43 protein-coding genes, 4 tRNA genes and 1 pseudogene (1 of these 48 only partly in view) are annotated in these 54,587 nt (G+C 55.7%); 39 read left to right on the plus strand and 9 right to left on the minus strand.

Features of this window, described 5'->3' with window-relative positions; translation table 11 throughout:
• The 4 genes from ilvE to SB13_RS04845 all read left to right on the plus strand — a co-directional run.
• Positions 1–43, plus strand: partial view of a branched-chain-amino-acid transaminase gene (ilvE, locus tag SB13_RS04830; protein WP_026739269.1) — the final stretch only. The gene continues 884 nt to the left of window position 1, outside the view; 43 of the gene's 927 nt are visible here — the last part of the coding sequence; its start codon lies off the left edge, out of view; the stop codon is at positions 41–43.
• A 78-nt stretch (positions 44–121) separates the two neighbouring features.
• Positions 122–1,972 carry a dihydroxy-acid dehydratase gene (gene ilvD, locus SB13_RS04835; protein ID WP_026739270.1) on the plus strand — a complete coding sequence of 617 codons (1,851 nt, stop codon included), beginning with the start codon at positions 122–124 and terminating at the stop codon, positions 1,970–1,972.
• A 5-nt stretch (positions 1,973–1,977) separates the two neighbouring features.
• The gene (ilvA, locus tag SB13_RS04840) at positions 1,978–3,522 is read left to right on the plus strand and encodes a threonine ammonia-lyase, biosynthetic (protein WP_026739271.1); all 1,545 of its coding nucleotides are present in this window, start codon (positions 1,978–1,980) and stop codon (positions 3,520–3,522) included.
• A 134-nt stretch (positions 3,523–3,656) separates the two neighbouring features.
• Positions 3,657–4,391 (plus strand): DUF2461 domain-containing protein, encoded by a 735-nt coding sequence (locus tag SB13_RS04845; RefSeq protein ID WP_026739272.1) that lies wholly within the window; start codon positions 3,657–3,659, stop codon positions 4,389–4,391.
• Positions 4,392–4,413: 22 nt separating this feature from the next.
• Here the strand turns inward: SB13_RS04845 and ilvY are convergent, their stop codons facing one another.
• Complete coding sequence (ilvY, locus tag SB13_RS04850) at positions 4,414–5,304, minus strand: HTH-type transcriptional activator IlvY (protein WP_026739273.1); 891 nt, start codon at positions 5,302–5,304, stop codon at positions 4,414–4,416.
• Between the two features lie 167 nt (positions 5,305–5,471).
• On the opposite strand from ilvY, the gene ilvC reads away from it, so the two are divergent.
• Complete coding sequence (gene ilvC, locus SB13_RS04855) at positions 5,472–6,950, plus strand: ketol-acid reductoisomerase (protein ID WP_026739274.1); 1,479 nt, start codon at positions 5,472–5,474, stop codon at positions 6,948–6,950.
• Between the two features lie 137 nt (positions 6,951–7,087).
• Here ilvC and ppiC read toward each other — a convergent pair whose 3' ends face one another.
• Positions 7,088–7,369: a peptidylprolyl isomerase PpiC gene (ppiC, locus tag SB13_RS04860; RefSeq protein ID WP_026739275.1), complete on the minus strand. Its 282-nt coding sequence runs from the start codon at positions 7,367–7,369 to the stop codon at positions 7,088–7,090.
• A gap of 161 nt (positions 7,370–7,530) precedes the next feature.
• Between ppiC and rep the strand changes: the two genes are divergently transcribed.
• Positions 7,531–9,555, plus strand: coding sequence for a DNA helicase Rep (rep, locus tag SB13_RS04865; protein WP_026739276.1), 2,025 nt, complete (start codon positions 7,531–7,533; stop codon positions 9,553–9,555).
• A 147-nt stretch (positions 9,556–9,702) separates the two neighbouring features.
• On the opposite strand, the gene SB13_RS04870 is transcribed toward rep, so the two are convergent.
• The 3 genes from SB13_RS04870 to rhlB form a co-directional block, all read right to left on the minus strand.
• Positions 9,703–11,514, minus strand: coding sequence for a glycosyl hydrolase family 28 protein (locus SB13_RS04870; protein WP_026739277.1), 1,812 nt, complete (start codon positions 11,512–11,514; stop codon positions 9,703–9,705).
• A gap of 171 nt (positions 11,515–11,685) precedes the next feature.
• The gene (gene gppA / locus SB13_RS04875; protein WP_026739278.1) at positions 11,686–13,182 is read right to left on the minus strand and encodes a guanosine-5'-triphosphate,3'-diphosphate diphosphatase; all 1,497 of its coding nucleotides are present in this window, start codon (positions 13,180–13,182) and stop codon (positions 11,686–11,688) included.
• Between the two features lie 13 nt (positions 13,183–13,195).
• Positions 13,196–14,485 (minus strand): ATP-dependent RNA helicase RhlB, encoded by a 1,290-nt coding sequence (gene rhlB / locus SB13_RS04880; protein ID WP_026739279.1) that lies wholly within the window; start codon positions 14,483–14,485, stop codon positions 13,196–13,198.
• A 126-nt stretch (positions 14,486–14,611) separates the two neighbouring features.
• Here rhlB and trxA point away from each other — a divergent pair, with 126 nt between their 5' ends.
• The 18 genes from trxA (at position 14,612) to SB13_RS04970 (ending at position 31,433) form a co-directional block, all read left to right on the plus strand.
• Positions 14,612–14,938, plus strand: coding sequence for a thioredoxin TrxA (gene trxA, locus SB13_RS04885; protein WP_026739280.1), 327 nt, complete (start codon positions 14,612–14,614; stop codon positions 14,936–14,938).
• A 427-nt stretch (positions 14,939–15,365) separates the two neighbouring features.
• Entirely contained in the window at positions 15,366–16,625 is a 1,260-nt protein-coding gene (gene rho, locus SB13_RS04890) for a transcription termination factor Rho (RefSeq protein ID WP_026739281.1), read from the plus strand.
• A 230-nt stretch (positions 16,626–16,855) separates the two neighbouring features.
• Positions 16,856–17,950 (plus strand): UDP-N-acetylglucosamine--undecaprenyl-phosphate N-acetylglucosaminephosphotransferase, encoded by a 1,095-nt coding sequence (wecA, locus tag SB13_RS04895; RefSeq protein ID WP_026739282.1) that lies wholly within the window; start codon positions 16,856–16,858, stop codon positions 17,948–17,950.
• A 12-nt stretch (positions 17,951–17,962) separates the two neighbouring features.
• Positions 17,963–19,006 (plus strand): ECA polysaccharide chain length modulation protein, encoded by a 1,044-nt coding sequence (wzzE, locus tag SB13_RS04900; protein ID WP_036151426.1) that lies wholly within the window; start codon positions 17,963–17,965, stop codon positions 19,004–19,006.
• 54 nt (positions 19,007–19,060) lie between these two features.
• Positions 19,061–20,191: a non-hydrolyzing UDP-N-acetylglucosamine 2-epimerase gene (gene wecB / locus SB13_RS04905; protein WP_026739284.1), complete on the plus strand. Its 1,131-nt coding sequence runs from the start codon at positions 19,061–19,063 to the stop codon at positions 20,189–20,191.
• Complete coding sequence (gene wecC, locus SB13_RS04910; protein ID WP_026739285.1) at positions 20,188–21,450, plus strand: UDP-N-acetyl-D-mannosamine dehydrogenase; 1,263 nt, start codon at positions 20,188–20,190, stop codon at positions 21,448–21,450. The genes wecB and wecC overlap by 4 nt, the downstream gene beginning before the upstream one ends.
• Positions 21,451–21,495: 45 nt before the next feature.
• Positions 21,496–22,200 carry a dTDP-4-amino-4,6-dideoxy-D-galactose acyltransferase gene (rffC, locus tag SB13_RS04915; protein ID WP_026739286.1) on the plus strand — a complete coding sequence of 235 codons (705 nt, stop codon included), beginning with the start codon at positions 21,496–21,498 and terminating at the stop codon, positions 22,198–22,200.
• Between the two features lie 4 nt (positions 22,201–22,204).
• Positions 22,205–23,335 carry a dTDP-4-amino-4,6-dideoxygalactose transaminase gene (gene rffA, locus SB13_RS04920; protein ID WP_026739287.1) on the plus strand — a complete coding sequence of 377 codons (1,131 nt, stop codon included), beginning with the start codon at positions 22,205–22,207 and terminating at the stop codon, positions 23,333–23,335.
• Position 23,336: 1 nt separating this feature from the next.
• Positions 23,337–24,587: a lipid III flippase WzxE gene (gene wzxE / locus SB13_RS04925; protein ID WP_026739288.1), complete on the plus strand. Its 1,251-nt coding sequence runs from the start codon at positions 23,337–23,339 to the stop codon at positions 24,585–24,587.
• On the plus strand, positions 24,584–25,672 hold the full coding sequence (locus SB13_RS04930) for a TDP-N-acetylfucosamine:lipid II N-acetylfucosaminyltransferase (RefSeq protein ID WP_026739289.1): 1,089 nt from the start codon (positions 24,584–24,586) through the stop codon (positions 25,670–25,672). The genes wzxE and SB13_RS04930 overlap by 4 nt, the downstream gene beginning before the upstream one ends.
• Entirely contained in the window at positions 25,669–27,045 is a 1,377-nt protein-coding gene (gene wzyE / locus SB13_RS04935; protein ID WP_026739290.1) for an ECA oligosaccharide polymerase, read from the plus strand. Before SB13_RS04930 ends, wzyE begins: the two co-directional genes overlap by 4 nt.
• 14 nt (positions 27,046–27,059) lie before the next feature.
• Complete coding sequence (gene wecG, locus SB13_RS04940; protein ID WP_026739291.1) at positions 27,060–27,800, plus strand: lipopolysaccharide N-acetylmannosaminouronosyltransferase; 741 nt, start codon at positions 27,060–27,062, stop codon at positions 27,798–27,800.
• Between the two features lie 245 nt (positions 27,801–28,045).
• A complete protein-coding gene (gene thrP / locus SB13_RS04945) occupies positions 28,046–29,428 on the plus strand; it encodes a bifunctional threonine/serine APC transporter ThrP (protein WP_026739292.1) in 1,383 nt (460 codons plus the stop codon).
• A gap of 146 nt (positions 29,429–29,574) precedes the next feature.
• Positions 29,575–29,651, plus strand: a tRNA-Arg gene (locus SB13_RS04950).
• Between the two features lie 103 nt (positions 29,652–29,754).
• Positions 29,755–29,830 (plus strand) — tRNA-His (locus SB13_RS04955).
• 20 nt (positions 29,831–29,850) lie between these two features.
• Positions 29,851–29,937 (plus strand) — tRNA-Leu (locus tag SB13_RS04960).
• A 52-nt stretch (positions 29,938–29,989) separates the two neighbouring features.
• Positions 29,990–30,066 (plus strand) — tRNA-Pro (locus tag SB13_RS04965).
• A 554-nt stretch (positions 30,067–30,620) separates the two neighbouring features.
• Positions 30,621–31,433: a hypothetical protein gene (locus tag SB13_RS04970; RefSeq protein WP_026739293.1), complete on the plus strand. Its 813-nt coding sequence runs from the start codon at positions 30,621–30,623 to the stop codon at positions 31,431–31,433.
• Positions 31,434–31,810: 377 nt separating this feature from the next.
• Here the strand turns inward: SB13_RS04970 and SB13_RS04975 are convergent, their stop codons facing one another.
• A complete protein-coding gene (locus SB13_RS04975) occupies positions 31,811–32,446 on the minus strand; it encodes an NAD(P)H-binding protein (RefSeq protein WP_036151429.1) in 636 nt (211 codons plus the stop codon).
• 61 nt (positions 32,447–32,507) lie between these two features.
• Positions 32,508–33,821, minus strand: coding sequence for a heme anaerobic degradation radical SAM methyltransferase ChuW/HutW (hutW, locus tag SB13_RS04980; RefSeq protein WP_026739295.1), 1,314 nt, complete (start codon positions 33,819–33,821; stop codon positions 32,508–32,510).
• A 530-nt stretch (positions 33,822–34,351) separates the two neighbouring features.
• On the opposite strand from hutW, the gene SB13_RS04985 reads away from it, so the two are divergent.
• Positions 34,352–35,071: a response regulator transcription factor gene (locus SB13_RS04985; protein WP_051616354.1), complete on the plus strand. Its 720-nt coding sequence runs from the start codon at positions 34,352–34,354 to the stop codon at positions 35,069–35,071.
• Positions 35,072–35,465: 394 nt separating this feature from the next.
• Here SB13_RS04985 and otsA read toward each other — a convergent pair.
• Both otsA and otsB read right to left on the minus strand, forming a co-directional pair.
• Positions 35,466–36,891: pseudogene (gene otsA / locus SB13_RS04990) on the minus strand (alpha,alpha-trehalose-phosphate synthase).
• Positions 36,892–36,895: 4 nt separating this feature from the next.
• A complete protein-coding gene (gene otsB / locus SB13_RS04995; RefSeq protein ID WP_026739296.1) occupies positions 36,896–37,666 on the minus strand; it encodes a trehalose-phosphatase in 771 nt (256 codons plus the stop codon).
• Positions 37,667–38,053: 387 nt separating this feature from the next.
• Here otsB and SB13_RS05000 point away from each other — a divergent pair, with 387 nt between their 5' ends.
• The 14 genes from SB13_RS05000 to SB13_RS05060 form a co-directional block, all read left to right on the plus strand.
• On the plus strand, positions 38,054–38,308 hold the full coding sequence (locus SB13_RS05000; RefSeq protein ID WP_026739297.1) for a hypothetical protein: 255 nt from the start codon (positions 38,054–38,056) through the stop codon (positions 38,306–38,308).
• A gap of 13 nt (positions 38,309–38,321) precedes the next feature.
• Complete coding sequence (locus tag SB13_RS05005; protein WP_026739298.1) at positions 38,322–38,858, plus strand: GNAT family N-acetyltransferase; 537 nt, start codon at positions 38,322–38,324, stop codon at positions 38,856–38,858.
• 2 nt (positions 38,859–38,860) lie between these two features.
• On the plus strand, positions 38,861–39,649 hold the full coding sequence (locus SB13_RS05010; protein WP_026739299.1) for an amino acid ABC transporter substrate-binding protein: 789 nt from the start codon (positions 38,861–38,863) through the stop codon (positions 39,647–39,649).
• A gap of 39 nt (positions 39,650–39,688) precedes the next feature.
• Positions 39,689–40,360: an amino acid ABC transporter permease gene (locus SB13_RS05015; RefSeq protein ID WP_026739300.1), complete on the plus strand. Its 672-nt coding sequence runs from the start codon at positions 39,689–39,691 to the stop codon at positions 40,358–40,360.
• Between the two features lie 9 nt (positions 40,361–40,369).
• On the plus strand, positions 40,370–41,131 hold the full coding sequence (locus SB13_RS05020) for an amino acid ABC transporter ATP-binding protein (RefSeq protein WP_026739301.1): 762 nt from the start codon (positions 40,370–40,372) through the stop codon (positions 41,129–41,131).
• A gap of 63 nt (positions 41,132–41,194) precedes the next feature.
• The gene (locus SB13_RS05025; protein ID WP_026739302.1) at positions 41,195–42,355 is read left to right on the plus strand and encodes an amidohydrolase; all 1,161 of its coding nucleotides are present in this window, start codon (positions 41,195–41,197) and stop codon (positions 42,353–42,355) included.
• Positions 42,356–43,708: 1,353 nt separating this feature from the next.
• Positions 43,709–44,227 carry an Hcp family type VI secretion system effector gene (locus tag SB13_RS05030; protein WP_026739303.1) on the plus strand — a complete coding sequence of 173 codons (519 nt, stop codon included), beginning with the start codon at positions 43,709–43,711 and terminating at the stop codon, positions 44,225–44,227.
• A 39-nt stretch (positions 44,228–44,266) separates the two neighbouring features.
• On the plus strand, positions 44,267–44,404 hold the full coding sequence (locus tag SB13_RS17855) for a hypothetical protein (RefSeq protein ID WP_160168630.1): 138 nt from the start codon (positions 44,267–44,269) through the stop codon (positions 44,402–44,404).
• A gap of 1 nt (position 44,405) precedes the next feature.
• Complete coding sequence (locus SB13_RS05035) at positions 44,406–46,442, plus strand: type VI secretion system Vgr family protein (RefSeq protein WP_026739304.1); 2,037 nt, start codon at positions 44,406–44,408, stop codon at positions 46,440–46,442.
• A gap of 9 nt (positions 46,443–46,451) precedes the next feature.
• Complete coding sequence (locus SB13_RS05040; protein WP_026739305.1) at positions 46,452–47,846, plus strand: PAAR domain-containing protein; 1,395 nt, start codon at positions 46,452–46,454, stop codon at positions 47,844–47,846.
• Complete coding sequence (locus SB13_RS05045; RefSeq protein ID WP_026739306.1) at positions 47,846–48,625, plus strand: ankyrin repeat domain-containing protein; 780 nt, start codon at positions 47,846–47,848, stop codon at positions 48,623–48,625. Before SB13_RS05040 ends, SB13_RS05045 begins: the two co-directional genes overlap by 1 nt.
• A gap of 180 nt (positions 48,626–48,805) precedes the next feature.
• Entirely contained in the window at positions 48,806–49,753 is a 948-nt protein-coding gene (locus SB13_RS05050) for a DUF4123 domain-containing protein (protein WP_026739307.1), read from the plus strand.
• Complete coding sequence (locus SB13_RS05055; RefSeq protein ID WP_036150099.1) at positions 49,750–50,682, plus strand: DUF4123 domain-containing protein; 933 nt, start codon at positions 49,750–49,752, stop codon at positions 50,680–50,682. The genes SB13_RS05050 and SB13_RS05055 overlap by 4 nt, the downstream gene beginning before the upstream one ends.
• A gap of 1,250 nt (positions 50,683–51,932) precedes the next feature.
• On the plus strand, positions 51,933–54,587 hold a 2,655-nt coding region (locus tag SB13_RS05060), incomplete at its 3' end, for a DUF6531 domain-containing protein (protein WP_463605542.1).

Consider the following 54,587-nt stretch of genomic DNA (forward strand, 5'->3'; position numbering starts at 1 on the left):
AACAGAAGATAAATGGGGCTGGCTGGATCCGGTTAACCGTTAATCACATCACCGATTTTCTTTTCTTACCGGCAGCGCGCTTTGCTGCCGGTCATCTGTTTTAAACTGGAGTAATCAGAGTATGCCTAAGTACCGTTCAGCCACCACCACGCATGGTCGTAATATGGCTGGAGCGCGAGCCTTGTGGCGCGCCACAGGGATGACCGACGCCGATTTCGGCAAGCCTATCATTGCCGTTGTGAACTCGTTCACGCAATTCGTTCCCGGGCACGTTCACCTGCGCGATCTGGGCAAGCTGGTCGCGGAGCAGATCGAAGCATCCGGCGGCGTAGCCAAAGAGTTCAATACCATTGCGGTCGATGACGGCATCGCGATGGGTCACGGCGGTATGCTCTACTCCCTGCCTTCCCGCGAATTGATTGCGGATTCCGTGGAGTACATGGTGAACGCACACTGCGCTGACGCCATGGTCTGCATTTCCAACTGTGACAAGATCACCCCGGGAATGATGATGGCGGCTTTGCGCCTCAACATTCCGGTGATTTTCGTTTCCGGCGGCCCGATGGAAGCCGGTAAAACCAAACTGTCCGATCAGCTGATCAAACTGGATCTGGTCGATGCCATGATTCAGGGCGCCAATCCGAAAGTCAGCGATGAAGACAGTCTGCAGATCGAACGTTCGGCCTGTCCGACCTGCGGCTCCTGCTCGGGTATGTTTACCGCCAACTCAATGAACTGTCTGACCGAGGCGCTGGGCCTGTCGCAACCGGGTAACGGTTCTTTGCTGGCGACGCATGCTGACCGTAAACAGCTGTTCCTCAACGCCGGTAAGCGCATCGTCGAGCTGACCAAACGTTACTACGAGCAGGATGACGAGAGCGCGTTGCCGCGTAACATCGCCAACAAACAGGCCTTCGAAAATGCGATGACGCTGGACATCGCGATGGGCGGCTCCACCAACACGGTTCTCCATCTGCTGGCTTCCGCGCAGGAAGGCGAGGTCGACTTCACCATGGAGGATATCGATCGCCTGTCGCGCAGGGTTCCGCATCTGTGCAAAGTCGCGCCGAGCACGCAGAAATACCACATGGAAGACGTTCACCGCGCGGGCGGCGTGCTGGGTATTTTGGGCGAGCTGGATCGCGCCGGTCTGCTGCACCGTGATGTGACCAACATTCTGGGCATGTCGCTGCCGGAAACGCTGGCGGCCTACGATGTCATGCAGACTCAGGACGAAAGCGTGAAGAAAATGTATGCGGCGGGCCCGGCGGGTATTCGTACCACACAGGCTTTCTCGCAGGATTGTCGTTGGGATTCGCTGGATACCGACCGTAAGGAAGGGTGTATCCGCACCAAGGAATTCGCCTACAGTCAGGACGGTGGTCTGGCCGTACTGTACGGCAACCTGGCGGAAGACGGCTGTATCGTTAAAACGGCAGGCGTGGATAAAAACAGTCTGGTGTTTACCGGTCCGGCCAAGGTGTACGAGAGCCAGGATGATGCGGTAGAAGCCATTTTGGGCGGCAAGGTCGAAGCTGGCGATGTCGTGGTCATCCGTTACGAAGGTCCGAAAGGCGGTCCGGGGATGCAGGAAATGCTGTATCCGACCAGCTTCCTGAAGTCGATGGGTCTCGGCAAAGCTTGCGCGCTGATCACCGACGGACGTTTCTCGGGCGGAACGTCCGGTCTGTCCATCGGCCATGCTTCGCCGGAAGCGGCCAACGGCGGCCTGATCGGGCTGGTGGAAGACGGCGATACCATCGCCATCGATATTCCAAACCGGGGAATTGTACTGGATGTCGCCGAGGGCGAGCTGGCCCAGCGCCGGGAAGCGCAGCTGGCGCGCGGAGACGCGGCTTGGACGCCGAAGAACCGCGCTCGTCAGGTTTCATTTGCATTACGTGCCTACGCCAGTCTGGCGACCAGCGCTGACAAAGGTGCCGTCCGGGATAAAAGCAAGCTGGGAGGCTAAAGCTGATGGCAGTTTCACAACCCCTTTCCGACGCCCCTTGCGGCGCGGAATATCTGCGGGCGGTTCTCCGCTCGCCGGTGTATGAAGTCGCGCAGGTCACGCCGCTGGAGCGGATGGACAAGCTATCTGCCCGTTTGGGCAATAACATTCTGGTGAAGCGGGAAGATCGCCAGGCTGTTCATAGTTTCAAACTGCGCGGCGCCTACGCCATGATGGCCGGGCTAAGCGATGAACAGAAGTCCCATGGCGTGGTGACGGCTTCGGCCGGCAACCATGCTCAGGGTGTGGCGCTCTCCGCCAATCGTCTGGGCATTAAAGCCCTGATCGTCATGCCGGTCGCCACGGCGGATATCAAAGTCGATGCCGTACGTGGTTTCGGCGGCGAAGTGCTGTTGCATGGCGCTAACTTTGATGAGGCCAAAGCCAAGGCTATCGAACTGTCTGAACGGGATAAAATGACCTTCGTTCCGCCGTTCGACCACCCGGCCGTGATTGCCGGGCAGGGCACGCTGGCAATGGAACTTTTGCAGCAGGATGCGCATCTTGATCGGGTTTTCGTCCCGGTCGGCGGCGGCGGCCTGGCGGCGGGCGTGGCGGTATTGATTAAACAGCTGATGCCGCAAATCCAAGTCATCGGCGTTGAAGCTGAAGACTCTGCTTGCTTGCGCGCCGCGCTGGATGCGGGCGAGCCGGTGGATTTGGCTCGCGTCGGTCTGTTTGCGGAAGGCGTGGCGGTCAAACGTATCGGCAACGAGACTTTCCGTCTGTGCCGGGAGTATCTGGATGATGTCATCACGGTCGATAGCGACTCGATCTGCGCCGCGGTCAAAGACTTGTTCGAAGACGTGCGTGCGGTTGCTGAGCCATCGGGCGCGTTGGCGCTGGCCGGGATGAAGAAATACATTCAGCAGCATAACATTCAGGGCGAGCGTCTGGCGCACGTGCTGTCCGGCGCCAACGTCAACTTCCACGGGCTACGCTACGTATCTGAACGCTGCGAGCTGGGCGAACAGCGGGAAGCGCTGATGGCGGTCACCATCCCTGAGCAGAAAGGCAGCTTCCTGAAGCTATGTCAGCTGCTGGGCGGTCGAGCCATCACCGAATTCAACTATCGCTACTCCAGCGACGAAGAAGCCTGCATCTTCATGGGCGTCCGCCTCACGCGCGGTCATGAAGAACGGCAGGAAATTCTGTCCGATCTGCAGGCGGGCGGCTATCAGGTGGTCGATCTGTCTGATGATGAAATGGCGAAATTGCACGTGCGTTACATGGTGGGCGGGCGGCCGTCCAAGCCGCTGCAGGAAAAACTCTATAGCTTCGAGTTCCCTGAATCGCCGGGTGCGTTGCTGAAATTCCTCATTACGCTGGGAACGCACTGGAATATTTCTCTGTTCCATTATCGTAGCCACGGCACGGACTATGGCCGCGTGTTGGCCGCGTTTGAACTTGCCGAGCGCGATGCCTCGTTTGAGCGCCACTTGCAGGATCTGGGTTATGAGTGTCACGAAGAAACCCAAAATCCGGCTTTTCGATTTTTTATGAAAGGCTAAGACGACGCTAAGTTTCGCGTATCGGTAGACCGTCGCGCGCCCGCTGGATGTTCTTCAGCGGGCGCGTTATCGGTTGGGGAAAAAGCGGGTGACCGTTTCCCACCTCCCCTCATTTTTTACGGTGGTCATGAGCCATGACGACAGGATTCAACGGATTTTCACAACAGGGACTCACCTTTTTGCTGCAGGTGCGTCAACACAACAGCAAAGAGTGGTTCGAGGCGCATCGAGCCGACTACGAGGCCACGCTCCTGGTTCCGTTTCGCGCGCTGCTGGAATCGCTTGGCATCACGATGCTGCAAATCGACGAACATTTCGAAACGCGCCCCACCAAAACCCTGTCGCGTATCCACCGGGATACCCGTTTCTCTCGGGACAAGTCCCGCTATCGCAGCACGATGTGGCTGACGTTTAAGCGCAGCCGTAAAAACTGGACGGATGCGCCGACCTACTTCTTCGAAATCAGACCGGACAGCTGGCACTACGGGTTGGGTTACTACAGCGCCAGCCGACCCACGATGGAGTTGTTTCGTCAGACATTGCGAGAAAATCCGCATCGTTTTCTCAAGGTCGCGGCCTGTCTGGGAGACGAATTTACGCTGGAAGGCGAGAGTTACCGCCGACCGCTCATCAAAGACCAGCCCGCGGCGCTGGCGCACTGGTATAACCGCAAATCGCTGGCGGCGGTGGCTTCCCGTCAGGATATGTCCCCGTTGTTTAGCGGCGAATTAGTGACGATGCTGGCCGAGGGCTTCACCCGGCTGGAGCCGTTATACCGCTATCTGATGGACATTGAGAGGATGAAACGGGCCGAGCAGGCAGGCGCTTTCAACGCCTCGTCCGACCGGTCTCTGCCGCCGCAACGTTAATTCCTCTGCGGCATCGATCGCGCTATTGCGTCTCCTGTAGCGTCTCCCAGAAGGCGGCAATCAGTGGTTCGCTCAGGCGCTTTTTCTGCATACAGATCCCGAGCGGGATAGGCTCCAGAATTTGTTCCTGCAAGACGAACACACGCTTACGCACGGGTTCAGGGCTATTTTCCAGCACGACGTCGGGGACCAGCGCCACGCCACACCCCACCGCGACCATCGACACCATGGCTTCATGTCCGGCGACGGTCGCATAGATGAGCGGATTGGCGATCTTCTGATGGCGGAACCAGCGTTCGGTGAGTTTTCTGACCGGTCCGTACTGCGGCAAAATGAAGGGAACCTGAGCCCAGTCAGGGTCAGGATCCTGCATTTGCACCTGGACAGGACAAGGCATCGTGGGGATGACCAGCGCGATGCGAATGTTGCCGATGGGGATGAAAACCATGCTGGGCGGCAGCGTCTCGGGATGGCCGGCGATGCTGAGATCGGCGACGTTCGAGCGCACCTTGTCTACGGCGTCGGCGGCATCGCCCGTCGTCAGCTTGATTTCCACCAGCGGGTGGCGTGCGCGGAAGCGATCCAGAATCGTGGGNAAATGACTATAGGCACCCGTCACAGAGCAAAATACCCGTAGTTCGCCGCTAAGCGACTGGCCATGCTGCGACATCGCCAGCTGCATCTGCTGGTACTGCAACAGCGTTTGCTGGGCGAAAATTTTCAGATGCTCGCCGGCCTCGGTCAGTCGTACCGTGCGGTTATCCCGTAGAAACAGCGCCTGCCCGATGTCTTCCTCCATACGCTGTATCTGGCGCGACAGGGTCGACGGGCTGATATGCATAGCCTTGGCGGTGTGACCAAAATGGTGACTTTCCACCAGATGCAGGAATAATTTGAGATCGCGTAAATCCATCGGATGCAGGCCCTGTTTTTTATGTTGCAGATTATGCAATGTAGCGTTGTTAATATATCAATTTAAGCAATGCAAATCCTGTCATATGATGTGTCTATTCCGGGGCCGCCGAGGCGGCAACCCAAAGAAACAACGGCAACCAACACATCATTATGGAGCATCTCCACATGGCTAACTACTTTGATACCTTGAACCTGCGTCAGAAGCTGGCGCAATTGGGTAAATGTCGCTTTATGAATCGCGACGAATTTGCTGATGAAGCTAACTACCTCAAGGGCAAAAAAGTCGTGATCGTGGGATGTGGCGCTCAGGGGCTAAACCAGGGGCTGAACATGCGCGATTCCGGTCTGGATATCGCTTATGCCCTGCGTAAAGAAGCTATTGCCGAGAAGCGTGCGTCATGGCGTAAAGCGACCGAAAACGGTTTTACCGTCGGCACTTATGAAGACCTGATCCCGCAGGCGGATCTGGTGGTCAACCTGACGCCGGACAAACAGCACTCCTCCGTGGTACAGGCCGTACAGCCACTGATGAAACAGGGCGCTGCGCTGGGTTACTCTCACGGTTTCAACATCGTGGAAGTCGGCGAGCAAGTGCGTAAAGACATTACCGTCGTGATGGTTGCGCCGAAATGCCCGGGCACGGAAGTGCGTGAAGAGTACAAACGTGGTTTCGGCGTGCCGACCCTGATCGCGGTTCATCCGGAAAACGATCCGAAAGGCGAAGGCATGGCGATTGCCAAAGCCTGGGCCGCAGCGACCGGCGGTCATCGTGCGGGCGTTCTGGAATCCTCCTTCGTGGCTGAAGTTAAATCCGACCTGATGGGCGAACAGACTATCCTGTGCGGCATGCTGCAGGCGGGTTCTCTGCTGAGCTTCGACAAACTGGTCGCAGACGGCGTTGAACCAGCCTATGCGGAAAAACTGATTCAGTACGGTTGGGAAACCATCACCGAAGCGCTGAAACAGGGCGGTATTTCTTTGATGATGGATCGCCTGTCTAACCCGGCGAAACTGCGTGCTTACGCGCTGTCTGAACAGCTGAAAACCCTGATGGCGCCCCTGTTCCAGAAACACATGGACGACATCATCTCCGGCGCGTTTTCCCGTGGCATGATGGACGACTGGGCCAACGGTGACGTGAAGCTGCTGACCTGGCGTGAAGAGACCGGCAAAACCGCGTTCGAAAACGCACCGCAGTTCGAAGGCAAGATCAGCGAGCAGGAATACTTCGACAACGGCGTGCTGATGATCGCCATGGTGAAAGCCGGGGTTGAGCTGGCGTTCGAAACAATGGTGAGCTCCGGTATCATCGAAGAGTCCGCTTACTACGAATCTCTGCACGAACTGCCGTTGATCGCGAACACCATCGCCCGTAAGCGTCTGTACGAAATGAACGTGGTTATTTCCGACACCGCTGAATACGGTAACTACCTGTTTGCCAACGCCGCGGTGCCGCTGCTGAAAGAGAAATTCATGAGCAGCCTGCAGCCGGGCGATATCGGTAAATCCGTTGCCGCTACCGCCGTTGACAACGCGCAGCTGCGTGACGTCAATGAAGCCATCCGCAACCATCCTATCGAAGTCGTCGGTAAGAAACTGCGTGGCTACATGACCGATATGAAACGCATTGCGGTTGCCGGATAATTCTTAACGTCGATAAGACGTTATCCCGGTAATAACAAAGGGCGNAACGAAAGTTGCGCCCTTTTTGATCGTGCCCATCCCCAACGGAATCAGCGCGAGAGCGGCGGATGGATCACCCGTCAGCCCGGTTCTCGAGATTAACGGCGATAGAGCACTTTGATGATGTGGTAGCCGAACTGGGTTTTGACCGGTCCGCAGGGCTTGAGCAGCTCGCAGGAGAACACGGCTTTATCAAACGTCGGCACCATATCGCCCTGACGAAATTCGCCCAGGTCGCCGCCGTTGCGTTTTGACGGGCAGGTGGAAAACTTCTTGGCCAACTGCTGGAAGTCCGCGCCTTGTTCTAACTGGGCCAGAATGTCGTTGGCCTGCTGTTCCGTATCAACCAGAATGTGCAGCGCCGAGGCTGTTTTTGCCATGGTATATACCTTTTTAATCGGGGGTTGCTGGCAGGCACTGTAACCCGCGTCCAATACCAATAGCAATGCGCCGTGTCTCGTCGGCGATCGGTTCTGCCACTCTTCCCAGCGCGAGTTTTGCTACAATCGCCTTCCGTTTGAACAAAGAGCAAGACAGATCCATGCGTTTAAATCCCAGCCAACAACACGCCGTCGAGTTCGTGAGCGGTCCCTGCCTGGTCCTGGCCGGCGCCGGTTCCGGCAAAACGCGCGTCATCACGCAAAAGATAGCCCATCTGATACGGGAGTGCGGCTATCAGGCGCGGAATATCGCGGCGGTCACCTTTACCAACAAGGCGGCTCGCGAGATGAAAGAGCGCGTGGCGCAGACGCTGGGGCGGAAAGAGAGTCGCGGCCTGATGATTGCGACTTTTCACACGCTGGGACTGGAGATTATCAAGCGCGAATATGCCGCGCTGAACATGAAATCCAATTTTTCCCTGTTCGACGATCAGGATCAGCTGGCGCTGCTCAAGGAGCTCACGGAAACCTGGCTGCAAAATGATAAAGAGTTGCTGCAACAGCTGATCTCGACGATCTCCAACTGGAAAAACGATCTGATCGAACCGGCTCAGGCCGCGGCGCTGGCGCGATCCGAGCGGGATCGTCTATTTGCGCACTGCTACCAGCTCTACAGCGAACATCTGCGCGCCTGCAACGTGTTGGACTTTGACGATCTCATCCTGCTGCCGACGCTGTTGTTCCGGCGTGATGAACAGGCCCGCGAACGTTGGCAGCATCGCCTGCGCTATCTGCTGGTGGACGAATATCAGGACACGAACACCAGCCAGTACGAACTGGTCAAACAGTTGGTGGGTCGCCGCGCGCGCTTTACCGTGGTGGGTGATGACGACCAGTCGATTTACTCCTGGCGCGGCGCGCGTCCGCAGAACCTGGAGCTGCTGCAACACGATTTCCCTGCGTTGCAGGTGATTAAACTGGAGCAGAATTACCGTTCGTCCGGACGCATTCTGAAAGCGGCCAATATCCTGATCGCCAACAACCCGCATGTCTTCGAGAAACGACTCTACTCGGAGCTGGCGTACGGCAACGAGCTGAAGATTATTACCGCCAATAACGAGGATCATGAAGCCGAACGCGTCGTGGGCGAGCTGATCGCGCATCACTTCATCAATAAAACTCAGTATCGCGACTACGCTATTCTTTATCGCGGCAATCATCAGTCGCGGCTGTTCGAAAAGGTGCTGATGCAGAACCGCATTCCCTACAAAATTTCCGGTGGCAGCTCTTTCTTCTCTCGTCCGGAAATCAAGGATCTCTTGGCCTACCTGCGCGTGTTGACCAATGCTGACGACGACAGCGCGTTTCTGCGCATCGTGAATACGCCGAAAAGAGAAATCGGCCCGGCCACGCTGAAGAAGCTGGGTGAATGGGCGAATCAGCGCAACCGCAGCCTGTTTAACGCCAGCTTCGATGTGGGGCTCTCTCAGGTGCTGACCGGCCGCGGTCTCGAATCGCTCCAGCGTTTCACGCAGTGGCTGGCTGAGATTGCGCGTCAAACGGAGCGAGAGCCTGTGGCGGCGGTGCGCGATCTCATCCACGGGTTGGATTACGAAAGTTGGCTGTATGAAACCTCCCCCAGCCAGAAAGCGGCGGAAATGCGCATGAAAAACGTCAACCAGCTGTTTACCTGGATGACGGAGATGCTGGAGGGGAGCGATCTGGACGAGCCGATGACGCTGACGCAAGTCGTCACGCGCTTCACGTTGCGCGACATGATGGAGCGCAACGAAAGCGAAGAAGATCTCGACCAGGTGCAACTGATGACGCTGCATGCGTCTAAAGGGCTGGAGTTCCCCAATGTCTATCTGGTGGGGATGGAAGAAGGGTTGCTGCCGCATCAGACCAGTATCGATGAAGACAACGTCGATGAAGAGCGGCGATTGGCCTACGTCGGTATCACACGAGCGCAAAAGGAGCTGACCTTCACGATGTGTCGGGAGCGTCGCCAGTATGGTGAACTGATACGTCCGGAGCCGAGCCGTTTTCTGTTGGAATTGCCGCAGGATGACGTTCAGTGGGAAACGGTAAGAAAAGTCGTGAGTGCGCAGGAGCGGATGCAAAAGGGGCAAGGGCATCTGGCGAATATTCGTGAGCAGCTGGCGAAGGCCAGAGAGAAAAAGTAGTCAGGCCGTTACGCCGCCGGAGAAGCCGAACGCCGGGTGATTGTTGTTGACGAGGAGCACGTGTCGTTTTCCCCATAGATGTGTGCGTGGTGCTGAAATGAAAACGCCAGGCGAGATGACTCGCCTGGCGGAAAGCAGGTTGCGCTATTACTGGGTCCGCGTTTTGCCTTCAATGGTCACGTTTTTCACCGTGCCGATTTTCCACGGCGTCGTGCCGTTAAGCAGATTCGTGAAGGCCACATGGCTGAACGTGCTGTCTTGCATATCGTTTATGGAGGCCGGAGGGACGCTGTCCAGTTTCACGTTGCTGAAATTCAGCTGACTGTGCCAAATCCCCTTCGCACTGTCGCCCACAACCTCAATCGACGGATAGGCGCCGGACGTGCCCTGTACGGTGACGTTGCTGACCGCAAAGTCGTAGAAGCGGGCGGGCGTTTTGGCTGCCGGGTAATCTACGGTCGCGTTCGAGTCCGAATAGCTCAGCGTGACGACCACCGCCTGTTTAACGATGTTCTTCATCGCATTGTTACGAAATACCACGCCATGTGCGCCCCCGCCGATATCCGGCGCGCTTTTGGCGCGCAAGCCCACGTCGGTTTTCTGCATCACGTTGTTCTCCGCCACAATATCTTGTATCCAGGCCCCGGTATGGCTGCCGGTCACTATCGCGCCATGTCCCATACGGAAATAGTTGTTGAACAGCCATGCGCCTTTCATCGGCTCTTGCTGGTTGGCGTTTTCGCCGGTGCCGGCGGCGAAGTTGATGCAGTCATCGCCGGTGTCGAAGACGTTGTTAAACGCCATCACGTTCTGGCTGTTGCCAAACTCCACTCCGTCGGCGTTGTTGGCGTCATAGGTCTGATGCGTCAGGCCATTCACCACCGCATTGTGGTTTTCCAACAGCATAATGCCGTGGAACGCCGGATTCCGGACGGTAAAGTCCGCGAGGTAGACGTTTTCCACACCGCGTAGCGTCATCAGGCTGGAGCGGCCCTGGCCGTAGGCCAGTTTCGCGTCAACGCCATTATTGACCAGCTTATCCACCTGATTTTTAGCCAAAATACCATCCTGGCTCACTTTGCTGCTATTGCTGGCGACGTATTGCGGCAGCGCCGTGCGGGCTTCGTCCGTCACCGTGGCGGTGGTTGCACGCTTCCAGCCATTGCCGTCGATAACGCCCTGACCCACGATACGGATGTTCTTGAACGTCCCCGGCGTACTGCTGTTTTGGTCGATCGCATTAATTAATGAAGCCGGGCGGGTAAAGGTGGAGTAGGGGTATAGCTTATAGCCGTCAGGATAATCGCTGGGGTTGTCCGACCCCAGCAGCGTCGCCCCCTTGACCAGATTAAGCGTCATGTTGCTTTTCAGCCATAACGCGCCGGTTTTGAATACGCCGGCAGGAATGTCTACCCGACAGCCCGGTTTGCACGCATTAATGGCTTTCTGGATAGCGGCCGTATTCAGCGTCACGCCATCGCCTTTTGCGCCATATCGAGTGATGTTCAGCACCTGCGGCGTGCTGGCGGTTTTTGCGGTAACGGCGTTGCTGTCACCGGATACGGTGCCGTCGGCATAAACGACTCGAACGGTAAATTGATACTCGGTATTGGCCTTCAGATTATCGATTCGCGCGTTATGTATCACGATCCGATGCTGGAAGTTGGCGGTGTCATTCTTGTAAAACGCCGATAGGTAGCGGCCGGTGGGGGCGTTGGACGCGTTCATCTTGCTCGCCAGACCGATAAGCCGTCCGCCCTGATAAATCTGATAGTCGACGATGTTGGATGTGTCTTCCGGCGCGTCCCACACTAACACAATGCTGTGGTCATCATACGCCAGCGTCGGTACGCGCAGCTGTTGGGGAAGGTTATCGGCACCTGACGATGCGCAAGTAAACAGTAACAATGCGGCGGCCGCGCTCTGGGAATAGCGCCCGGGCAGGGAGAATCCTTTCATCCTTAATCCTTCATTTTTGAAAATTAGGTGTATGCCGTAATGACGAGTTGTTAGGAAAACGTGCGTTACGGCGGCGATACGTCCTGTATCGATTCAGGGCAGCAAAAACATCGCAGATTTTGAGGCGCGAGGGAAGGCAAGGGCAACAAAATGTTACCCTTTACCGACTGATCAGGCAGGGCTTTCTTCAATAATGAGCGGCCAGTGCACATAGCTTTGCCAGCGACTCTCCTGCTCCAGCATTTCGGCCCGTAGCGGATACTGGGATAGCCATCCGGCAGGTAAAATGACCCGCAGCGTTTCGCCTTCTGCGCGTAGTCTGACGGCCGGCAGCGTATCGTCCCGGCGGCGACTCGCGAAAATAATCGCCAGTCGCAGCAGGCGACATAAATGCTGTGCCTGGCTCACCGGCAGCGCGTTTTGCTGCGTCAGCGGAATAGGATCGAGCGTATTGCACTGATTGTGGAGCAGAGTGGCTAGCAGTTTTTTCTGAGCGGGTGTAAAACCAGGGAGATCGCTATTACGGATGAGATAGGCGGCGTGATGGGAAGCCTGACGGAAGTCGATGCTGAGTCCGATCTCGTGAATCAGACTCGCGCTGCGCAGAAGCTCCCGACATCGATCGTCCAATTGCCAGTCCTGGACCAGCTGCTGTGCGAAATTGTCCGCCAGCGCGCTGACGCGCCGCGCCTGCTCGGCATCAAGAAGATAGCGCTGTTGCAGATTATGCAAGGTGCGGGAGCGGATATCCTGTCCGATGGGCAAATGCAGCATGCCATACACCAGTCCTTCGCGGAGCGCGCCGCCGGCTAACGTCATGGTTTGGATGCCCAGTTCGTGAAAGATCGCCAGCAGGATGGACAGGCCGCTTGGGAAAACCAGCGCGCGTTCCAGCGTCAATCCGTCGATTTCGAGTTCTTCCAGCTTGCCGCATTGGATCGCGCGCAGTTTGAGCTGCTGTAGCTTCGTCAGCGTGATGTACTCATCCATCCCCTGAGCGACCATGATTTCCTGCAGCGCCTGTACGGTGCCGGAGGCCCCAACGCAGATCTGCCAGCCTTGCGCCAGCAGGCTTTCTTTTACCGTACGCACCATTTCACGTGCGGCTGCTTCAGCGCGGGCAAAATTGTCTTCGCCCAGATTTCGATCCGCGAAGTAGCGTTCCAGCCAGGTCACACAGCCCATCGGCAGGCTGAACAGCTGTTTGGTTTGCGCGCCGGTGCCTGTCGCCAGTTCGGTACTGCCACCGCCGATATCGACGACCAGCCGTTGTTCAGGACCGCCTGTCGTGTGGGCGACGCCCTGATAAATGAGTCGAGCTTCTTCTTCTCCGCTGATCACCTGCACCGGCACGCCCAAAATGCGTTTAGCCTTGTCCAGAAACTCGTCGGNGTTGGCAGCGAGCCTGAGGGTCGCCGTTGCGACGACACGCACCTGATCCTGCGGAATATCCTGCAGGTGTTCCGAGAACAGTTTCAGGCACTGCCAGCCGCGCTCCATCGCTTCCATGGACAGGCAACTTTGCTTGTCCAGTCCAGCGGCCAGTCGCACTTTGCGTTTGATGCGGGACATGGTCTGTATGCTGCCGGCGACTTCCCGGACGACCAGCATATGAAAGCTGTTGGAGCCTAAATCAATGGCGGCGTAGAGCGAAGAAGAACTTAGCATCGACATGAGAGCATCAACCCTGCCGTCTACGGTTGTTGTTACGAGGACCACTGCTGCGTCGCTGTGAATTCTGGCGACGTGGACCGGAGGCAGAGCGTGGACGCGTCAGGCGTTTTGGCGGCGGAAAATCACTCAGCAGCGCTTCGCTATTGTATTTGCTGACCGGAATACGGTGTCCTGTGTACTCTTCAATCGCCGGCAGGTTCAGCGCGTACTCTTCGCAGGCCAGGCTGATGGAACAACCGCTTGCGCCGGCACGGCCGGTTCGACCGATACGGTGAACATAATCTTCGCAATCATCCGGTAAATCGTAGTTGAAGACATGCGTGACCAGCGGAATATGGAGGCCGCGTGCGGCGACATCGGTCGCAACCAGAATATCGATATTGCCGTGGGTGAAATCTTCCAGAATGCGCAGGCGTTTTTTCTGCGGCACATCGCCGGTTAGCAGTCCGACGCGGTGACCATCTGCGGCCAGATGACCCCAAACGTCTTCGCAGCGATGCTTGGTATTGGCGAAGATGATGCAACGATCCGGCCACTCTTCTTCGATGAGGGTCTGCAGCAGACGCATCTTCTCTTCGTTAGACGGGTAGAACAGCTCTTCTTTGATCCGGTGACCGGTTTTCTGCTCCGGTTCCACTTCCACATATTCCGCGTTGTTCATTTGCTCGAAAGCAAGTTCACGAACACGGTAGGACAACGTGGCGGAAAACAGCATGTTGAGACGCTGATCGGTGGCGGGCATGCGTCGGAACAACCAACGGATATCTTTAATGAAGCCCAGATCGTACATGCGATCCGCTTCATCCAGCACCACAACCTGAATCGCGCCCAGATTGACGTAGTTCTGCTTGGCGTAGTCGATCAAACGACCGGTGGTGCCGATCAGAATATCAACGCCGCTCTCCAGCACCTTCAGCTGTTTGTCGTAGCCGTCGCCGCCGTAGGCCAGGCCCAATTTCAAACCGGTGGCCTGCGCCAGCGCTTCAGCGTCTGCGTGGATTTGCACGGCGAGTTCACGCGTCGGCGCCATAATCAGAGCGCGAGGCTGGTTGGTTTCGCGTTCAGCCGAAGCGGGATGGGAAAGCAGATAATGGAAAGTAGACGCCAGGAACGCCAGCGTCTTGCCGGTACCGGTTTGCGCTTGACCTGCGACATCACGGCCTGACAACGTCAGTGGTAATGTCAGTGCCTGAATCGGCGTACAGTTATGAAACCCTTTACTTTCAAGCGCTTCTATAACCTGCGGGTGCAGTGCGAAGTCGGAAAACTTCTGTTCGGTTAAGTGTGTTTTGCTCATAGTATGGTAGAATATCAGCTAACTATTGCTTTACGAAAGCGTATCCAGTGAAATAAGAAATAAAGCCAACCCCGAGGTTGGTTAATGCTACACCAACTGGTTGGACATAATCCTGCGGAGTAAAACATGAGCGATAAAATTATTCACCTGACCGACGGCACTTTCGATAAAGACGTATTGCAGGCCGAGGGCGTAACGCTGGTTGATTTCTGGGCTGAATGGTGTGGTCCTTGTAAAATGATCGCTCCCATTCTGAATGAAATCTCCGAGGAATACGCGGACAGATTAACTGTAGCCAAACTCAACATTGATGAAAACCCGGCTACGGCACCTAAATATGGTATTCGCGGAATCCCGACTTTGCTGCTGTTCAAAAATGGCGAAGTGGCGGCCACGAAAGTCGGCGCATTATCGAAAGGTCAGTTGAAAGAGTTCATCGAAGCTAACCTGTAATTCGTACTGAACAGGGCGGTTCCCTGGGCGTCTTTCGGCAATGAGAATTTCTCTTACTGACCGCTGGACGCCCACAGGGAAGCATGCTAGATTCATCCTCACTGCATATCGTACTTACCTGTAGTTTGAGCTCTTCGGGCTTGAGCCTAAAGTTAGAATCTAAAGCAATATTCTGTGTCAAAATCGGAAAAAGTCATTTAAGTTAACGATGTTCTTCCCCCCGGTTTGGCAATCTGACAGTTATAAATTAATTTGTTTTGAAGGTGTCTTCGATCTTTGCCGTGTGTATGCGCAGAGCCCGCATGATTCAGTCCGGCACAAAGCTGGCATTCGGTGATTGAAGGCCGTTATAAGAGGCACGGATGATCCTGCCATACCATTCACGTTAATAGTTCGAGATTTACCCCGAGTTTAAGAACCCACCACTATGAATCTTACCGAATTAAAGAATACGCCAGTTTCTGAGTTGATCACTCTTGGCGAAAATATGGGGCTGGAAAACCTGGCCCGCATGCGTAAACAGGACATTATTTTCGCCATACTGAAGCAGCATGCAAAGAGTGGCGAAGATATCTTCGGCGATGGTGTGCTGGAAATATTGCAGGATGGGTTTGGTTTTCTACGTTCCGCCGACAGCTCCTACCTCGCCGGTCCCGACGATATCTACGTTTCTCCCAGCCAAATCCGCCGCTTCAACCTCCGTACTGGCGATACCATTTCCGGTAAAATTCGCCCACCAAAAGAAGGCGAACGCTATTTCGCTCTGCTGAAAGTCAATGAAGTCAACTACGACAAACCGGAAAATGCCCGCAGTAAGATTCTGTTCGAAAACCTGACGCCGCTGCATGCCAACTCGCGTCTGCGTATGGAACGCGGCAACGGTTCGACGGAAGATTTGACGGCGCGCGTTCTGGACCTGGCTTCTCCGATTGGTCGCGGTCAGCGTGGTCTGATTGTGGCGCCGCCGAAAGCGGGTAAAACCATGCTGCTGCAGAATATTGCGCAGAGCATCGCTTACAATCACCCGGACTGCGTGTTGATGGTACTGCTGATCGACGAACGTCCGGAAGAAGTGACCGAGATGCAGCGTCTGGTGAAAGGCGAAGTGATCGCTTCCNCCTTCGACGAACCGGCATCTCGCCACGTTCAGGTTGCTGAAATGGTGATTGAGAAAGCGAAACGTCTGGTTGAGCACAAGAAAGACGTCATCATTCTGCTGGACTCCATCACCCGTCTGGCTCGCGCCTACAACACGGTCGTTCCGTCCTCCGGTAAAGTGTTGACCGGTGGGGTCGACGCTAACGCCCTGCATCGTCCGAAGCGTTTCTTCGGTGCGGCACGTAACGTTGAGGAAGGCGGTAGCCTGACCATTATCGCCACCGCGCTGGTCGATACCGGTTCGAAGATGGATGAAGTGATTTACGAAGAGTTTAAAGGTACCGGTAACATGGAACTGCACCTTTCTCGTAAAATCGCAGAAAAACGCGTCTTCCCGGCGATTGACTACAACCGTTCCGGTACGCGTAAAGAAGAGCTGCTTGCCAGCTCCGAAGAGCTGCAGAAAATGTGGATTCTTCGCAAGATCATCCACCCGATGGGAGAGATCGACGCCATGGAATTCCTGATTAACAAACTAGCCATGACGAAGACCAATGATGAGTTCTTCGACATGATGAAGCGTTCGTAAATTACGCTACCGGTTTGATAAAACGCCACGCTGAGTCGTGGCGTTTTTTATTTTGCTCTATAATGCTGGCGTGGAAGAGTTTTGGCGTAATCACGTGCTGCTTAACGCATCACTCCATGCCTTGCCCATATACCGTTTTGTCCTGTGCTTTTCATGCTTTGTCTATGAAAAGTTAGGTAAAAATAAGGCATTCATAAAACAGCCAGTTGTATTATCAAGCGCTGTAAATCGTGAACTTACTCATTATGAGTACTCAATTAGCGTCTACATTTCTGTTTTCTTTTCTTTTTCTGCTGCTGGCTCGCAAAGTGGCGAGAAAAAATGGGCTCGTTGATCGCCCTAACTTCCGTAAACGTCATCAGGGACTGATACCGTTGGTGGGAGGAATTTCGGTTTATGCCGGGGTCTGCTTCACTTTTCTCATGACCGATGACTATATTCCGCATGCTCGCCTCTATCTGGTTTGCGCGGGCATTCTAGTCGTCGTCGGCGCGCTCGACGATCGCTATGATATCAGCGTGCGGCTTCGCGCGACGGTACAGGCCGCGGTCGCGGCGGCGATGATGGGGTTTGCCGGTCTGACGCTTCAGCACCTGGGGTATATCTTTGGGGACTGGAATCTGAGTCTGGGGCCTTTCAACTATTTGCTGACGCTTTTCGCCGTTTGGGCTGCGATAAATGCGTTCAATATGGTTGATGGCATCGACGGGCTATTGGGCGGGCTGTCCAGCGTGTCATTCGGCGCGATCGGCATTCTGCTTTATCACAGCGGAAACCACAGCCTGGCGCTGTGGAGTTTCTCGATGATTGCCGCGACCTTACCCTATATCCTCCTGAATCTCGGCGCTTTCGGCCGACGGTACAAAGTCTTCATGGGCGATGCGGGCAGCACCATGATGGGCTTTACGGCAATCTGGCTCCTGTTGCAAAGTACGCAGGGAGAAGCCCCCCCGATCAACCCGGTGACGGCGTTGTGGATCATCGCCATACCGCTGATGGATATGGTCGCCATCATGTATCGTCGTCTGCGCAAAGGCATGAGCCCTTTTTCCGCGGATCGACAGCATATCCACCATCTGATCATGCGGGCAGGTTTCACCTCTCGTCAGGCGTTTGTGCTGATTACGCTGTCAGCCGCTGCGTTGGCGGCGATAGGCATGGCGGGAGAGTTTCTGCCATTTATTCCTGAATGGCTGATGCTAGCCTTATTCCTGCTCATGTTCTCCCTCTACGGCTTCTGCCTGAAGCGTGCGTGGCGGGTGGCGCGTTTTGTGAAGCGGGTAAAACGTCAGCTGCGCGAGCGGTCTTACTCTCAACCACGATAATCTGGGGATAGAATGAGTACAGAGAATCACGTTGTCCGGCATAACCAGTGGGATAATGAACTGGATATCCGCGGCCTGTTCCGGGCGCTTTGGCAAGGAAAACGCTGGATCGCCGGTTCAGCCATAATGTTTGCGGCCCTGGCTATGCTGTATGCCTGGCTCGCGCCGCAAGAGTGGAGCGCCACGGCGATCACGGATAAACCCACCGTGAATATGTTAGGCGGTTTCTACTCGCAGCAGCAGTTCCTTCGCAACCTGGATGCCAAATCTTTTGCGACCCCGCCCGCAGAGCAGCCTCCTATCACTGCGGAAGCCTACGCGGAGTTTGTGATGCAGACCGCGGCGTACGATACACGACGTGATTTCTGGCTACAGTCTGCCTATTATCGTGCGCATCAAAAAGGCGACGCGAGAGCGGACGCCGCGTTGCTGGACGAATTGGTCGATCAGATTCAGTTCACGCCGTATGACGAAGCCAAAAAAACCAACGATAGCGTGAAACTGACGGCGGAAACGTCGGCCGATGCGAATGTCCTGTTGCGCCAGTACATTGCATTCGCCAGCCAGCGCGCCGCGTCGCACCTTAACGAGGCGCTTGATGGCGCTTGGGCGGCTCGCNCTGTTTTTATGCGTTCGCAGATCAAGCAGCAGGAATCCGTCGCGAAAGCGGCCTACGATCGTGAGCTGCACGTCGTCGAACTGGCTTTGCAGGCCGCTCGCCAGCAAGGGATTCGCCAGAATGCGGCGGACACGCCCGCCAACCAGCTGCCGCCTTCTGAGCTTTTCCTGCTGGGCGTGCCGATGTTACAAGCGCGACTGGAGCTTTTGCAGGCCGGCGGCCCGCAATATGACAGCGATTACGACCGAAACCGGGCGCTGCTGAATACGCTGCTGGTGGGACCTGTGGTTGAAAAGCAGTTCCAAACCTACCGCTATCTCCGCACGCCGGAAGAGCCGGTGAAACGCGACAGCCCGCGTCGCCTGCTGCTGCTGGTCATGTGGGGCAGCGTGGGATTGGTGATTGGCGCAGGCGTAGCATTGGCGCGTCGTCGCTGACAGGTGTTGCCTGTGGCGGAACGCCCTATTTTATCTGACTAAAGAGCATCGAATGTGAAAGTCCTGACGGTTTTCGGCACCCGCCCAGAAGCAATTAAAATGGCGCCATTGATCCACGCATTGGCTCAGGATGCGTTTTTTGAGTCAAGAGTCTGCGTCACGGCTCAGCACCGGGAAATGCTGGATCAGGTCCTGGAACTGTTTGGGATTGAGCCCGACTTTGATCTCAACATTATGCAACCGGGGCAGGGGCTTAGCGAGATCTCATGCCGTATCCTCTCGGGGCTGAAACCTGTTTTAGAGGCGTTCCGTCCCGATCTGGTGCTGGTGCACGGCGACACGTCTACCACGCTGATGGCCAGCTTGGCCGCGTTCTATCAGCGCATTCCGGTCGGGCATGTCGAAGCGGGGCTGAGAACGGGCGATATCTTTGCGCCTTGGCCGGAAGAGGCGAATCGAACGCTCACCGGCCATCTGGCGCAGTACCACTTTGCGCCGACAGACAGCGCCCGGTTGAACCTGCTCAAAGAAAACGTGCCTGACGCCGCCATCAAAGTGACCGGTAACACGGTGATTGATGCGCTATTCTGGGTTCGGGACCTCATCGCCCGCGATCCTAAACTGAACCAGCCGTTACAGGCGCAGTACGCCTTTTTGTCCGAACAGCGCAAAATGATCCTGGTTACGGGCCACCGTCGGGAAAGTTTCGGCGATGGTTTCGAGCGGATATGCAGCGCTCTGGCCGCCATCGCCCAGCGTCACCCGGACGTCCAGATTGTGTATCCGGTGCACCTCAATCCCAACGTCAGCGAGCCGGTAAATCGCATTCTTAGCGGCATCGACAATATTTTCCTGATACCGCCACAAAATTATCTGCCGTTTGTTTATCTGATGAACCGGGCTTACCTGATTCTGACGGATTCGGGCGGCATTCAGGAGGAGGCGCCTTCGCTCGGGAAGCCGGTCCTGGTCATGAGAGACACAACCGAACGGCCAGAGGCGTTGGCATCTGGCGTCGTGCGGCTAGTCGGCACCGATGCGACGAAGATTTTGCATAACGTCTCGGCGCTGCTGACGGATGAGTCAGCCTACCTGTCCATGAGTCAGGCGCAGAATCCCTATGGCGACGGTCACGCCAGCCAGCGTATCCTCGCGGCATTAAAAGAAAATCAGGTAATATCATGAGTTTTAATACAATTTCAGTCATTGGCTTGGGGTATATCGGTTTGCCCACAGCCGCGGCATTTGCATCGCGGCAGCACAGCGTGGTGGGGGTTGATGTTAATCGCCGCGCCGTGGAGACGATCAATCGCGGCGAAATTCACATTGTTGAGCCGGATCTGGAACAAGTGGTCAGCACGGCCGTGGCCGAAGGTTATCTGCGCGCCTCTGAGCGCCCCGTGCCTGCCGATGCCTTTCTTATCGCCGTACCGACGCCGTTTAAGGGCGACCACGAGCCGGACCTGAGCTACGTTCGCGCGGCCGTTGAGTCTATCGCTCCCGTGCTGGTGCCCGGCAATCTGGTCATTCTGGAGTCGACCTCTCCGGTCGGCACGACCGAACAAATGGCCGAGTGGCTGGCGCAGGCGCGTCCTGACCTGACGTTTCCACAACAGGTTGGCGACGCGGCGCAAATCAATGTGGCGTACTGCCCGGAACGCGTATTACCCGGGAAAGTGATGGTGGAGCTGATCAAAAATGACCGCGTCGTAGGCGGCATGACGCCGACCTGTTCGGCGCGCGCCTGTAAGCTCTATCGTCTCTTTCTGGAAGGTGAGTGTGTGGTTACTAACTCCCGCACCGCTGAAATGTGCAAGCTGACGGAAAACAGCTTCCGCGATGTGAACATCGCCTTCGCCAACGAGCTTTCGCTCATTTGCGATGAACAGCAGATCGACGTTTGGGAACTCATCCGATTGGCAAACCGCCACCCTCGCGTCAATATCCTGCAGCCGGGGCCGGGCGTCGGCGGTCACTGCATAGCGGTCGACCCCTGGTTTATCGTGGCGCAAAATCCCGCGTTGGCGCGGCTGATCCATACCGCCCGGCTGGTCAACGACGCCAAGCCGCAGTGGGTGGTGGACCAGGTGAAAGCGGCCGTCGCCGAAGCGTTAGTGAATACTGACAAACGTCCGAGCGAGCTTCGCGTGGCCTGTTTCGGGCTGGCGTTCAAACCCGATATTGACGACTTACGCGAAAGTCCGGCGCTGGATGTCGCGACCCGGATTGCCGAATGGCATACGGGAGAAACGCTGCTCGTCGAGCCGAATATCCGCCAGTTGCCTGATTCGCTGCGTGAGAAGGCGACGTTGGNGGACTGCGCCACTGCCTTACAAGCCGCTGATGTATTGGTCATGCTGGTCGATCACCGTGCGTTCCGCGCGATTGCGCCCGAACAGGTCAGCCAACGTTGGGTGGTGGACACCAAAGGCGTGTGGCGATAGCCGCCCCGCCGATAACCTCCTTCGCACGATAACAGGACATCGCTTATGCCGCTGCATGCCAATGTGGAACCTCTGAGCTGGGAAAGCGCGTTTTTTCATCGCGCCAGCGGCAGGCTGCTGTTTTCCGATACGGCGCCGGTGCTTAGCGGAGCGGCGCTGGCTCCGTACGACATCGTTCAGGCGAAAATCCCGGCGGATGAGACCACGCGGGCGGACGCGCTGTCCGCACTGGGCTTTCGGCTGGCGGAAAGCGAGGTCGATCTTAGCGTGTCTTTAGCCGACCGGATGGTCTCCGAGGCGCTCGACGGCGTACGTCGGGCCGTGGAGAGCGATATCCCCATGCTGCGCGAGGCGGCTCGCACGACGTTTGCGCTCAGCCGTTTTCGCACGCCGTGGTATGCGCCGGAAGACAGCGGACGATTTTATGCCCGCTGGGTGGAAAATGCGGTGCTCGGAACATTTGACGACGTGTGTCTGGTGCTGGAAGACAGTCGCCACCGGCCTGAGGGGTGGGTGACGTTGCGACAGCTGCCGGAGCAGGAGGCACGCATCGGTCTACTGGCGGCGTGGCCGGGACAAGTCGGACGCGGCACAGGCCGCCGCCTGATGCAGGCGGCGGAGGCGTGGTGCCGACAGCAGGATGTCCTACGTTTACGGGTGGCGACCCAACTTGGCAATATTGCGGCGTTGCGGCTTTATCTCGGCGGCGGCGCGCGAATCGACAGCACAGCCCATTGGCTATACAGGTGACGATATGATCCCATTCAATGCTCCGCCCATCGTAGGCTCCGAACTGGAATATATGCAGGCTGCCATGCGCAGCGGCAAGCTGTGTGGAGACGGCGGTTTCNCCCGCCGCTGTCAGCAGTGGCTGGAGCACTATTCCGGCAGTCCCAAAGTGCTGCTGACGCCTTCCTGCACCGCTTCGCTGGAGATGGCTGCGCTGTTGCTGGATATCCAGCCCGGCGACGAGGTCATCATGCCGAGCTATACGTTCGTGTCGACGGCGAATGCCTTCGTGCTGCGCGGCGCCACAATCGTCTATGTCGATATCCGCCCGGATACGTTAAACATCGATGAAACCAAGATCGAAGCCGCGATCACAGACCGTACCCGCGTTATCGTGCCGGTGCATTATGCGGGCGTGGCGTGTGAGATGGATGCCATTATGGCCCTGGCGCAGAAACACGGGCTGTACGTGGTGGAAGACGCCGCGCAGGGCGTGATGTCCAGCTATAAGGGACGCCCGCTGGGCTCGATAGGCCACATCGGCTGCTTCAGTTTTCATGAAACCAAAAATTACACGGCGGGCGGTGAAGGCGGGGCGACGCTGATTAACGACCCCGCGCTGATTGACCGTGCGGAAATCATTCGCGAGAAAGGCACCAACCGCAGCCAGTTTTTCCGCGGCCAGGTTGATAAGTACACCTGGCGCGATTTAGGCTCCAGCTACCTGATGGCGGATATCCAGGCGGCTTATCTGTGGGGGCAGCTGGAAGCGGCGCAGCGGATCAACGAACGTCGACTGCGCCTGTGGGACGCCTATTATGCCGCGTTCCATCCGCTGGAACAGGCGGGTAAGCTGGAACTGCCGACGGTCCCGGCTGACTGCGTACACAACGCCCACATGTTCTATCTGCGGCTGCGTGATAACGAACAGCGCAACGACTTCATCAACTATATGAAAGAAGCCGAAATTCTGGCCGTCTTCCACTACATTCCGCTGCACAGCAGCCCGGCCGGACAGCAGTTTGGACGTTTCTCCGGGGAAGATAGCTTTACCACGCGTGAGAGCGAGCGGCTGGTGCGCCTGCCGCTGTTTTACAACCTGCGCAACGTGAATCAGCGTACCGTCATCAGCACGGTGCTGAGCTTCTTCTCCTGATATGTCGCTCGCCAAGGCATCAGTCTGGACGGCCGCCTCAACGCTGATCAAAATCGGGGTAGGTCTGGTCGTCGTCAAGCTGCTGGCCGTCTCTTTCGGGCCCGGCGGCGTAGGACTGGCGGGAAACTACCGCCAGCTGATCACCGTGCTGGGCGTGTTGGCGGGCGCTGGCATTTTCAACGGCGTCACCAAATACGTCGCGGAATATCAGCAACATCCGTCGGCGCTGCGTTCTCTGCTAGGCACCGCGACGACGCTGGTCACTGCTTTTTCTCTCGTGCTGGCGCTTGTGCTATGGCTGGCGGCGACGCCGATAGCGGGAGCGTTGTTTGGTGATGCGCGTTACGTCTCTGTGGTTCGGGCGTTGGCGCTGCTTCAGGTCGGCATCGCCTATGCCAACCTGTTTTTGGCGATCCTGAAAGGGTATCGCCGTGCGCGAGGTAATGCGCTGGCGATTATCGCAGGCAGCCTGATTGGGTTACTGGCGTATTTGGCCTGTTTCTGGCTGGGCGGCTACCACGGCGCGCTGGTCGGTCTGGCGTTGGTGCCGGCGTTAATCGCGATTCCGGCAGCCTGGTGGCTTCAGCGTTCGACCCCGCTGCGCTGGCCGATGCTTAAGCCGTTCTGGGAGCGGATAGTGGCGGGGCGTCTGGCGAAATTTACCCTGATGGCGTTGATGACGGCGGTGACGCTGCCGGTGGCGTATATCAGCATGCGTAATTTGCTCGCCGCGCATTATGGTTGGGATGCCGTCGGGATCTGGCAGGGCGTCACGACGATTTCCGACGCCTATCTGCAGTTCATCACGGCGGCGTTTAGTGTCTATCTGCTGCCGACGCTGTCACGGCTGACCGAACGCAGAGATCAGGCGCGGGAAATTGTCACTGCGCTGAAGTTTGTCCTGCCTACGGTGGCGGCGGTGAGTTTTGTCGTCTGGCTGCTGCGCGATGCGGCGATTTGGCTGCTGTTTTCACATCAGTTTATTGCGATGCGCGACCTCTTTCCCTGGCAATTGGCTGGGGATGTGATGAAAGTGGGTGCTTACGTCTTTGGCTATCTGGTCATCGCGAAAGCTTCCTTGCGCTTCTACCTGTTGACTGAAATCAGCCAGTTTCTCCTGCTGATGGGATTCGCACATTGGCTGATCCCCCTGCATGGCGCACTGGGCGCGGCACAGGCTTATATGGCAAGCTATCTGGTCTATTTCCTGCTGTGTTGCGGCATATTCATTATTTACTGTAGGCGAGCATGACCCCCTTAATTCACGTGCTGGGTGCGGATATTCCTCACCATAATCAGACGGTACTGCGTTTCTTCAACGATGTGCTGGCCCCGACGCTGCCCGCTGAACAGGTGCGGCGCTTTATGGTGGTGGCCCCAGAAGAAGCCGCATGGCTGCAAAATCTGCCGGCGCTGGCCGTCGACTGCTATCCTGACAAACGTGCGCTGGCGAAAGCGGTTGTCGCGCAGGCCAGAGCGCACTGTGATACCCGTTTCTTCTTTCATGGCCAGTTCAATCCGTGGCTGTGGCTGGCGCTGCTGACGGGGGGTATCCGTCCCGCCCAGGCTTATTGGCACATTTGGGGCGCTGACCTGTATGAAACGGCGAGCGGCATGGCTTCTCGTCTGTTCTATCTGATGCGTCGCCGTGCGCAGGGGCGCATTGGCCGAGTGTTCGCAACGCGCGGCGATTTAAACTATTTTGCGCAACGGCAGCCGCAGATTCCCGCCAAACTGCTCTATTTCCCCACGCGCATGGACCCGGCGCTGGTTGCGTCAAACGATCTGAAAGGTCAGGCCGGGCCGATGACCATTTTGGTCGGCAACTCCGGTGATAGCACCAACCGCCATATTGAGGCGCTGCGGGCGATTCACGAGCAGTTTGGCGAACGTGCGCGGGTGATTGTCCCCATGGGCTATCCCGAGAATAACGATGACTATATTGCACAAGTCCAGCAGGTCGGCGATACGCTGTTCGGGGTGAAACGCTTTCAACTGCTGCGTCAGAAGATGGCGTTTGACGATTACCTGGGAATGCTGCGCCGTTGCGACCTGGGCTACTTCATCTTTGACCGCCAGCAGGGCATTGGTACGCTGTGCCTGCTGATACAGTTCGGCGTTCCGTTCGTCATTAGCCGTCACAATCCGTTCTGGCAGGATCTGCAGGAGCAACATTTGCCGGTGCTGTTTTACGGCGAACCCTTAGATGAGGCGGACGTACTGGAAGCTCAACGGGCGCTGGCGCGGGTCGATAAACGGTACATTGCGTTTTTCAATCCAAACTACATTCATGGCTGGCGTCAGGCACTGGCGCTGGCGGCGGGAGAGCCAGTATGACCGAATGGCAGGTCAGCGGACTTCTGGGGGTGTACCTCGTCTCCGTGCTGTTCATCCTGTTTCTGACGTGGCAAGAGTTCAGACGGGTGCGATTCAACTTTAACGTGTTGTTTTCGTTATTGTATCTATTGACTTTCTATCTCGGCTTCCCGTTTACCTGCCTGCTGGCGTTCCGGTTTAATGTGGCGGTAGNTCCGGCGCAGTACCTATTGATGGCTCTGCTATCGGCGACGGTGTTCTACGCCATTTATTATGTGACGTATAAAACCCGGCTGCGCGCCTCGCCTGTGGTTTCTTCCCCCCCAATGCTGAGATTCTCCCGGGTAGAGACGCATCTGGTCTGGGGACTGCTGGCGCTGGTGGCGGTGGTGACCGTCGGCATCTTCTTTCTCCACAACGGCTTCTTGCTGTTTAAGCTGCGGGCCTACAATCAGATCTTCTCCAGCGATGTGTCTGGCGTTGCGCTGAAACGCTTTTTCTATTTCTTTATTCCGGCGATGCTGGTGGTCTATTTCCTGCGTCAGACGCAACGTGCCTGGCTGGGATTCTTGCTGGCGACGGTGGCTTTCGGCATGTTGACTTACATGATTGTCGGCGGAACGCGGGCCAACGTCCTGATCGCTTTTTCGCTGTTTCTGTTTATCGGCATCGTGCGTGGATGGATCTCACTGTCGATGTTGGTTGCGGCGGGATTGATGGGGATCGTCGGGATGTTCTGGCTGGCGTTGAAGCGCTATAGCCTCGACGTCAGCGGCGCCGAGGCGGTTTACACGTTTCTGTATCTGACGCGGGATACATTTTCCCCATGGGAAAATTTGGCCCGGTTGTGGCAGTTTTACGACGAAATCCATTTCCAGGGACTGGCGCCCATCATTCGCGNTTTTTATGTCTTTATTCCCGGCTGGCTGTGGCCGGGACGGCCTTCGCTGATCCTCAACAGCGCCAACTACTTCACCTGGGAAGTGCTGAATAACCACAGCGGACTGGCGATGTCGCCCACGCTGATCGGCTCGCTGCTGGTCATGGGCGGCGCGGCGTTTATTCCGTTGGGCGCAGTGGCCGTCGGGCTGATTATCAAGTGGTTTGATTGGCTTTATGAGCGTGGTCGCCAAAGTCCTAATCGCTATAACGCGGCGATTTTGCAGGCTTTCTGCTTTGGCGCGATATTTAACATCATCGTGCTGGTCAGGGAAGGGATGGATGCCTTTGTCTCTCGAGTGGTGTTTTTCTGTCTGGTCTTTGGTGCCTGCCTGGTGCTGGCCAAGCTATTGTATTGGCTGCTGCTCGTGGGCGGGGTTATCCGTCAGCGCTGGCGGACCTTACCGCCCCCCGGGACGGAACAACGCCCTGAGCCTGCGAGTCAGCGACGCTAATAATGAGGAAAATAATGGAACACAATGACGCGATCCCACAGTACCAGATTCGCGGGATCCCTCTGTACGGCTTCGAGAACATGGCGCAATGCGTGGATTATCTGCTGGCCGGTGAACAGGTCAAAACCGGCACTTTGGTCGCGATTAACGCTGAAAAAGTTCTGGCGACGGAACGGGATTCCGCGCTGAAGGCGCTGATTGAGGCGGCGGAATACAAATATGCCGACGGCATCAGCATTGTTCACTCTATCCGACGGAAATATGCGGATGCCCGCGTGGAGCGCATCGCCGGGGCCGACCTCTGGGAAGCGTTGATGCAGCGTGCTGGCGAACGTGGAACGCCGGTCTTTCTTATCGGCGGCAAACCCGAAGTGCTGGCTCAGACGGAACGGGAGCTGCGTCGTCGCTGGCAGGTGAATATCGTTGGCTCTCAAGACGGCTATTTCAGCGTGGAGCAGCAGCCGGCATTGTTCGACCGCGTGCGCGACAGCGGCGCACAGCTGGTGACGGTAGCGATGGGCTCTCCCAAGCAGGAACGAATTATGCAGGACTGCCGGCAGATATATCCTGAAGCGCTCTATATGGGCGTAGGCGGCACTTACGACGTATTTACCGGGCACGTGAAACGCGCGCCCAAACGCTGGCAGAATCTGGGGTTGGAGTGGTTGTATCGACTGCTGTCTCAGCCCAGCCGGATCACGCGGCAGATAAAGCTATTGCGCTATCTGGCTTATCACATCAGCAGACGTCTGTAGTCCGGTCTCCTCCCCGCGTTTGCTTGAACGCTATCGATTGAGTTATAAGCAAACGCATACCTTTCTTATTTAGTTATAACTCCTTCCCCGAAGATGTTAATCCCAACAGCATTGCTGTATCTTTTCCGGCGCCCTGTTTCGGGCGGCGTTTTTTTGCGCGAGAGGTACCGTTGATCGTTGCCGGCGAAATAAAACAATTCATTAACTCGGCAGAAACAAACACAACATGGAATGATAGAGGATTTATGACAAAAAAAGTCAAAGAAGATCAGCTCCACCGGGGTCTGGAGGCAAGACATATTGAACTGATCGCACTTGGGGGCACCATTGGCGTCGGTTTGTTTATGGGCGCGGCGAGTGCGCTGAAGTGGGCCGGTCCTTCCGTCCTGCTGGCGTATATCGTAGCTGGCCTTTTTGTGTTCTTCATTATGCGTTCGATGGGCGAAATGCTGTTTCTCGAACCGGTGGCCGGTTCGTTCGCCGTATACGCTCACAATTATCTCAATCCCTTTTTCGGCTATCTCACCGCCTGGAGCTACTGGTTCATGTGGATGGCCGTCGGTATCTCGGAAATCACGGCGATAGGCGTGTACGTCCAGTTCTGGTTCCCGGAACTTCCCCAATGGATACCGGCGATAGCTGCCGTCGTGCTGGTGGCGGGCGCCAACCTGGCGGCGGTGCGTCTGTACGGTGAAATCGAATTCTGGTTCGCGATGATTAAAATCACCACCATTATCGTGATGATTGTCGTCGGCGCTGGCGTGATTTTCTTCGGACTGGGCAACCATGGTGAGGCCACGGGTTTTGCTAACCTGACGGCACATGGCGGCTTCCTGGCCGGCGGCTGGAAAGGACTGTTGTTTGCACTGTGCCTGGTGGTTGCCTCGTATCAGGGCGTGGAACTGGTGGGTATTACGGCAGGCGAAGCCAAAAACCCGCAGGTAACGTTGAAACGTGCCATCAATAACATCCTGTGGCGTATCCTGATCTTCTACGTGGGCGCGATTTTCGTCATCATCACTATCTTCCCATGGAACGAAATCGGCACTACCGGCAGCCCCTTCGTGTTGACCTTTGCCAAAATCGGTATCACGGCGGCGGCAGGTATCATCAACTTTGTCGTGCTGACCGCGGCGTTGTCCGGCTGCAACAGCGGAATGTACAGCTGTGGGCGTATGCTATTCTCCCTGTCCAAAAACCGTCAGTTACCGGCGGCCTTGGGCAAAGTCACCGCCAGCGGCGTGCCTGCGGCGGGCGTGATGGGCTCTATCCTGTGCCTGATCGCCGGGTCGGCCCTGAACTACCTCATTCCTAATCCGGAAAAAGTCTTCGTCTATGTGTATAGCGCGAGCGTTCTGCCGGGGATGGTGCCGTGGTTTGTGGTGCTGGTCAGCCAGCTGCGTTTCCGTCGTAAACATCAGGCTGCCATTGCAGGTCACCCTTTCAAGTCAATCCTGTTCCCGTGGGTTAACTATCTGACGATGGCGTTCCTGCTCTGCGTGTTGGTTGGGATGTACATCAACGCAGATACCCGCCTGTCGCTGATCGTGGGTTTGATATTCCTGGCCTTCGTCAGCATGATTTATGCGGTTCTCGGTCTGGGTAAAAAGCAGGCTGAAGTGAAATAATCACCCGTAAACAGCGGGTGGGAAAGCGGTAGAGTCGATGATTTTAAGGGAAATGAGCAAAGCGTAAGCAAACGCGCTCTTTCTACGAAAAAGCACTAGACAGGCTTCTATTAAATCCGTAGTATCCCCACCCGCAACGGCGCTACGCGCCCGTAGCTCAGCTGGATAGAGCGCTGCCCTCCGGAGGCAGAGGTCTCAGGTTCGAATCCTGTCGGGCGCACCATTCGAAGCATTTATATGATTCGATGTAGTGCGGGAGCTGCGGAGGTACTTAATGACTCCGTGAGAAGTGAGTACCGGAAACGTAGTAAAGAAGTGGTAATATGGTGGCTATAGCTCAGTTGGTAGAGCCCTGGATTGTGATTCCAGTTGTCGTGGGTTCGAGTCCCATTAGCCACCCCAATTTTTAAAGTTTGTGACATGCGAAGGTGGCGGAATTGGTAGACGCGCTAGCTTCAGGTGTTAGTGTCTTAACGGACGTGAGGGTTCAAGTCCCTCTCTTCGCACCACACAAGCTCAGATGTCAGTGACATCATGAAGTAGTAGTACAGCATCACCCGTCGGCGAGTAGCGCAGCTTGGTAGCGCAACTGGTTTGGGACCAGTGGGTCGGAGGTTCGAATCCTCTCTCGCCGACCACTATTCTCAGGGTCTTGTTTGCGCATTAAACAGGACCATAAAAAAACCGTTGGTGAATTTCACCGGCGGTTTTTTTTCGTCTGTTATTTGGTCTCGAGTGACATGCGCGATCAGCTTAGGTCCGACTTAATCGCCACGGCTTCCTTCCTCCTCTTCGCCACGTAGCCAGAACTGTTTTGGCAGGCTAGTTTACGTCTTAGACCTCCACTTTATTTCAGGACAAGGTGACATCGATGGGATTGTCCGCTTTGTCTGACTTCTCCGGTATGGCTGAAATAATCATCCCAGAAACCCTCCTTCGATATTGAATGCCAATACGCCTATTTGTAGATATATTCCTTTTACTTATCTCGATAACTTTATTTCGGAAATATCTCCTTATTTTATGCCGTGATAGTTTCATGATAATAAAACAGTTGAATGAGGAAGGTGTTAGTGTCAACCTCATCTTAAGTCAGCGACAGTTTTCCATCGGTAATAGTTTATTCTTCCTCTTCATTTAGCATAGTTATCAATCAATAAAAGGGATTTTTCATTTATTAAGGAGAATAAGAATGATTTCATGTTTGACGGAAACGCGCTTTCACTTTAGCTTTTTATATGAACGAATGCGGCATAGAAAAATCTTGTGGGTGGTAAAGAATCGGCGTCAATTAAATAAAGAAATCCTTGATAGCGTTCATTCATTTTTATCAAAAAAAGAATTCATTAACGAGAACGATCGTTGTTTGCTTGAAGAAGCCTATGGAACGTTAAGTCCTTCTGAGATTTATTTAGCTGAACGCTATGGCGTGCCTTCACACCATATACTCAGTGCGGAAAATATCATCAACGCACGCCATTTTGATGAGGTGTGCCTGCAAAACGTTCGAGCGCGTTACGAGCAACATGGGTGCAAAGGCGCCATTGTGTTTCGGGATTTCGCATTGGATACGCGTTGGATGACTTTTTTCGATGGCCGCGTCGTTAACGCGCATTTCGCCATGCTGCCCTATGCGTCGGGACAGTATGCCATCGAGCAGATCGCCGCAATGGGTGATAACCGAAAGCTAGAACAAGCGGCGGGCGCTACGCTGCATTATCTTGATGGGGCTCGCGATATGCCGTCTCTGATCGCACAGGAGGCGTTGCTCAATCTCTGGAACCTGCCGTCGATTTGGGCGGTCAAGGGCGAGTCTTACTTAATCGCTTTCCGGCTGCTGGATGACTATCTGAATACCGAGACGGCTTTTAGCCGGCGAGATGTGATTCAACGAGATATCGCCAACGGTTATGGAATATCCGTGCGCTCAACGCTTTCGGAGGATGAAAAGTGTCTTGCCCAGAAAAACTTCCTGCGTATGAAAAAGGATTTCATTTACGAATAAAAAACAAACCGTTATTTATTTCAATCTATTCAGAGAGGGTGCGCCATAATCTCGGTGATTATTCTTTTTCTGCGAGCCAGTGATCGCAACGATGTATTTATATGATTATATAAATAGTCTTTATTTGTGATGATTAACACAGTGGAAATAATACCCTTTCGACAGAAAGGGGTGTCATTTCATCGCTTATTTTATTTCCCACGAGAAATCGTTTTCAAAACTGGATGACCCTGTACAGGAGCGTAGTCCCGTAAAAAGAGAAACATAATAGGTGCCGCTATTTCGAGTTTGATTGAGCCGCAGTCAGACATGCCGCGGGTGAATGTTGGCCCGCTGTCGCCAATAGGGGGATGCCATGCAGGCATACCCCCTATATTCTAAAGCTGTGCCGATGGCGTCAGCGTTGGGTCGATGAGAAAGTAAGTCTTCCCGTAGGCGGCGTCATCATNAATGACCTGCTGGATCTGGCGAGCCACATCTTCCCGATGGATCAACCCGAAAGCTTCCTCTTGTACCCGGATGGACAGGCCGGTTCTTGGCCCGGACTTGAGACCGCCGGGTCGGAGTATGCATCCGTTCAATCGGCTCGTCTTCAGCCAGCTTTCCGCCAACGATTTTTCCCGAACGGCGTGGCCGAATATCTCCCGCGCTTTCGGCGACAGCAGATGCCAGCTCTCCCCGCAGCCAATAGATGTGACCAGCACCATATGGCCGATACCGTAGCGCTCCGCGCTATCAATAATGAGCCGATTACCGGCATAGTCAGCCTCCGCGCTGCCCAGCGTGGAAACGATCCGCGCCTGCGGACCCGCAGTTTCGCAGGCAGTCCGGACGCTGCGCGCATCCAGCGCATCNCCTTCCACCACCGTGACGCCACACTCGCGCAGCGCCTGTGCCTGCTCGGCGTTGCGGACCAGCGCGGTGATGGCGCGCGACTCCTGTAACCCCAACGCCACCAGCGCCCGGCCGACGCCGCTCGCCCCGCCAAAAATCAGCCACGGATGTTTTTCCATCAGTTCGTTTCCTGTTTCGCTACACGATTTGCCCATCGCGACATCCAAAATGTTGCACCTGTCAGGCCGCCGCCTGTGGTAACAGTAACGGCGGGATTAACGTTTGCAAAGCCTGCAGCAGATTACTTGCCCAGAAACGTCCGTCTGCCGTGAGATGGAAACGCGCGCCGTTTAACCGCAACAGATCGCACTGTTGCCATTGTTGCAACAGCGGCAGCAAAGGCGTGGGATCGTCCAGCACACGCGCCAGATCGTAATATCCGGCATCGATGCCGCCTTGCAGATCCAACCGCCAGCGGTACTGATCGCTTTGGGGCGTCATCATGGCAATGGGTTTACGGCCTTCGCCGATCGCGCGGTAATAGTCGTCCAGATGACGTGCCATCATGTAAGACTGCCCGCGCAGACTACCGCCCGCGCCGCTGCCGAGAGCAAGATAGTCCGCGCCCTGTTTGATGAGCAGATTGTACAGATTGCGTTCGCGGGTGTGGCGAGACCAATGACTGTTACTGAGCTGACGCCAGTTTTCATCCGCCAGGAATTGCTCCCCGATCAAGTAAAGCTCGCGACACAGGCTCACATCCGGCAGCGTCACCCGGTGGTTTTCGACGGCTTTCGCCAGCAGGGTATTGGGCAGCAGGTTCAGGGCGTAGAGATCGACCCCGTCCAGCGGAAGATCGCGTACGATCGCCAAATCTTCCCGCCAGCTTTCTACCGTCTGCTCCGGCAGGCCAAACATCAGATCGCAAATGATGGCCGCACGGTCGCGTTCAGCCAGTTTGCGGATAAATGTCATCGCTTCTTCCCGGTTGGCCCGGCGCCCCAGCCGCTGACGCACGCGTGAATCGAATGTCTGAATGCCGATGGAAAAGCGGTTGGCCCCGGCTTCCAGGCAGGCGTCAATCCGCTCATCGTCGAAGTTGAAGATGCGCCCTTCGACGGTGATTTCGCAATCCGACGCCAGCGGCAGTTTCTTCCGCAGTGCGCTGATAATCTGGTGCAGCTGTCGGGCCGTCAGCGCCGAGGGTGTGCCGCCGCCCAGATAGATCGCGTGGATCGGCGAAGACTGGTGGAGCGGACTGTCCGCCTCCAGATCCAGTTCTCGCATCAGCATGTCGCAGTAATGCGCGATGGCGTGCTCATCTTGCTTGTTCTGGTAAAAACCGCAAAATTTGCACTGCGTGGCGCAGAATGGAATGTGCACATACAGCAAGCGCTTGTTGCCGGTCTGCGTGGTGCTCAGCAATCCCTGCCAGGCGGCATCGACTTCACCGGGAGGAAGCGGTCTTTGCTGGCGCCAGGGCATGGTGGCCCAGCGACCGGTAAAGGGAAGTCCGTGTTCAGCAGCGAAAAAAGGTGAAAGATCAAGAGACATAGATGGCGTGTTCCTCTGTAAATCTGCCGGTCACTCTTGAATGTAAATGAAAATAGAAATCATTTATCTCCGGAGATGGAGGAAAAGGATAATACAGCCGCTCGAAGGGAAAGTTGACGCATATCAGTAGAAAATCCGACATTGTGTCGGTAAAGACCCTGAAAAGGGCCAAAATTCATTAAATTTTGTTAATGTGCTTGCCGCTGCCTCGCCGATGCGGAGCGATGAGCCGAACGGCGCGGAATAGTCGAACCTGTTAACCCTATCGTTGCCCTGTCTCACGGGAAATGACGTCGTTCTTTACGGGAACGGACACTTTTCAATGATTTTTAATAGATTGCAAGCTAAGTAAAATTCTTGCTTAAAGATGATAATGATTGTTATTATCCAAAATGGGATAGGGGCGCTATTTCAATCACGACCTTCTATCTACATGAAAATTATAAGGTAATTATTAAGCTTACTGAATCACTTCACCCGGTGTTCAAAAAGCGCTAACCCCACGTGCACTCGGGTTTCAGGGGATTTGCATGCGTATTCTTGTGGTTGACGACGATTTTGTTCTTTGTCACTGGCTGAGCGAGAAACTACACGCTCACGGTCATGCTTGCCGGATCGTTCACGACGGCGGCAGCGCTTTGAAGGCAATACAGCAAGAGGTTTACGACGTTGTCCTGCTTGACCGCATGTTGCCGGTGATGGACGGCTTTACCGTGCTGCGCGAACTTACCGATCGGCCACATCCTCCCATCATGCTGCTTTCCGCGCTGGACCGCGATGTTGACCGCGTGATGGGGCTTGAGCTGGGCGCGGAAGACTACCTGGGAAAACCCTTCAATTTCGACGAACTGCGTTTACGGTTGGATATCATGGTCGGGCGTGCGCGTCGACGCAGGGAGTCCAGTTCCGTACTGACTTTTTTCGATCTGAAAGTCGATTGCCTGCAGCGTACCGTATGGCGAGAGGGGAAACGCATCGAGCTGACCGACAAAGAAATTAAGCTGTTGATTATCTTGATGGAAGCCCCCGGTAAAGTTTTTAGCCGAATGCAGTTGTTAGAGCGCGTGTGGGGCTACCATTTCAACCCGCAGACCAATCTTATCGACGTGCATATGTCCAAACTGCGCGCCAAAATCGACAAGGGCTTTGCGCAGCCGCTCATCAAGACTCAGCGCTCGGTCGGCTACTGTTTGAGTGTGGAAGAGAAGGCGCTTCCTCTCTCCAAGGACCATTTGGAGTTACCCCAGTAAACGCACTGACCCAGGGACTCAGCGGCTGATAGCGGTGTCGCTCCACGTCAGTACGTTATCGTATACGGTAGGCACAGGGTTCAATCATTCATAAGAGGCATCTCAGCCTTTGACCGTCACGTTGCCCTAAATCACCGTTACCGTGTCCGTTCCGGGATTGTCAGTCATCCGGTAAGGGGTATTTTGGCGCAATTCTTTGTTTTCAATGTAAAAATGAATTTTTCACCCTGCTGCGGCCAGTTCAGAAAGTCGAAGTCATAAAGCCTTAACTTCGTTTTTCGTCACATCTATCTGCGGAAGGCAAACCGCGCGCGGGGACATCGTTCGTCACGAGCCGTCGTTTTACCCGCACGCTCGTCTCAGCGGTGAGCCGGACTGCGATGTCCCCGGGGCGTCACGCCTGCCGGGGGAAGGTCGCTATTTTTTTTTTCGAGGCTGTGCTGCTCCCGGCAAAGATCGACCGCTTTCAAATCGGACAAGAAGGACTGACGCCAGTGGCTGATGTCGTTGCGGTTGATCACCGCCATCATGTCGCTGTGACGGGCGATCCTCTCCGCCAGCGGCATCGTTAACGCTTGATCCAACGCGCTGGCGACCTGATCGCGATCGTAGGGGTTGACGATCAGCGCGGAGGTCAGTTCATTCGCGGCGCCGGCGAATTTAGACAGAATGAGCACGCCCGGATCGTTCGGATCCTGTGAGGCGACGTACTCCTTGGCGACCAGATTCATGCCGTCGCGCAGCGGCGTGACCAGTCCGACCTCGGTATAGCGGAAAATCTTCATCAGCAGTCGGCGTTCAAAGTGCTGATTGAGGTAGTACAGCGGCGTCCAGTTCAGCGTGCCGTAGCGGCTATTGATGCGCCCGGCCTCGGTTTCCAGCTGATGGCGGATGTCTTGATAGGCCTGCACGTCGCCGCGCGAGGTCGGGGCGATCTGCGTATAGCGGACGTGACCGCGATGCTGCGGATAGTGCTCCAGCAACGACTCGAAGGCCAGGAAGCGTTCGGGCAGCCCCTTGGAGTAGTCTAAACGCTCTACCGCGATGACGTTCTTCAAATTCACCAGGCCGCGACGGGCCTCTTCCAGCTTGGCGGGCAGCGGACCCTCCGCCATCTTGCGGATGCTCTCTGGTTCGATCCCGATAGGATACACCTCGGTGCGGAACAGGTTGCCGAACGCGCTGTAGGTCTGTTCGCCGACGGTTTTGACGGGCGTCAGCAGGGACAGGCTTTCGAGAAACGCCTGACGGTCATGTTCGGTCTGGAATCCCAGCAGATCGTACTCACACAGTTTTTCCAGCAATTCCTCGCAGGGCGGCAGCGCGTTGAAGATATCCGGCGCCGGGAAAGGGATATGCAGGAAAAAGCCCATCCGATTGTTCAGGCCCAATTGGCGGCACGCGGCGCCGAACGGCAGCAGATGGTAGTCGTGAACCCACAGAATATCGTCCTCTTTCACCAGCGGTTGCAGGCGTTCCGCCAGCAGCGTATTGACGCGGCAATAGCCCTCCCACGCGCTGCGGTCATACGACACCAAATCGAGACGATAGTGGAAGGCGGGCCAGAGTACGGTATTGGAGAACTGGCAGTAATACTCTTCGTAATCTGTATGGCTTAGGTTAAACGAGGCGTAGGTGATGCCGTCGTTTTTCTGAATCCGGAGAGGCAACGGATCGTCGCTGATGTCTCCGTTCCAGCCGTACCAAAGCCCGCCGCTGCTTTTGAGCGCATCCAATATGCCGACAGCAAGACCGCCGGCGCTCTGTCTCTTGCTATCGGGGGCGGCAATTCTATTTGATATGACGACTAATCGACTCATAGCTTTAGCTCCTTACCAATGAAATTTTGTTTTCATACATGGCCTGCTGCTGTGTGAGCCAATGATGGACCGCTGCCACGTTGGCGAGTCGGTAGCGCGCTTCGCTGGGCCCTGGACCGACTTTGACGGAAATCCCGCCGAGGGCGTTCACCTGACGGAAGCCAGCTTCGTCGGTAGTATCGTCGCCGATGAAAAGCGGAGTGCGTCCGGCGAAAGGCGAAGATTCCATGAAGGTTTTGATGGCGGCGCCCTTGTTTGCCCCACGTGGTTTCAGTTCCACCACGCATTTGCCGGTTTGTACGGTCAGCTGCGGATAGCGCTCGCAGAGCGACTCGGCCAGCGCGGTGACCTCCGGCTTATAATCTGGGGCCTGACGGTAGTGCAACGCGAAGGACGCGCCTTTGTTTTCCAGTCGGCAGCCGGGAAGCGCGGCCAGCGCGGCGGTCAGCGCGTCCTGCAAGGGGTCGACGATACTGGCGGGCAGGCGCGTTTCATGACGTTTCCCGCTGATTTCGCGTCGTTCCGCGCCGTGGATCCCGGCGGCGGGCAAGATGAGCGGGGCGACCAGCGCGTCCAGCTCTGCGATGGGACGTCCAGAGACTAACGCCAGCGCGCCATCATTGCCGGTAAACAGGCTATGCAGCGTATTGCAAACCTCGGGTGGGACGACCACCTGTTCGGGGGTGGGCTGAATCTCGGCCAGCGTACCGTCGAGATCAAAGAAAAAAGCATAAGCATCTAAGCATAAAGGGGGTTCTGGTGCCTTGTCTGTCATCGTACCGCTCCTCCTTTTGAGAAATTATTTGGAATCTGTTTGGCGTTGAGTCATGACTGCGCCCGATAGCTCCTTTTGTTGATCCATGAAATTAAGGCAGTACCATTAATTATAGGTGGCAATGAATAATTCGCTAGCTAAATGATGGTTTTTTATCCATGATCCGTGATGGTTTTTCAACCATTAATTTCGTATGGGTTTTGGTTTTTCTCTTGATTATTAAGTCTTTTAAGGCTTTTTACTTGCCGTTCTATCTTAGTCTCATACGGTATATGTCCGGCTAATTCTGCATGCTATATTTTTAAGCCAATGCTCTGTTTTCAGCGGTCTTTCCTCCTTCTTCTGGCCTGACCAAAACCTGATTGAATCCTACGCGAAGAGTAACCTATGGCTTCTCACCCGATTGATGTTCTTCTGATTGGAAACAATTTCGGCACCGTTGAAATGCGTGAGTTGGGGTCTGAACGCCAATGTCTGGTGAAACAGATTGAGGTGGACGTCGCGATGGCGCGTGTCGGAGGCGAGCTGGATATGGCTCCGCCGCAGGTGGCGGCAGAAAACGCTGAACGTTCAGATGCCCGCCTACTTAAAATCGCTGATGTGATTCGCCATGCGAAACATGTTGGCCTCCTCGCCGCCTGAATCGAGAGACGCCATGAATCTACGATTTCGCCTGGCCACGTTAGCCGACGACGACGCGTTTCTGACGCTGGCGGTCGCCGCTTATGCGCCGATACGGGCTTTGGGCATCCACTTCGACGCCGCACACGCCGATCTCGCCATGGTGCGTCGGCATATCCAAAACCACGGTGTTTATGTGATGGAGAAAGACGGGCGTCTGGCTTCCTCCTTCACCGTTCGCTATCCGTGGGGGCCGAACCCCGGTCCATACGGGCTGCCGCATTTGGGTTGGTTCGCCACCCATCCGGACTTTAAACAGCAGGGGCTGGGGCGCCGGATGTTGGCGTGGCTGGAGCAGGAGATTCTGGTCGGCCAGCTCAAGGCGCCGGCGGTTACGCTCGGCACGGCCCAGCAACACCCCTGGCTGTTGGCGATGTACCAAAAATACGGCTTTAAACCCGTCGGGCAGGCCGATTTGGGCAAAGGCCATCTGACCATCTATATGCAAAAAGTGTTTGACCCGCAGCACTATGCGCAGTGGACGCAGAAACAGTCGACAAGAGAGGCGTAATGATGAAATTGAAAGCACTGACCCTGTCTGCCGCCGCATTGGCCGCCGCGCTAATGACGGCCGGGTGCGATGCGCAGCACGGCGACGATGCCAACGTGTTGCGTATCGGCGCAACGGGTCAGAGTTACCCCAATGCATTTAAGCAGGATAACAAGCTGGTTGGTTTCGATGTCGAAGTGGCGGAGGGCATCGCTAAAGAGTTGAATTATCGGATTGAATGGGTAACGGCCGACTTCAGCGGGATTATGGGGCAGTTGGAGGCGAAAAAGTTGGATACGGTGGCGAACGTGGTGGCGATAACGCCCGCTCGCCAGCAAAAATACGACTTTTCCCAGACGTACGGCTATTACGGCAGCCAAATTGTTACGCATAAAGACAATGCCGACATCAACACGCTGGACGATCTGAAAGGAAAAACGGTGGCGGGCGTGCTGGGATCGAATCACGTCAACAACCTGAAAAAAGCCTTCCCTGACGGCAGTGTCGCCATTCGTACCTATGAAAACCGCGATGGCGCGATGAGCGACGCGCTGGCCAGGCGTGTGGAAGGGTATATCCAATCGGGGCCGATCTTGCTGGCGGAAATCAACAAGCGCAATCTGCCTTTCAAACTCGTCGGCGGTCCGCTGGTGGTCGAGTCGGTCGGATTCCCGTTCCATAAGGACGAGAAAGGCGAAGCGCTGCGCAAAAAATTTGACGAAGCGCTGACCCGGTTGCGCGAAGATGGGCGGCTGAAGGCGCTTTCCAACAAATATTTCGGCGACGACATCACCACACCGCCCGCCCGTTAAGGCGGCGGAGGAAACAGAGGCAGCCCGCAGGTATGATCTATGAATATTGATTTTGGCTATCTGTTGAACGTATTTCCCCAGGTGCTGATGTACGTGCCGACCACGCTGCTGCTGGCGGTAGTGTCGATGCTGTTCGCCATCATCCTGGGACTCGCGCTGGCGTTGCTGCGTGAGAGCCGGTTCCTGCTTGTGGTAAAGCTCGTCGCGTTGTACATCTCGCTGTTTCGCGGTATTCCGTCGCTGGTGCAGCTGTTCATTATCTACTTCGGCCTGCCGCAGCTGTTCCCGGAGCTGAACGGAATGTCGGCGATGTCGGCGGCTATCATCGGCTTCAGTCTGAAAAATTCCGCGTATATGGCGGAGATTTTCCGCGCCGCGCTGGCCTCGGTCGATCCGGGGCAGACGGAGGCCGGGTTGTCGGTCGGGATGAACCGGGCGCAGATTTATGGTCGCATCGTCCTGCCGCAGGCATTGCTGAACGCGCTACCCGCGACCGGCAACACCTTTATCTCCCTGATTAAAGACACGTCAGTGGCTTTCGCGCTAGGTGTCTCCGAACTGTTTGCCGAGGGCAAGATGATTGCCGCCGAGTCGCTGCGTTTCTTCGAAACGTTTTTGGTGGTCGGGCTGGTGTACTGGCTGCTGATCCTTGTTTATGCGCGGCTGCAGGCGCTGCTGGAGAAGAAACTGAGCCACTCGCGTCAGCGATAAGGAGCGGACATGATTAACATCAGACATTTGACCAAGCGCTTCGGCGATCGCGCGGTGCTCAACGACATCAGTCTTGAGGTCGCGAAGGGGGAAGTGGTGGCGATTATCGGGCCGTCAGGCTCGGGGAAGTCGACGCTGCTGCGCTGCATGAACTTGCTGGAGTCGCCGGAAGCAGGCACGATCGTCATCGGCGAACGCACGCTGGACTGCCGGCGGTATACGCGTAAGGAAGCCCATGCGCTGCGCCAGCAAACGGCGATGGTCTTCCAGAACTACAACCTGTTTAAGAATAAAACCGCGCTGGAGAATGTCACCGAAGCGCTCATCGTAGTGAAAAAAATGCCGAAGGCGCAGGCCCGGGAGAAGGGCATGGNGTTGCTGGCGCGGGTCGGTTTGGAACCGCAGGCCGGGCAGTACCCGGTGACGCTATCCGGCGGTCAGCAGCAGCGGGTCAGCATTGCCCGGGCGCTGGCGGTGGAGCCGCAGGCGATGCTGTTCGATGAGCCGACGTCGGCGCTGGACCCAGAGCGGGTGCATGAAGTGCTGCAGGTCATCAAGCAACTGGCAAAAAACGACACCACGATGGTGATCGTCACCCACGAGATGCAGTTTGCCAAAGAGGTGGCTGACCGGGTGATTTTCATGGCTGACGGACGCATCGTGGAGCAGGGACCGGCGGAACAGGTCATCAGTTTTTCCGACAACCCGCAGACGCAGCGCTTCCTGCGGCAGTTAACGACGATTCAGGAACCGACAGAGTATGTAATCTGATCGATTCTCACTTTTGTTACGCCCGGCATTGTCCGATGGCGTCACCGTTAGGAGTTTCCCATTATGAGAGTGAACCCTCAGCATGAACCTTTGGCGCAGTATGTTCAGGCGTTCCGCCACGATATGCACCAGTATCCCGAACTGTCTCATCAGGAGTTCGAAACCACCCGTAAAATCCGCGCCGAGCTGGAAAAAGAGGGCATCCGCATCCTCGNCCTGCCGCTGAAAACCGGGCTGGTGGCGGAGATCGGCAGCCCCGAGGCGGAGCCGATGGTCGTGGTGCGCGCGGATATTGATGCCTTGCCGATTGAAGAAGAGTCCGGCGTCGCGTTCAGCTCTCACCACCAGGGCGTGATGCACGCCTGCGGGCACGATTTTCATACGTCGGCGGCGCTGGGCGCGGCGATATTGCTGAAACGGGCGGAGTCCGAGCTAAAGGGCCGGGTGCGCATTCTGTTTCAGGCGGCGGAAGAGACCGGATTAGGGGCCCCTGACGTCATCGCCACCGGCGCACTGGACGGAGCGACGGCGATTTTTGGGATCCACAACGATCCCACGCTGCCGGTCGGCGTGATCGGGGGGAAGGATGGCGCGCTGACCGCAGGCGTCGATCGTTTTGAAATCAAGATTGCCGCCAAAGGGTGTCACGCGGCCAAACCGCATGAAGGTAACGACCCGATCGTCATTGTGGGGCAGCTGATAGGCGCGGTGCAGACGATCATCAGCCGGAACGTACCGTCGGACAACAACGCGGTGGTGTCGATTACGCAGGTGCATAGCGGCAGTACCTGGAACGTCATCCCCGACACAGCCTATCTGGAAGGCACGGTGCGGACCTTTAGTTCGGAAGCGCGCAATCTGATTGAAGAGCGCTTTCGGCAAATTGTCGCGGGTATCGCCAGCACATACGGCGCGGAGATTGAGCTGCTGTGGCACGCCGGGCCGCCGTCAGTCGTCAATACGCCTCGCTGGGTGGAATTTTCCCTGCAGGTCGCCAGCGACGAGGGGTTCGAGGCGCGCCGCGTGGAAGCCAGTCCGATTGGCGAAGACTTCTCCTTTTATCAGCAGAAGCTGCCGGGCACGTTCATGATGGTCGGTTCCGGCGGACCTTACGCGTTGCATCATCCTAAATTCCGGGTGGACGATCGGGCGCTGTTCCCGACGGCGCACTATCTTTACAGTGTGGCGCGCAAGAGCCTGGAGCAACTGTCGCAGGAAGCGTGACTGCGGTGGCTACGAGTCGACAAAGTGAATGCTCTATGAACTCGTTAGGTATCACCGCCGTAGATTGCAGCGGTTTCCGTACCGCAAAGCCTCATATTGGGCCATGAGCGGCGACCTCGGGGCTGTCTTCATTAAGCGACAGTATCAGTTGCAGACTGTCGCCAAAAGAAGACGGATAATGCATTGATTATCCAGACTTAATTATCATTGACGCCAGACTGTCTCTTACAGGTGACAGGCTGGCGTTTTTGCTTTTACGCCTTGGGATAGAGTTAGCGGCGACGGCATAACAAACACAGTATTAAATCTTATTATTTTTCAAATAATTATTAGTGGTTTGGCCTTTAAGATTAATCACTATGGCAAGAGTGGCACGGTTGATGCAGAATGCTCACCGTAGATGCTCATTCCATTTTCTATGTTTGCTTCGGCTTCATAACCCTGGGAATGACGCAGAGCCCTTATCGGTGCCTATCGTCCACCATGACATGAATATTATTTCATGAAACGTTTCGGACATTACGTTGAGTGAGGCACCACCCCTAGTCTTTAAGACCTGATGTTTATTGACGCTTGCCGAAGTTCGGCAAGCGTTTTTTTTTGCGGGTTGGACAGGGCACTGTGCGGGAAGTCGGAAGTTTGGGTGAGATCCGGGCGAAGGCCGACATCGCGTGTTTAATGAATATATTGAAAACGAAATGGTTTTTAAATCAGCAGCGGTATGCCTTAGTTGATCTTTACCGACCATTTGGAAGCACAGAAAGTTGAGCAGATGAAGTGACTCTAGAGCATGTGGGTTTGTTTTCACCTACTCCGTGCCAGCAAACAACGTTGACAGTGGTGTGCTCAAACGACGTCGTCAATCGAGGAATAAATACTTAACCTTTCAACGTGAATCTCTGTTTCATTAATCACAGCCTGGACACTGCTGAGTCGGATTGAATCGATGGCCGACGGCATCGACAAGCGGACTGTGGATCCCCAACCCTGCGCAATAGCCCAAAAGTTGATGTGAAAATTATTGCATTAGCAACAATTTAAGTTTCTCACCGCTAGAGTAAATGATTAATCGCCCTTACCTTTCAATGCGACAGATTATGGTGAGCACTAAGTCAAATCTTCAGAACAATTGCCAAATCTGCGCAACTTCTTGCGCACTTTTCAGCACAAATCACTTTTTGCGCAATGTTTGCAAACGATCTGCGCATTCTGCGCAACTTTTTGCGCAGGTATGGGTTAGGGAAAATCCCGTATTTTAAATTCCTTTATAAAACAGTGATATAAAAGTTGGCATAGCCATTGCAATGTCAAGCGGGCGAAAGTAAAAACCGTTCAACAACAAGGAGCATGACTATGCCAACCCCATGTTATATCAGCATTGAAGGGAAAACTCAGGGCAACATCACCGCCGGTGCCTTCACGTCCGATTCCGTCGGCAACATCTACGTGCAGGGCCACGAAGATGAAATGCTGGTGCAGGAATTTCAGCACGTGGTGACCGTCCCGACTGACCCGCAGTCCGGTCAGCCGTCCGGCCAGCGAGTACACAAGCCGTTCAAATTCACCGTGGCGCTGAACAAAGCCGTTCCGCTGATGTACAACGCCCTGGCGTCCGGCGAAATGCTGCCGACCGTGACCCTGAAATGGTACCGCACCTCTGTCGAAGGTAAGCAGGAGCACTTCTTCTCCACCAAGCTGACTGACGCTACCATCGTGGATATCGACTGCCAGATGCCGCACTGCCAGGACCCGTCCAAACTGGACTACACCCAGCTGATCCAGGTATCTCTGTCCTACCGCAAAATCGACTGGGAACACACCGTCGCCGGGACTTCAGGCTCCGACGACTGGCGTGCGCCGGTCGAAGCGTAATGCCGACTACCCGGGCTGCGGCCCGGGTTTTTCCGTTGTATGAAGGGTGTTGCGGTGTGCGTGAACGCAGACCACAGCATCCATCAGGTAGTCGAACTACCGTCCATCATCACGGCGCAGAATGCCGCATCGCACTGTGCGGTCGCCGTGGCGACAGGGAATAAAGGAGAGGGATAACGTGGCAAGCATGACCGGGCTTCAGTTTACCGTAACGATAGGCGCACTGCCGGAGAGCACCTTCTCGGTGGTGGATTTTCAGCTGGACGAGGGGCTGAACCAGCCCTTTGCGCTGGGGTTGTCGCTGGCGAGCGCGCTGCCGGCGGTGGACTTCAGCGCGGTGCTGGACCAGCCGTGCGAGCTGCGGGTGTGGTACGAAGGCGAGCTGCAGCGGCGGGTGAGCGGTATCGTCAGCGAGTTCGGTCAGGGCGACACCGGCTTTCGGCGCACGCGTTATCAGGCGGTGGTGCGTCCGGCGCTGTGGCGTCTGGGCCTGCGCACCAACGCCCGCATCTTCCAGGCGCAGAAGCCGGAAGAGATTATCAGCCTCCTGTTGCAGGAAGCGGGGATTACCGACTTCGCCTTTGCCCTGCGTAACGAGCACGCCCAGCGGGAATACTGCGTGCAGTACCGGGAGAGCGACCTGGCGTTTATCGACCGGCTGGCGGCGGAGGAAGGGCTGTTCTACTTCCACGAATTCGAGGCGGGCAAACACCGGGTGGTGTTCGCGGACGACGCGGTGGCGTTGGGCAAAGGCCCGGACCTGTTCTTCAACCTTGCCAGTCAGGGCTTATCAGAAGGCGCCTATGTGCGCCAGTTCAGCTACCGGGAAGCGGTGCGTACGGCGGAAGTGGAGCTAAAAGACTACAGCTTCAAGACCCCGGCCTATGGCCTGTCGCACAAAAAGTTGGGCGACGCGTTAGACCATCAGCGCGAAAGCTATCAGCACTACGACTACCCGGGACGCTTCAAGAAAGACCCGAGCGGCAAGGCATTCAGCGGCCACCGGCTGGATGCGCTGCGCGCCGACGCGGTCACCGGACAGGGCGCGTCAAACTGCGCGGCGCTGATGCCGGGGAGCGCGTTTACCCTGACGGAGCACCCGAACCTGACGCTGAACATCGGCTGGCAGGTGGTGACCGTCAGCCACACCGGCACCCAGCCGCAGGCGCTGGAAGAGGAAGGCGGCGGCGAGCCGACGACGCTGACCAACACCTTTGGGGTGGTGAAGGCCAGCACCACGTGGCGAGCGAAAATGCCGCATCGCCCGATGGTGGACGGCCCGCAAATCGCCACGGTGGTCGGCCCGGCGGGGGAAGAGATTTACTGCGACGAATACGGCCGGGTGAAGCTACAGTTCCCGTGGGACCGCTACGGGGCGAGCGACGACCAGAGCTCGTGCTGGGTACGCGTCAGTCAGGGCTGGGCGGGCGGTCAGTACGGCATGATGGCCATCCCGCGTATCGGCCATGAGGTGGTGGTGAGTTTTCTGGAGGGCGACCCGGACCAGCCGCTGGTGACGGGAAGAACGTTCCACGCGACTAACCCGACGCCTTACGTTTTGCCGGAGCATAAAACGCGTACCACGCTGCGCACCGATACGCATAAAGGCACGGGTTTTAATGAGTTGCGCTTCGAAGATGAAGTATCGCGCGAACAAATTTACGTTCATGCGCAAAAGGATGCGGATACGGTGATCAACCATATCCATCGCCAGAGCGTAGGGTTGGATCAACATCTGAGCGTAGCGCAGGATCAATACCAGCGGGTTGAACGTCACCGTCACCGAACGATCGGTCAGGATGACTTTGAACAGATCGGGCAAGATCATCATCAGGCGATCGGACGTAATTTCATTCAACAGATTGGTCAATCCCTGAAGCGGCTGATCGGCGGCGGTGAGATCACCAAGATCACGGGCAGTCGGCAGTCGACCATCAGCGGTTCGGAGGAGACGTTGATCGGCGCACATCAGCGCACGGTGGTAAATACCGACAGCTATCTCAAGGCAGCGGACATCGTGCTGGAGGCCGGTCAGGCCTTGACGATCAAATCGTCTGGCGGCTTTATCAAAATCGACAGCGCTGGCGTGACCATCTCGGGAACGATCGTCAAGATCAACGACGGCGGCTCGCCAGGGACCGGCGTCGCGCCATCTTCTATCGAACCGGATGCGCCGAATAAACCCACGCTGCCGGATGCACCGGATCGTCGATAAGGAGATAACATGCCAAGTGCCGCACGATTAGGCGACAGCTGCTCTGGGCATGGCTGTTTCCCCGCCACGCCGATCATTCAGGGAAGCAGCGATGTCATCATCAACGGCAAACCTGCCGCCCGCAAGGGCGATATGGTGCTGCTGCACGCTTGCCCTTGTCCCACCATGCCGCATGCCTTACATCCCCGGTCGATCTCCGCAGGATCCAGTAATGTCATCATCAACGGCAAAGCAGCGGCGCGTGTAGGCGATGCCATCGGCTGCGGCGGCTCCGTCGCCGCAGGTAGCGGGGATGTGATCATCGGCGACACGCCGCATCAGTCCCCCGTTAAATCCTGCGCGGAGCAGTCGGCCAGCAAGCGATCGCCGCTGCTGGCGTTGTCGCCTATGCTGCTGCCGTGGAAAGGCCTGATGTCATGGATGGCGACGCCTGAGCTACCGCCGCCAACGGAAGCGTTGACGCTGGAACAGCGCAAAGCCCGCTATCAGGCGCGTAAACAGCTGGCGCAACAGGCGTCGACCAATCCGAATCTGCAAGCCGCCGCCAAGCGTCTCGCCGGCAACAACGACAGCATTTTACGCGCAGAGGCCGCGAAGTATGTCTATGATGTGGATGAATTTCGCCGCGGCGCGAAAGCAGAGTTGCCCGCACCGCCGGTGGGGCTTTCGATAGTGAATCCAGAGCAGATGTTGTCGAAAGAATCGAATCCTTATTTCAATAAAGAATCTGGTTTCGGTGCCGCATTATTTAAATCGGACATCAATGGTGAAACGATGCTCACCTTTCGGGGTACCGATAATGCAGTGACGGGCGTAGAGGACTGGACGACAAATGCTTTGCAAGGGCTGGGACTAAAGTCTACGGCTTATGAACAGGCTATGCTCGCAGCGAGAGTCGCTAAAAGCTCTCTTCCCAATGAAAGTCTGAAAATGGTGGGGCATTCACTTGGAGGCGGTTTGGCCTCGGCAGGTGTCAGTGTGACCAAACTTCCCGGCTATNCCTTTAATGCTGCGGGTCTACATGCTAATACGGTCGCCCGCGCTGGGGGAGCCTCTTTAGAGGAGACGGCCGCACTGATCAAAACGCAGGCTGTCGATGGCGAAGTACTGACCATGGCGCAGACTTATGGCAAGGCGGCGGTTCCGGGTCTATTAGCGTTAGGAGGCTCGTTGATCGGTGGTTTGCTTGGGGGGGGAACAATGGGAGCGATGGTCGGAGCGGCATGTGGCATGATGGAGCTTTATAAAGGCGCTTTGCCGAAAGCCGTCGGTGAGATGTCGTCGCTACCGTCACTGGGCGGATCGCCCATTGCCCGTCACGGGATGGATCAGGTGATTGCCGGTATTGAAACGCAGAAAAGAGAAGATATCAGCGCGATTAGTGGTGTATTTAAGGAGACGTGATGCAATGGTTAAAGCGTATCAAGTGGGGATGTCTTTTTATCGCCAGCCTTTTAACGGCTTGCAATCTGGGAGGACATAGTATGGAAGCCAGAGAGCTATTTGACCCGACGACTGCCGCACTGCTGGAGAATATTCGTAAGGGTAATGAAAGCGCGGCAAAAGAAGCGCTGGCGCAGGGTGTTAAGCTGAACGTCCATGGTAAGGAAGGGGTGACGCCACTGCAGTGGCTGATCCTGGAGACGCGGGACAAAAAAGCGGTGACGCTGGGACTGAAGTTAGGCGCCGATCCCAACTTTAAAAACGGTAACGGTACTGCGGCAATTAATATGGTGCCCGGGTTTGAAGATCCTGATTGGTTACGCATCATTCTGGATGCGGGCGGAGATCCGAATTTGTTGGGAGGGGGCGGTCAACCGCCGATATTCGGCGCGATTAATGAAGAGCGCTGGGATGATATCGAGCTGTTGCTGGCGCGCGGGGCCGATATCAATTTGCAAGATAAAATGAACATGAACAGTGTGTTATATGCGTCTTATCTTAATAAATATGAAATCGTTGATTTCCTAATGAAACAGGGTGCCCAAATTGACACTTACGATAAAGTGGGCGTAAGTCTTGCGTGGAATGTCTATGACAGCGAGTCCATCATGTCCAAAGATGCGCCGCAACGTCCGTGGCTGATAAAGGTCAAGCAGGCGCTGGAGCAAAAAGGGGTGAGGTTCCCACCTCCCTCTCCTCAAGAAGTCAGAGCGCAGTGGGAAAAGGATAAGGCTAAATAGATCACAGTCATCAGGGAACGATCGGATAATCGTTCCCTGACATTTTCCCCTTCTTGCCTAGTTACATACTCTCATTTATTCCCTAACGAAAAACATACATGCCACCGCGTGGAATAACGCCGTTATTTCGCGACGTTAACTATTTATTGTTATCCCTTAATTAAGATTCAGGTTTATCAGATGAATGAAAAAAACAGCCTGAGACTCTTTGAGATCATTCGAAATAAAACTTCGCCGCTGTACGCCATTATTGATGTGATGTGTTATCCGGCGCTGCCTGATTATTGGCGCGCCTTTCATCAGTCAGCTAAAAATCAGTGGCGGCAGCTCGATTCCCCGATATTTCCAGATTCATTACGCTTAGTTGCGCCGATTATTGTCGAACTCGAGGAAGGCAACTGCGGAGAAACGCTGCTGCATTGGACTCAAAGCCAGGAGTACGGCCATCAGGGGACGTTGCTGATGGCAGCCGACATGCCGCTTGATGAGATGGTGAAGTATTGGCAACAACGCGTGGTTTGCCGTGGGCCCACCGGGCAGGAGACGCTGTTTCGCAGCTATGGCCCGGATGCACTGGCGCTGTGGTGGGCGACAATCAGCCCGCAGGCGCAAACGGATTTCCTTGCGCCGGCCCGGCAATTGTTCCTACCGGCCGAGACTCGCGAGTTTTTGGATTATATTCCCTTGCTTGAGGAGGAAATATCTCTCCCGGCGACGAACAATGATCAAATATCGCTGAATCAAACCCAGTTTGATCTCTTAACGCACGATAATCGGCTGCGTTGTCTGGCGAATCAGCTTTTTATGTATGTCAGTGAAAGAACGTTTTTTTTATTAGATATCGAACTACTAAGAAAACGTTTTATTAGCGGTATCGATCTGGCCAAAAGATTATATCCGCGCGCCACCGACGCCGAATGCGAAGCCTGGTCTGCTCACCGCTGGATTATCGGCAGCGAGTTTTATCACCATCCTCATTTTATTCATCTAACCATGAACCACGCCCTGGGAAAATGTATTCAGCTGTTCAAATCCGAACCGCGCCATCTGGAAGACGTTCGAGCACGCTACCACCGGCCTGACTGGATGAAGGGACTATCGCCTGACACATTGGAGGTCACCGAGTGACATTAACGACACCTTTAACCACGCCTTTTCTGACTGAAACGCAAGAAGACGCTGACGGATGGTTGGCACGCATCGACGAAGGCGGGTGTTTCATCGTGGCGGAAGCCGCCCTTAATGACGCGGCGCCGTGGCTGGCTGAGCGCTGGGGCGGCAGTCTGGAACATACCCGGCTTTATTGGGGCGAGGCCGGACGCGAGCATGCTTCGATCTCCCCCTATTGCATCCCGGTCACGGCCCAAAACTGGCCTCAGTTGGAAGAGTACCTTTGCATCCGTGACGGCTGGGGTATCGGTATTCAGCTTGAGTGGTTTATGCAGGCCTATACGCCCGGACAGCAACTGGTCGAGTTGGTCACCCACCTGCGGCACTGGAGCCTGGTGGCGATGCCGGACGGAGATAATGCCATTCTGCGCATCAGCGACTGGCTGATAGTGAAACAGCTTTTGTCGGCCAGCACGGCGCAGGAGGCGACGGCCTTGTTCGGCCCTATCGCCAGTTTCTGTGATCTTTCGCCGAATCGGGGCGGTTCGCGGGTTCTGACCCTCACACACCGTGAGCCTCACGACATCCCCAACACCTCGCCCCGCCAACTCAGCGACGCCCAATGGCAGGCCCTCCTGGGCCCGTCCACGCAGAACGCCTTGGAAACCTACATGGATCACCTGCGCGCCTACCATCCGCGTTGGCAGGCCGAAGGCAACGATGCGTTGTTGGCATTTACCCAGCAACAGGTGAAACAAGCCGAGTTGCAGGGATTCAACAACGACCGCGATATCGTGCGCTATCTGGCGTTGGCGACGGAGCTCAGTCCCGACTTTATCGGCGAGCCTTGGGCGCAAACGGTCATGGCGGAACCGGAAATTATCGGAACCCAGAACAAGATGGATCGCCTCTACGCCGCCGCGGTGAGCCAACAGAGCGAAGCATAAAAGGACGTAGTGCTATGGAACAGACGAAATCAGCGACGCTGGTCTCCAGCGAAGAGGCCGCAAGTAAGAACTTTTCCAGTGATAAAGCCATCCCGGGGGGATGTAAGGAATGCGCTTGTGAAATTTTCGTTCAATACTTATACGATTCGGGAAAACCCGTTCCTAACGCGCCTTTTGTCGTTACGGATAGCAAGGGTACGAATATTAGCGGGCAAACGGATGAGAACGGCTATTTCAAAATCTACGATATGGGTTGCAATGGCTACGAGCTGAATATTCAGGAAGGAAGCGACGAGTTCGAACCCGAAGACACCGTCACCAATAATCCGGTACTACAGTCCAATCCCGAATATGCGGCACTCGCGGGCGAGTACTTCACGCTTTATTTATTACTCAGCAAAGAAGGATTGCTGGAATACGATCAGGAAGAGAGCAAGCGTTATAACGAAGTCGGCATCAACAGTCATGTTTATGGTGGTATGTATTTTTACTACGAAGATAAATATGAGTTGGCTTATAACCGCTTCATGGAGCTGAAGGACAAGATTAACAACAGTAGCCGAGAGCTAAAGCAGGCTATCAATAAAGTCCATCATAGCCTATCAACGGAAGTCGCCAGTCACACGACTGAAACGGCTGTGCTCCTCTTTTGCCAGATCATCCTTGGTTTTGTCCCTATCGTCGGACAAGCGCCTGATGTGTATTTCATTGGGGAATGGTGTTGGGCCGCCTATAAAAATCCTGAGAATCTCAAGGACCCTTATTTTATTTGTGAGGGGGTGTTAGATGTTATTGGTGTGGTACCCGGTGCTGGCCATGCTCTTAAATATGCGGGGAAATCAGTATTAAAAGCGGTTGGAAAAGTCGCCGGTGCCGTCGCTGATAAACGCGCTATCCAGCTCGCAATACGAGAAATTCGTCACCTGTCTGACGGAAATATTGTGCGATGGCTGATGGATTTCGCCTCCAAAATTAAGTCAATTGCGACTGAAGCTATCGCGTTGTTAAACAAAATTTCCTTGGCCATTGAGCGTATTTTGCAGGATGCGGCCCACTCGGCACAAAGCTGGATCGTGGCTTTCGCTAAAGACAGCTTTAATTCGATTGTCAGGGTACTGAAATGGCTGATAGAAAAATTCGAAAGCATCGTTAATACCATTATCGAGAAAGTAGAATCCTTCATCGCCAAAATTGTGACCAAAAAACCGGGTACGGCGCTGGGTAAAGGAAAAGCGACCAAAGCGGAAAAAATGACGGCGGGGGCGACGAAGCAGGAAAGTCGGGCGGCGGAAACAGAAGCTGAGAACGCTGCGAAGAAAAAAGGGGACGAACTCTGTACGTCCGAATCGACTTGCGCAGGTGACCCGGTCGATGTCGCAACGGGTTATGTCGTTGACTGGCGCACGGATTTTCAGATTTCAGGGCTTTTCCCTCTCGCCTTGAAAAGAAGTTATCGTTCAGGAGGCACCCGAATCTCCGGTTTGCTGGGCAAGCTTTGGCGCAGCAACTGGGATATGAGCCTGAAACTCGAAAACGATGTCGTGACGTTTACGGATGGGGAATTTAATCAGGCCATATTCGCGGCGCCTGTTGAAGGCGAGTACAGCCTTTCTCTTTCCAATCCAGCATGGCGTTTAACGCGTCAACAAGGCGTATTGGTGCTACGCCATCGTGACGGGATGAGTTACTGGTTTGAACATACTCGCGGCGTGCAGCTCTGTCTGACCGCAATAGAGGATAGCGTGGGCAATCGTACGTCGCTGCTGTGGGAATTTGGCGAATTACGATGGGTGGTGCTCGCGGATGAGCGTCTGGTGCATGTGGAAACGCAGCACGGGCGAATCGCCTGCCTGACGTTATGCGATCGTCAGCGTCGGCCGTTACAGCCGCTGGTTAACTATACCTATGATCAGAAAGGCTATCTGGTTAGCGTCCGTGCCGGAGAAGGACGCAGTTTTGATTACCGTTATTCGCCAGAAGGTTGGATGTTGCGTTGGTCAGATCTGTCGGAAACCTGGGTAGAACATACCTATGACAGCCAGGGCCGTGCCGTGCGCGACCGTGCATCGGAAGGTTACTGGGCAGGTAGCTTCGACTATGACGATGAACGACTCACCACGTATTACCACAATGGGTTTGGTGGTGTGGCGCGCTATATCAGGGATGAACGCAACAATATTCTCAGCCATCGGACACCCGATGGCGGCGAGACGCTGTTCGAATGGGAACACAATCAGCTGGTGGCGCAAACTGACCCGTTAGGCTATCGCACAGAGTTTGAGCGTAACGACTGGGGGCAGATCACGGCCGTGACGTTGCCGGACGGCGCAATACACCGCTATAACTACGATGATGATGCGCAACTGCTGGCGTATACCGATCCACTCGGCAATGTTTGGCAGTATCAGCGTAATGCTCGGGGGCAGGTGGTAGAAGTTAACGATCCGGAAGGACGTGAGTGGCTGCATAGTTATACCGATCAGGGCCTACTGGAAACCATCATCGCCCCTAACGGCGTGTTGCAACGATATCACTACAACGCGCGAGGGCTGGTCAGTAGGATCGAAGTGGATAACGCCCCCACAGTGCGATTCTTCTACGATGGTCAGGACAGGGTGACAGAACGGCATCAGGAGAGCCAATCTGGTCGGTTGGTGCGTCGCTGGGAATATGAAGGTTATCGAGAAGCGCCGTCAAAAGTCATTTATGAAGACGGAACTGAAACCACCTTTGGCTTTGATAAAGAAGGCAATCTCACCTCTGTGACCGATGCGTTAGGGCAGCAGCACCAGTTCCGCTACGGCGCATTTGATAACCTGATGGAAGCCACGGATCCACTCGGTGCAACAGTCCGCTATCACTACAATACGGAAGCCGAATTCGCCGGTGTGACCAACAGCCACGGCGACGCTTGGACTTACTCCTTTGACGAGTGTGGACGGCTTTCCGAAGAGCAACATTATGACGGGCGAGTGTATCGCTATGCCTACGACGTGGCGGGNCGATTAACGTGCCGAACTTCTCCCGACGGCAGCCAGCAAAACTACACGCATGATGCCTTGGGACGGGTGACGGAAGTCCAGTGCCTCACTGCTGAAGGGGCGACGGACAGCGTTACCACGCTGGACTATGACATCGCGGGACGATTGTTAAGCGCCAGCAACGCAGACGCCTGCGTGGAGTACACCTATAACCGCTCCGGTCAGGTCATCTCTGAGCGAGTCAATGGGCAAGAGATCATCAGCGACTACGATGCGAGCGGTTACCGCGCGCAGGTCAGTGGGCTGTTGGCGCCGCTGCAACAGCAGTGGCAATCAGGGCGGTTGTCGGCGCTGGGCGTAGGTTCGCATCAGGCCTTGTCGTTCAGCCATACGGATGCGGGTCAGGAAAGCCTGCGTAGCAACGGCGCGGGCTTCGCGCTGTCGCAGAGCTGGAGCGAGACCGGGCTGTTAGAGCGTCAGGCGCTGGTGAACGGCGGCGGCAGCGAGCCGCACCATCTGGAACGGCGCTATCGCTACGACGTGCTGGACCGTCTGGTGGGGATAAAAGACGCTCACTGGGGCGAGCAGGATTTCCGCCTGAACGGCAACGGACAGGTCACGGCGGAGCGCCGGAATGGGCGCTGGCGTCAGGCAAAACTGTTTGGTTACGACAGCGAGCAGAACCTGTGCGAAGTGTCGGACATTATGGCCTTGTCGGGCGTCCCGCTGTCGGTGTCTCAGGCGGTATCCGAGGGCCAGCGTCGCTATGACGGCGCAGGACGTATCGTCGAGCGTGGCGATGTGCGCTATGAGTACGATGTCTGCGGCCGGTTAAGTCGCAAGCGAGAAGTCCGGGCGGGATTCCGACCTAAAGAAACGCGCTACGAGTGGGATACGCAGGACCGGTTGCGGCGGGTGGGCCTG

This window comes from Lonsdalea quercina subsp. quercina (assembly GCF_000688695.1).
GTDB classification, from domain to species: Bacteria; Pseudomonadota; Gammaproteobacteria; order Enterobacterales; family Enterobacteriaceae; genus Lonsdalea; species Lonsdalea quercina_D.

What these genes read in the sequence shown, in the direction of transcription:
- SB13_RS04985 (WP_051616354.1), top strand. Translation starts at nt 34,352, where the DNA reads ATGCGTATTCTTGTGGTTGACGACGATTTTGTTCTTTGTCACTGGCTG.
- SB13_RS05030 (WP_026739303.1), top strand. Translation starts at nt 43,709, where the DNA reads ATGCCAACCCCATGTTATATCAGCATTGAAGGGAAAACTCAGGGCAAC.
- SB13_RS04845 (WP_026739272.1), top strand. Translation starts at nt 3,657, where the DNA reads ATGACGACAGGATTCAACGGATTTTCACAACAGGGACTCACCTTTTTG.
- SB13_RS05050 (WP_026739307.1), top strand. Translation starts at nt 48,806, where the DNA reads ATGAATGAAAAAAACAGCCTGAGACTCTTTGAGATCATTCGAAATAAA.
- thrP (WP_026739292.1), top strand. Translation starts at nt 28,046, where the DNA reads ATGACAAAAAAAGTCAAAGAAGATCAGCTCCACCGGGGTCTGGAGGCA.
- rep (WP_026739276.1), top strand. Translation starts at nt 7,531, where the DNA reads ATGCGTTTAAATCCCAGCCAACAACACGCCGTCGAGTTCGTGAGCGGT.
- otsB (WP_026739296.1), bottom strand. Translation starts at nt 37,666, where the DNA reads ATGACAGACAAGGCACCAGAACCCCCTTTATGCTTAGATGCTTATGCT.
- SB13_RS05005 (WP_026739298.1), top strand. Translation starts at nt 38,322, where the DNA reads ATGAATCTACGATTTCGCCTGGCCACGTTAGCCGACGACGACGCGTTT.
- rffC (WP_026739286.1), top strand. Translation starts at nt 21,496, where the DNA reads ATGCCGCTGCATGCCAATGTGGAACCTCTGAGCTGGGAAAGCGCGTTT.
- wecG (WP_026739291.1), top strand. Translation starts at nt 27,060, where the DNA reads ATGGAACACAATGACGCGATCCCACAGTACCAGATTCGCGGGATCCCT.
- SB13_RS05045 (WP_026739306.1), top strand. Translation starts at nt 47,846, where the DNA reads ATGCAATGGTTAAAGCGTATCAAGTGGGGATGTCTTTTTATCGCCAGC.
- ilvC (WP_026739274.1), top strand. Translation starts at nt 5,472, where the DNA reads ATGGCTAACTACTTTGATACCTTGAACCTGCGTCAGAAGCTGGCGCAA.
- SB13_RS17855 (WP_160168630.1), top strand. Translation starts at nt 44,267, where the DNA reads ATGAAGGGTGTTGCGGTGTGCGTGAACGCAGACCACAGCATCCATCAG.
- hutW (WP_026739295.1), bottom strand. Translation starts at nt 33,821, where the DNA reads ATGTCTCTTGATCTTTCACCTTTTTTCGCTGCTGAACACGGACTTCCC.
- rhlB (WP_026739279.1), bottom strand. Translation starts at nt 14,485, where the DNA reads ATGAGCAAAACACACTTAACCGAACAGAAGTTTTCCGACTTCGCACTG.
- SB13_RS05010 (WP_026739299.1), top strand. Translation starts at nt 38,861, where the DNA reads ATGAAATTGAAAGCACTGACCCTGTCTGCCGCCGCATTGGCCGCCGCG.
- ppiC (WP_026739275.1), bottom strand. Translation starts at nt 7,369, where the DNA reads ATGGCAAAAACAGCCTCGGCGCTGCACATTCTGGTTGATACGGAACAG.
- SB13_RS04930 (WP_026739289.1), top strand. Translation starts at nt 24,584, where the DNA reads ATGACCCCCTTAATTCACGTGCTGGGTGCGGATATTCCTCACCATAAT.
- SB13_RS04970 (WP_026739293.1), top strand. Translation starts at nt 30,621, where the DNA reads ATGATTTCATGTTTGACGGAAACGCGCTTTCACTTTAGCTTTTTATAT.
- ilvD (WP_026739270.1), top strand. Translation starts at nt 122, where the DNA reads ATGCCTAAGTACCGTTCAGCCACCACCACGCATGGTCGTAATATGGCT.
- SB13_RS05000 (WP_026739297.1), top strand. Translation starts at nt 38,054, where the DNA reads ATGGCTTCTCACCCGATTGATGTTCTTCTGATTGGAAACAATTTCGGC.
- trxA (WP_026739280.1), top strand. Translation starts at nt 14,612, where the DNA reads ATGAGCGATAAAATTATTCACCTGACCGACGGCACTTTCGATAAAGAC.
- SB13_RS04870 (WP_026739277.1), bottom strand. Translation starts at nt 11,514, where the DNA reads ATGAAAGGATTCTCCCTGCCCGGGCGCTATTCCCAGAGCGCGGCCGCC.
- SB13_RS05015 (WP_026739300.1), top strand. Translation starts at nt 39,689, where the DNA reads ATGAATATTGATTTTGGCTATCTGTTGAACGTATTTCCCCAGGTGCTG.
- ilvA (WP_026739271.1), top strand. Translation starts at nt 1,978, where the DNA reads ATGGCAGTTTCACAACCCCTTTCCGACGCCCCTTGCGGCGCGGAATAT.
- wzxE (WP_026739288.1), top strand. Translation starts at nt 23,337, where the DNA reads ATGTCGCTCGCCAAGGCATCAGTCTGGACGGCCGCCTCAACGCTGATC.